Below are 57,671 nucleotides of genomic sequence, written 5' to 3'. Positions count from 1 at the left end.
ATGGCTTTTGCGATTTGTTTACCGTATGAGCCTGGATGCTCAACGATGTAATCGTAAGCTGGACGAATTAACTCTGTAATTTGTTCTGTACTGCATGAGGATCTAGTGATTGAGGTTTGGTTAATGCATCGATTCATATGTGCGACTGCCGATTCCCGATCAATGCAGGCTGAAAGTAAACTCGCATCGAAGTATGGAGCTTCAGCTGCCGCGCATACGATGACTGGTTTCACGGCCTCGAAAGACTTTGCGAATTCGAACTCTCTATCCTGGTCGATTGAGAATTGCATGAGGCCAACGGCGTCACGAATGGCGGAAAATAGCCTTAAGTACACTAGCAGTGAGAGTTCGTGCGCACTTGCACAGCAGATATGACCGATTCAAAGAGGTCTCAATGACGCTGCTATGACTTCAGGGAGTAGGTAGTTGAATTCGTGACTTGCTGAAGTCAGATCGTCAAAGTCCCATGTATAGAGAAGCGGTGTTCCAATGCAACGTCCCTCTCTTGCAGATTTCACAACGTCATCTGCAATACTAATGCATGTACGCGCTAGCGAGCGAAATTCCATGAGATCTTCATTCTCTTCACTATTCCATATGCATTCACCGAAGACCTCTTCTGGGGTATATCCTTCTTTCCACACTTAGACATCTACCTTTCAAAGCAGCTCACCAGGGCGGGGCGTGAAAGGTAGGTAACGCGCCGCGCCCGTGGCGAGCCTAACGCCGATGATCAGTCGGCTTGTGCTGTAACGAGGCTTGCATTCTAGCCGATCGCGGTACGGAAGTTTAGCTGTCGCAGCAGTTCCATTTGCAGCGCAGCAGCGGGCCGAACGTAGCACCTAAAGGGTGGCTGCCGACTACGACGGATTTCTAGTTTTCGATTCTTCCGTGTGGTGCTGACAGCCTGCCATAACCACCAAGGACCCAGCAATCTTTCGGCTCCGGCTCGATTGCTACTACCACCACTAGTTCGAGCAGCGCGTCTATGCGCCTGCTTCGACCGCCGTAAACCGGGTCCCCGGGGGCTAGTGGAAAAGACCCGGGGGGGCAAACCTACCACATTCCCCCTGCCGAGCGATACCAGAGTCCCGCATGTTTTTTGGCAGCAAAATCGATCGGGGGTATTTCAAGCCGCCAAACCAAGTGGCAAACGACAGCGGCGAGCTATCAGCTCCGTCCCACTGGATTGGCTCTCGCTCAGGTTTACAAAGTACTAGCTAACTACTTGGCATAGTACCGATCAACTTTCATTGGGTATGGGTGACGCTACAAGCTGAAATGCTCTAGGCAGTATCAACAAGCTGTGTCACCTTCCCGATCCGGCGGAGCTAAGGGAGCTAAGGAAATCGCTAAGTGACTACCTTGTTCCTTAGAAAGATAACCCATCGACTGCCAACAGTTCGGCCAGACTTCGGGAACTGTGGCCATCTACGTTCGACTACACTCGTGGAAGTAAGTGCCTGATTGGCCACTGAATTCATAGTGATCTATACGGCAGCGACGATGCTCAGCGATTCTCAATCAGAGTGTCAAGCCAAGCCCTCTCGCGGAAGGAAATGACATCGATGCCCTCTAGATCTCCACATCTTCCACCATGTTGCACAATTGCTTGTGGATTGCCGAATGGCCGAGCTTCAGCTTGGGTCTTGATTGCCGGTTGGTAGCTAAGGGGGAGATACCTTGTTATGAGATCCTTTCTTGTGAGCGGGTAGGTGTGGCCGATGTTTCTGTTGCAGCTGACCCGTCAACGATTGGAGGTGGAAGACGGGGGGGGGAGGGGCACTATAAGGAGGCCAGACGCAACCTGATCGCCCCTCTCTAGATGACAACGGGGGCTTCTATCCAAACGCGGTGCACTTCAGCTCGGATGACCGAATCGCATTTGGTGTAGGAGTTCTGTTCTGGAAGTAAGTAGCAAGTGGCTTAGGTAGTGCTTTACTGCTAGTAGTTCGCAAGAGGGGTCAAGCCATGATCGTTTATTATTGATGAAGAAAAGGAGTGCTTAGTGAGGCAAAGCTCTTTAATTTAGTCATTAGTCAAGTCACGCTAAGGAAAACCATAAAACAAGGCCAGAGAAGTGCAAAAGAAAAGGTTGCAGAGGATCTGCAACAGTGATAGATTGTCCGCCAATCGACAGCTTATGTACCCTGTCATTACTTCACACTACACGTTTCAGATGGCCAAGGAATGGATAGGGGAAAAGCTCTCTGAAAACAGTGGTGGCCCCTGGTAAGGGGGGGGTGTTTTCAGGTCTTATCGACCCCAGCCGAATTGGCATCAGGGGTCGGATCATGCGCCGTTTTCCACACTCTTGGCAGACTCTTCGCACCAAGCTCGGCTTCAAACGCTCTAGGACTCGTCAGCAATCGGATCGACGCCATCGAAGCAGTCGGATCGAGCCTCTCGAAGCAAGAGAATTACTAAGTAGTGACCCGTTGGTCATTGATGGTACTGATTTCGAGCAATTGGCCCCTCTCTACGCAACTGCAATTACCGTAGAGCAAGAAGCTAGCTATGTGCTTATTGACGACACGCCGCTCACCGAAGACAGGCTGGTTGGCCTTGAGGAAGGAGAGGAATGTCCGGAGTACTTCATCGTAACCACCACTCAGACGAAAGCAGGGCCGCAGGCAACGGTCTCGATCAATCCTGAATTTGCCGGTATGGTTCCTACTGGTCTTCAAACTCGGAGGCTTGAACTCCAACTCAACGGGCAAGTGCTTGAAGAGTACGAAATCTCCATCGATATCGCAGAGGAGGCTTTTCGGACCGAGTTCCTCGCAGATCGCGTACGTGCCACACAAGAACAAGTAACCTCTAATAGCGACGTAGATTTGCAGCAATTGTCCATTCGCTTCGCCAGCACGTCTATCGAAGGAACTGCAGCGAAGTTGGCTAATATCGTGGGGCCGCTTACCGTTGATCAGCAGTCTCTTATGGATGCTTCCAGTGCAAGTGTTTCTGCAAAAATGGCGGCCGCAACTGACAATGATCTGCAGGCACTGGCAAGTCGCAGCATTGTGGGTAACGATCCATTAGAATCGCAATTCACACGTGCCCATTTGTACGCAGAAATGGCGGGCCGCATACAAGAGATGCGTCTTGAGCAAGCGAACAAATCTAGCGTGACAGGCGAGTCAGCCGTTCGGCTGCGCGAAGACTCTTACAATGAGATGGCACTGTTATTGGCTGAGGACTTGTCCGAAGATCTCGATAGTATAGATGCGGAAGTATCGAGTGCGGCAAGAGGTTTACGCAACGAACTTGTTGCTGTCAGTGACACTTATCACACTCTCTTTACCGGCCTGAAGCTGGATCACGAATTTGAGCGGAGTACCAATGGTCGCGGAGACCTAAAAATCTTTGCCGCGGTTGAATCGGGAGCGTATCGGTTCACGCCGCAGGTAATGGTAGAGCTTGGTGACTACCAAGCGATGGTCCAAGTTGTACAGCGGAATCAGCAATCGATAGCCTCTCTAGAATTTGATGTTGAGGGCTCTTCCGTAGTCGAAGATGGAAAAATTTCCCAGGCGAGTCCGACGACGTCGTATGGATCGACTTCCACCTTGGATGTCACGGGTACCCCTGCGGCGAACGTAGAAACACTTATCAAATTCAATCTAGGAGAATATGCGAGCTTCCATGCTCCTTTGATACTTAGTGATTCCACGCGGCCTTGTTGAACAATTAGTCACAAACCTCCGTAAAAACTAACGTGGAATGGAACCACGTACCTTTTTTACGGAGATCGAACATGGCTACGAAAGAAAAACGAACCTACAAAGTCACGAACTGGAAGGAGTATAACAAGTCGCTCATCGAGCGTGGAAACATCACTATTTGGTTTAGCGACGAGGCGTTGGAGAACTGGGAACATCCTAACGACCAGACAAAAGTCGGTCGCCCTTTTGTCTTCAGCGATACGGCGATCGAGTGCTTGCTGACGATTCGCGAACTGCTGAAACTTCCCTATCGGCAGACTGAGGGATTCGGCCGCTCGCTGGTGGCGATGTTGGGCGTCGAGGCAGCGATTCCCAATTATTCTTCGCTCGCCAAGCGAGCCAGCAAGCTGAATGTTTCGCTCGATATCGCTAACAAGAGGGGCGACATCGATATCGTGGTGGATAGCACCGGCATGAAAGTGTTTGGCGAGGGCGAATGGAAGATGCGGACGCATGGCAAGTCGAAGCGGCGGACATGGCGGAAGCTGCATTTGTCGGTGAATCCTGACACCCGCGAGATTGTGGCGGAGATTTTGACCGAGAACAGTTGCCACGATGCCGATGCGGTTCCCGAAATGCTGGAGCAGGTGGAGCAGCCCGTAAAAAAGTTTCACGGCGACGGTAGTTACGACAAGTGGAAGGTTTATGAAGGGCTGGAATCCGAAGGCATTGAGCCGGTGATTCCGCCGCAGCACAACGCCAAGATCAAACAACATGGCAACTCTGCGGAGGAGCCTTTGCCCCGGGACGAGGCAATTCGTCAGATTCGACGCAAGGGGCGTAGGAGTTGGAAAGAGGAAGTGGGCTATCATCGTAGAAGCTTGGCGGAAACGACCATGTACCGAGTGAAACAAAGCTTTGGGAGCCATCTCAAAAACCGAGTATTCGAAAACCAACAAACGGAAGCCCGCTTGCGCTGTAAAATCATCAATCAATTCACCCAACTCGGGCTTCCACAGTTCGAGTGGAGTTAGTCAACAAGGCCATTCCACGCTGCAATTAGATGAGCTGAATCCAAGTTCAGGTGATGTACATGTCTGGGTGTGGGATTCACTCCTCGGAGGAACAGGCACTGCCAGCGACTGGGATGAAACTAATCTCACCTGGGAACGCATCTATGAGACGCTTGACTTGGATAGCAAAGTCGACCAATTCACCGATGTCGGCACGTGGGTCGGCCAGTCAACGACTGAGGTCGATCTTGATGCCATCGTTCACCGTGCGGCGATCTACGGAGATGCCAATGGTGACGGCGTGTTTGATGCCAATGGCATGACGGGTGACATCGAGGCTTTCCATCTGGCGGTGGTCGATTGGAGTGCCTATGTGGCCGAGTATGGTCCTCGTGCGAACGATACTGACGACCTAACTCTACGAAACGACGGGGGATATGCAGATGGAGATATCGACAGCGACGATGTCGACGATTTCTTTCGGCGTCATGGAGTCTCTCGCGGCGACTTCAACCAGGATGGTAGTGTTGATGCCTTGGATTGGTCTATCTACCAGGCCAGCTATGGGACTTCGAGCGTAGAACTCCCCAACGCCCGATTTGGACAGGGGGATGCGACGTTCGATGGCTTTGTCAACGAAGCGGACTTTGATGTCTGGAACGCGCGGCAAGGCGAAACGGGGCTTGTGGCAGAGTCCCCTGAGTTGATGTTCTGGTTGCGCCCCGCTGACACAAATACCCTAGTCTACTTCACTGCTTCGCAGCCGACGGGGCCGGATGGCCCTACGCTTAGCAATACCACTGCCCCTGACTTGGTTCTCAACGAATTTACTGTTGATGGCGACGACCTGCGCGTCGACTACTCAGTGCTTGGTGAAGGTTTTACCAACGTTACGGTAAAACTGTATCGCTCTGGTGCTCCTGGAACGCCTTTCTACACATCGTCGATTCAGTCTGGAGCGTTAGGATCGCACAGCCTGACGATTGCCCCGAGCTATCTCGCATCCGTCGTTGCAACCGATACGGTGTATGCAAAGGTGGAGGGAACTCCCAATCAAGGAACCCAATCCAATACGTCCAATGATACGCTCGATTTTGAGTTCACCACTTCCCCCAATCAAGTCGTTAACTCTCTCGACGACGCGGGCATGGATAACCTCCGCCGCGACAAACATACTCTCCGAGAACTTCTGGAGGCAGACGCGGCTCTAGGGTGGTATGAAACAATTACGTTTGACGAATCACTCTTTGCTGATGGCCCACAACAAATCATTCTTGGCGACATCGACGAAAATGGCACCGCAGATCAATTGGTGCTCGACGACGACATTCGCTTCGAAGGTCCTGGTGCTGATTTACTAACGATTAGCGGAGCTAAGCAGACACGCGTTCTTCATGCTGCGGCTGGGACCTCCATCGAACTCGATGGACTCACAGTCGCGGATGGCTTTGCTTCCGGATATGGTGGCGGGTTATACGCACTGGATGCCGAGGTTACCGTATCGGGTAGTCATTTTACGGGTAACCAATCAACCTATGGTGGCGGCATCTGCTACAGGACGGTCCATGACGCAACGGCATCTCTTGACATTGCAGACAGCACGTTCTCACAAAACATAACAACTGGGGTGGGCGCTGGTATCTTTATTTCCAATGCAGCCGGTCTTTACGGAGCTCACCGAATCGCCAACACCACGATCTCGACCAACAATGGTGGCACCTCTAGTTCCGGTGGCGGTGGCGTGTACATCCTTGGCGATGGAAATCTATCAGTAGAGGTCACCAACAGCACCATTGCTCACAACAGGACAAACAGCAGTGGACATATTGCTGGCTTGTGGGTCGCGAAAAAAGAGGGATTGGAAGAGGATGAGATCGGTCCACATTTAGATATCAACAACACAATTCTAGTTGCTAATATCAGCGCGACGCACATGGTAGATCTCTATGTCTCCACAGATTCTACTATCAGCGGTGGACATAACATGTATAAGATTGCTTCCGGTGCTCTGGGTACGTTCACGGCTGCCAGTAATGAGAACATTGCTCTGGTCGCATCCACGGATGCCAAGATCACAGAACTCGGATACTACGGTGGCACTACTCCAACACATGCACTATTGCCGAATAGTCCGGCGATCGGAATGGGCGATAACGCAGAAGCAGCATCTCTTTCAACGGATCAACGGAGCGGAGAGTTCCCTCGACAACTCGGGGACACCGTCGACATCGGGGCCTTTGAAAGCCCAATCTACGACGATGGAAATGGGAACTATACGATCTGGGGTACTGATCGATCGGAATCGATTACCCTTAATGGCGATCATGTCTATTTCGACACGCTGGGTGGTCTCGAACTACCGGTTGATTTTGCAAACGCCAATTCGGTGACCGTTTATGGTGCAGCGGGAGACGACATTATCAACGTCGCTGCCGATTTCCCTCTTGGTCTTACTGTTTATGGCGGAGAAGGTGCCGATCAGATTTTCGGCAGTTCGTACAACGATCTCATCTATGGAGACGCCGGGGCCGATGTTGTCTTCGCCGGGGATGGCAACGATGAGGTGTACGGCGGCGAAGGTGGGGACGTGCTTTATGGCGGAAACGGGAGTGATGCCGTCTATGGAAATGACGGTTATGACACAATCGATTCAGGCGAAATATCGGACCTTGGAGCCGATCAAACGCCGACTGCCATACCGAATAGCACAGAACCCTTTTTCAGCTTTATTGGCAATCCTACCTGGCAATATACAGCAACTCAAACTAGCCCGGCACAAATCCCCAATAACGATACCTTTGTCGTAAAACACGCCGTCGTTTATCCTCCTGCCCTCAAATTGAGGAACCCCACGACTGGATGGATATCGCTTTACGTCACCGATAGTCAAGGAAATGTGGTCACGACTGGAGTTACCATCACCGAGAACTTGATCTCCATTAAACCTCCAGAGAACACGACATCAAGTACCACCAGCCATCCGTATAAAGTCATGGCCGTGAATGAAAGTGATCCTGGTCAGCCAGTCATATTGGATGAGCGGAGTATCACTGTAGAACAGCAGCCTGCTTCGCAGTATGTAAACCATGCTCCCACTCTTCAAAGTACGGCCAATGTATCGACAACAGTAGATGATCCGTATTACGGTGTGCATACGAATCCAAGTGCGCCGGTTGATTCTCAGCATTCTAATGATGGTGGATTTCCAGCAGATAATGTGTTCTTGACTTTCGTCCACCACGAGCAGCATTACACATATGACAACGACTCTCCCTATGATCTCGTATCTAAGACATTGTCGATTGATATACAACTGTTCGCGGAGGACCAAGAGAATGATGCCGTAGCTTTCTCTTGGCCATCAGGCGTTTCACCGTCGAATGCGCAGTTGTCAGCGACGGGGCTTCTCACAGTGACTGACATTCCCATTGAGGCAGTCACTCTACGCTTCGATATCGTGTTGCAAGATAGCAGTCAGAACTCCACGCCAGCGGTAGTTTACTTATCAGTCTCACTCGGAAGATACTTCTCAAGCAGCAGTTACCAGATCTCACAAGGAGGCCTCTATCATGGTGATGGGCGAATGGGACTTGAACGAGATCCAAATGACTCTAGCACAAGCTATGTTGAATTTGATCCCGCACCTGGGATTTCGAATTATATGGCACCAACTGATGGTTCCTACCTCTATGCACAACCCACTGATCCCTCGGCCAATGAGTATTTGAAGTTAACCCCTCCAGCGAAAGGGACACTTGAATATGCTGTCGACAATGGTGGGCAGATTACTTGGGCTGCTCTTTCTGAGGAGTATGTCACTCCAGGCATTTTGCGCTATCGCGTGGATGATACATTTAGTGGAGACGCAACCCTCACCTATCACGTGTATGATAAGACTGTCTATACCGATACTGGTAGTGGTTTCAGTGCGGAGTGGGTTCGGCAGACCAGTGATGTCCACATTGAGTTTTACGAAGCCGCTTCCATCACTAACACCAAAGTCATCAATAGCCCTGATGAACCACCTCCTGTCTGCCCATGCGATTGTACTTGTGGCGTCAGCGCCGACACCAGCAACACCACAGGCGATACCCGCGCCTCAGTCTCGACAGGTCCAGCAGGCACTCTGCAGTACTCTCCTTCTTCACAATCTTCTGCCCTTGCTTTGGTTGACTTGGTACTGCGTGATCTTACCGGGCTGGGCACGACGCTTCCACTTGATGTCTATTTTGCCGATCACTCCACCCTGTCGCAGTGGACGACACTTCCAATGCCCGGTCTTCGACCGGAACTCGAGATTGGTAGTGCCCCTGTCTTGTATGAACCCTATTCGTCCTACATTGGCCTGGATGCATCGGAACTGAGTTCTGGCTACCATCAGGTTCTTGTGCGGCCCTACGATTCAGCAGCTCCAGCTCCTTCTCAGGCGGCATTCAATAATGCGACCTGGTTTCCGGTGCTGAATCAGCCGGATTATGGCTTTGGTGAAGGGTGGAATATGGCCGGATTGGAACGTCTGATCTTTATTCCAGGCGACGCAGGGGCCGCAAGTATCTACTGGATGAGAGAAGACGGATACACCCTAGAATTTCCTGTGGACGGCGGATCGTCGATTGGATCGACCGCACTCCATGATGTGAATGCCACTCAAATCACAGAGGACGGTTCGGATGGTTTTATATTAACTGATAAGTTCCAAAATAAAACCTACTTCGATGATGAAGGATGGATCACGCAACGGGAAGATGCCTATGGTAACACTATCGGCTATGGCTACATTGATAATACCCACAAGATCCTGACCGTAACCTCGTCGCTCGATAATCATACGACCACCTTTAATTGGGATGGTAGTCAAATCAACAAAGTCACCGACTATGCTGGCCGCGTTACAATGATTCACTATGGATCGAGTGGCAATAGCTTGGGTCGTATAGTTGGAATCGAAGTCCCTGATCCCAGCACCGAATCGCCAGCTACTGAAGGCGGTGGTCCTCTGTTTCAGTTTACCTATGATGAAGAGGGACGTATCGCCTCGTTTAAGGACGCAGAACTCAATCAGACGTCGTATAGCTACAAAGCCGACGGACAGGTCGTTACCACCAACAATCCAGATAGCACCACAACTAAACTCATTGTTCCCTTGTCAGGCCTTTTCTCGGAGGCAGTATTCTCGGGACTGAAATCGACAAGCTCAAGCAACTACCCTATTTTCCGGTCAAGCGATATCACCTCAGTGAGTGGTTCCTCGTCTCGGACAGGCAGCTACACGGATGAATTAGGTCGTATCACCTATTTTGAAATAAACTCGGATGGTTTCATCTCAAAAGTAACCGACCCAACGGGTAGCTACACCGAGTACGAACGCAATGCTGTTGGTCAGCCAACGTTGGTGGAGTCGTACGATGCCGAAGGCAATCTGATTGATCAGGTCTCTTACTCCTACGATAGCAAGTTCAATCAAACGGGTACCACCTATTACGATGTTACAGGTGCAATTCCCGTGGCAATTGCCACAACGGGCTTAGCGTACGACTCATACAATCGCCCGCTGACTTACACCGATGAACTCGGCCGATTGGTCAAAGTCGACTATCACGAGTCAACAGAGTATGGCGAGAATGCCCCTTCACAGGTCACCACACGCGTAATCATAGGACTCGAAGATGACTCTGCTTCTGGTGAGAACGACGACCTAGTGTCACATGTGTTCTACCTAAGTAGTGGATTAGTCGATTACACCATTGTCGAACGTGTTGATAGCGATGGCTCCGATCTGGATGACATCGAAACGCATTATCTCTATACCGATCCGACCACCGACGGAGGGAGTGCCGATCCACTTCATATTCTCGCTGTCAAGGCCGTAGCAACTGTCGTCGATGGTGATGTGGTTAGTTATGCCATCACGACCCAGTTCGATGCCTACGGCAACGCCGAGGTAGTAAGCGAGTTGGTTGAAGTCGTCAACACTTTGGACGTTCAACTCTCTGGCGGAGATCTTACGATCTCAAGTTCGGACGACATACTTCGAACCACGAATTACGACTACAACCGTCTGGATATGGTTACTGAAATCACGCTGCCCGATCCAAACGGCACCGTGTCAGGCGATCAGATCAGCTACCGCTACGAATACACCCCCACCGGTCGAATTGAAAACGAGATACAGTCGTTCGATGGAGCTATCTCCGGTGACGAAATCGTCACCCACTATGAATACGACGCTCGCCACCGCGTAACCGATGTTTACGCCAATTACAAAGCTAACCAACCCGCAACCGAAGACCAAAATATACGTATTCAGTACGAGTACGATGATGTTGGAAACGTAACGTCCATCATCGATCCGATTGGCCGTGCGGTCAGCTACGATTACGACTTGCTCAATCGTCCGATTCGTGTCACGGAGCCCGACCCCGATGACACCGGCAGCAGCAATGGTCCGTTGGAGGCCCCCGTCTCTCACGTCGCCTACGATTCGGTTGGGCGTCTGCTGGCCGATCGAGATGCCAATGGTAATGTCACCCGCTACGGCTACGATGCGTTACATCGCTCTACCGATCTGTACGCCACGCTCGGGGTCCATGTTGGGATGACCTACGACCTGGCGGGGCAACTAACCAGTTCGACCGATGCGGAAGGAGGGGTAACTCGCTACGAGTACGACGACGCCGGACGCGTGCTGCAACTAATTCTGCCCGGTCAAGATTCCACGCCGATCACTTATGAGTACGACACGCTTTCCAACGTCCGTGTCATTACCGACCAGCTAGATCGCGACATGGTCTACGAGTACGACGACCAATCGCGGCTTGAGCGGTCCATTCTCAATTACGTCGACGGGGTTACTTCAGCTGCCACCGACGAAGATCTCATTACCAGCTACACCTATTACGCGGATGGAATGCTTGCCAGCGTCGAAGAGACGATTGGCTGGGATGGCTCCGAGGCCGTTACCCGTACAACCAGCTACGAATACGATGGCCTGGGACGCTTGTCGACCGTTACCCTTCCACACGAAACGACTCCGAGCCTTGCTGGCTCACAGCTTCACCAGTTCTATGATTCGTATGGCCGCTTGCAGTACGATGTCGATCAGCTCGGCAATGTCACCGAGTACCAGTACGACAAACTGCATCGGCTGACCCGTGTCATTCAAGAAGATCCCGATGCCACCAGTGGCCGATACTCTGGGGGAACCGTCGGCGCGGCAACCGGCAATGGCCCCGTCACCACCTATCGATACGATGCAGCGAGCCAGTTGCTCGATGTTACCGATCCCGAAAACCGAGTGTCGAGCTTCGAGTACGATCAGCTCGGGCGTGTCACCACTGCGTGGTCACCCGATGTTACCACAGCCGGTCTCGGCATTTACGACTCCGGGTTCGACACAACCAATACCCCTCATACCTCGTACACGTACGACTCCGTCGGCAACGTGCTCACGGTCCGCGATGCCGGTGGGGATGGCAGCGATTACGATTACGATGCTCTGCACCGACTGATTTCCGAGACCTCCACCGACCCGACGGGGGGGACGACCACGTACGCCTATGACCTGGTTGGTAATCTCACGACTTTAACCGATCCTGTCGACAATGCCACGACTTGGACCTACGACGAGCTGAATCGCGTCGTCGCTGAAACCAACGAGCTTGGTTACAGTCGATACTACACCTACGACGACGCGAGTCGCCTCACCGAACGTACTGACCGCAACGGCCGTACCACCGAATACTACTACGACAACCTCGATCGCTTAACGAACGAAGTCTGGGTGGGCAGCTCGACTCAGAACCACACGGTCTCGCCGATTAACTCTGGTGTAGCAGTCGACGATGCTGCCACGGGCACCGGCTACCTGATGTACAGCGACGAGAGCGTCCACACCCGCTTCGGCGATAACAACATTAACAATGCCGACCATTTCGTCGCGGTTCGTTTCGATAGCACTGCCGGTTGGCAATACAACAATAACACCTCGTGGGTCTCGTTTACCCCGGTTGTTACCGACCGAATCGTGGCCAGTGTCGACTTCGACAGCAACACAGCGACCAGCCTCGAAGGCACCTCCGGCACGGAGCATGGCATCCTCAGTGGCTATCTGTCGGGCAACTTGGAGTATTTCCCGGAACAATGGAACGGAGCAACAAGTGGGGTAGGCCCGGAGGGCGAGTTCGACATCACCGGCACCACCCTCACGGTCAACGCAGCTCATGTGATCAATTACTCTTACGATCACTCTGGACGCTTGCTCAACTCGAAAGATAGCTACCACGATTACAGCTACACGTATGATACACACAATCAGTTGACCGAGCGAGATATCAACATCGCTGGGCTGAGTGAGACAATCGAGATCAATTCCATTTACGACACCGTGGGCCGACTTTCGACTAGACGTACGTTCTTTAAAGACAATGGCTCTTCCACCGCTGACGCCTTGAACATCTACGGCTACGATAATCTTCATCGACTCACCGACATCAGCCAGAAAGACAACAGTGGAAACGACGTTGCTCAGAAGCATGTTACACTGACGTACAATCGGGCGAGCCAACTGGAATCGCTGACACGCTATGCCGGCACCACTCCGGTCTCGGGTGATCTTATCAATCGCATCTTTACCTACTCCGGTGAAGATGGCACCGAAGTCGCCTCTACCGAGTACAACTACGACGCAGGGGGGCGTCTGGATTCGATCGAGCATTGGGAAGGCGATGGTAGCAGTATCAATCTCCTGGCAGGCTACGGCTACACGTTCGACAACCAAAACCGCCTCGATGCACTCGACTTCCTGCCGAATGGGGTGAACTCCCCTTACGACTATTCGGCAGAATACGTCGACTACGACTACGATGATCGGGGCCAACTGACCGATGCCGACTATACGAGCGGTACGGATGAGAGTTACTCGTACGATGAGAATGGCAACCGCCTGAGTTACACGACCGACGACGACAATCGGTTGGAGTTCGATGGCACCTACCACTATACGTACGACCACGAGGGAAATCGTACCGCACGGTTTATAGACGACAATTCGAATGGAGTGCTGGATCAGGACGATATTGATGTCACCCTCTATACGTGGGACCATCGCAATCGGCTCGTCGAAGTCTCCATTGCCCAGAGTGCCGATGGTCCGGCCGATAAGATCGTCAGCCATATCTTCGATGCCCAGAACAACTGGATTCGGCGAGTTGTCTCGTACCCCGAAGGGAATGGCAATGCCGACATTACTGTGTTTGTGCACGATGGTGGTCATATCGTCATGGAGCTCGAAGACTCGAAGCCCTATGACGACGAGTTCGAAACCTTCAGCGACCTCACCAAAGAAGACCTCAGCCATCGGTATCTGTGGGGACCGAGTAGAAACCAGTTGCTTGTGGACGAAGCGGTCGAGAGCCTTACCGACGCGAGCCAGAACGAATCGCTGTTCGCACTGGCCGATCACTTGGGAACAGTGCGAGACCTGGTGGACCAAAGCGGAACGCTTCGCAAGCATACCGAGTTTGATAGCTACGGAAATATCACGGGTGAAACTTTCTACGATGCGTCGGGTAACCAAGTGAATGAGTCTCATGCCGAGGCAGTGGAGCAACTGTTCGGTTACACCGGCCACCCGCTTAATGAAACCACCGACCTGAACATGACGCAACACCGGCCGTACGAAGCAGCCACCGGCGGCTGGCTAAGCCAAGACCCCACGGGTTTTGATGCGGGAGATGTGAATCTTTATCGATACGTCGGGAATAAGGTCACGGGGTATGTAGACCCGGATGGGTTAGAGGGATGGATTCCCGATTACCTTGAAGGTAAAGAAGGGTGGATTCCAGACTATTGGCAAGGCAAAGAAGGATGGATTCCCGACTATTATTACGGCACAAGCGAACATAACGAAGAATCAATTATCGGTGCATTCGTAGATGGCTACGTAGAGTCAGCCGTATCGGGCAGGCAAGCGTCGAGCCTTGCGGGTGAAGTAGATGGTGTCACAGACTCACTGAACCCATTCGGTGGTGGAACTGGTTTCGGTCCCCAGTATGGACACTGCGAGGACTATGAATCGGGTAAAACAGTTGGTCATGTAACTGGCTTCACGATGAATGCCGTCATGACTGTGAGCGGCATGAGTGGAACAGTAACCGCGATCAATTCATTGCGAGGAGCGGGTGGAGCGGTTCAAGTTGCTCAGCTCGCGGTTGTTGGAGGAGGCTATATTGAGGTTGTATTCATTAACGGACAGGCAGTTGTATTGACGGCAGAGCTAGCAGCTCAGTTGGGCATAACAGCGGCAGCAACATCAAACCTTGGAAATGCAGCCGCGAATGTCTATCAGGCAACGGGTGGCGGAAGTTCCGGTGGAGTAAGCAGTGTATGGCCAAAGCATCATCCTTTTCCTAAGTATCTGGGCGGAGCCGCCGATCAGACACTAAAGAAGATACCACGCAAATTGCATTATCAGTTCCATAGTTCACTGGACAAGTGGATGAATTGCAAGTATGCTCGCGCAAAAGGCGCGGGAGCCTTCAAGAGCATCGACCGAAAAGAGGTAATCCGCGATCTGACAGAGTTCTACAAAACTGCGGACGGTGGTATCTATAAGAAGTACCTAAACGATTTCTTGCAAGCAGTCAAAGAATCTGGGTACTAATTACAGGATTTTGAACGGTGGAAACTAATAAAAGAGGCGGTCAATTTAAGGGAAGAGCTATTTTGAGGGGATTGGATAGCAATGAAGTAGTAGTCATAGAAGAAGATATGTCGGTAGTTGAATACTACGACTCGTTGCACCCACTACTTGATGACAACGGGACTTGCCGCATCAGTCTCGGAGTGCGTTTTGTTTGCGGTGAGATTTATGACTACGATGGGAAACTCGACCAGAAGTTTCGGAATTCATACGACGAAAACGGAGGCTATTTGAAAAGCAGCATTCAATTTGCCGATGGTACTTCGTTCGAAGGTTAGTTGGCTCCAGTGGGATTATGGTTCGAGCAATACCCAGTTCATGAGCTATCCCCGAGACCTCCGCAACCGTCTGCCAAGAGTTACGATCATCGATCTCTATGTCGGACCGAGACGCAGGAATTGCCCCACACCTACGATGCGATGAATCAGTGGATCACTCGCACGGTCGACACCGATGGCGATGGCACGCCGGACGAAAAGACCGTCTTCGTCCACGATGGCGGACAAATCGTCATGCAGCTTGACGATACAGTAACCACCGCCAGTGAGGACCTCACCAAAGAAGACCTCAGCCATCGTTATCTGTGGGGACCTGCGGTCGATCAACTACTAGCCGACGAGCAGGTGCATTGGGATAGCACCGCCAGCGACATGGTGACCGACGAGGTGCTGTGGGCACTGACGGATCACAAAGGAACGGTACACGATCTCGCGATCTACGACGAGGTGAACGGAACCACCGACGTAGTGAACCACTTGGTGTACGATGCGTTTGGCAATCTCCAGAGCCAAAGTAACGCGAGCCACGACACTCTCTTCCGCTACAACGGCAAACCCCAGGACACCACGACTGGTGATTACTGGATGCAAGCCCGTTGGTACGATCCGACAACAGGGAGCTGGCTGAGCAAAGACTTCGTGTGGGACGACACGAACTCGTATGGTTTTGTGGGGAATAAGGCAACAACGAGCATCGACCCTACTGGGCTGTTTAATGAGGATATGTTCTGGGACAACGTGCGGAAGTTCGATGAGAAGTTTTTACGCTGGTTCCAAATGCAGAGTGGAACGGCTAACTTTGGGGATTATTGGTGGAGTTCCCTACGTACAGCTGAAGATGGCAGTCCTGTTGCCCACATTGATACAGATCTCAACGAGTGGGAAGCGGCTGTCAAGTTTGTAAATCTGCAAGACCAGTTCATCGGTCCTGGCAATCACTATAAAGCGAGCCTTATTTGTTCCAGCAGTGATCCCGCAAGTGCCTATCAGGAGTACATACAGAACTGGTACAAGAAAGCGGTAAGGACTACCGTTATTGGGACTCAAGCATATCTTAGCCTTCTTAGCTTTTACAATGAAGGCTACGACATCGTTATCACGGCGGCAGATGTCGGCGGAGAAATCAAGAAAGGGCAATTCTATTCTGCCGCCTTCAATTCGATCGGATTCCTGCCTTACGTTTCAAATGCCCAGATAGTCATTTTCTTTAGAGTTGGAGAGAAAATTAAAGTACCCCAAGCGGTACGTTCGTTTATGAAGACAGGCAAGAAAGGTCTTGGGTTTGTTGATCATCCATCACTGGTGAAGCATTTGGGCAGGGCTGGTGATAACCATTCGTGGCACCATTTGGTACAACAAAGACCTCGCAATCTTGAGAAATTCACGCCTCAGGACATCCACAACACTTGCAATGTGATTGCGTTGCCAAACGGCACTCATGACAATATTACGAAATTCCAGCAACAAGCAAATCGTGCTGTAACTGGTAACCGTACGCAAACAGTTCAAGACTGGATTAGCCAATTTACCTACGAGGAACAGTGGCAATTCGGCAAAGCGTTAGTAGAATACGAACTAACTGGCAGTTGGCCACCGGGGTATGTTTTTCCGAGGTTGTAAGAGGTAGCAAGATGGATGGCACAGAACGTATACAGGAATTGGTCGATGACTATGTGGCGAATCTCTTAGAACGTGAATCATGCGATGATCCAGATGATGCGAATGATTTTGACACTGCCGCATTAGATGCCTTGGACGAATTATATCCAAGGTATGGCGATGCCGGCCTCGATAGATTAGCAACATTATTATCACACCAAGATCCAGCCGTAAGGTGTGAAGTTGCTTGCATTCTCTTACGAGATCGACATGAGAAGGCGAAGGCAGTTCTTGAAGACTTCGCAAGCAGGCCAGAAACGGGTTTGAATTGCGCAGGAGCCCGTGCAACTCTGGGTCGATGGGATGCTGGAAACTGGAAGCCGTTCTGGAAAGAATAGCTATTATGTGATCTTGCCGAACAAGCTCACCGACCACTTGGGCTGCGATAGCCCAAGACTTTCGGACAGCGGCGGGAGCCATATTCTGTTACGCCGCTACGGTCGGGGCGTAATCGGTTTCGAATGCTTCAGGGGGGGTGTAACCCAGCGACGGGTGGAGTCGCTGGCGATTGTAGAACATGTCAATGTACTTGAATACGCTCAGGCGTGCTGACTCAAGGTCGGCGTACTCATAGTGCTTCGTCCACTCATGTTTCAGACTCCAGAAGAACCTCTCGGCAACCGCGTTGTCGTAGCAGTTGCCCCGGCGGCTCATCGAACACTCGATGCCAAGTGTCTGCAAGGTCCGTTGATAGCTCTCACTCGTGTACTGACAACCGCGATCACTGTGATGCAGCAGTTCGCCAGTACGTGGTTGTCGTGACTCGATGGCTTGACGTAACGCATCGCTCACCAGCGGGGTGGCCAGCGAATGACTCATCGACCAACCTACCACCTTGCGGCTAAACAGATCAACGACGACCGCCACGTACACCCAACCAGCCAGCGTCGGCAAGTACGTGATGTCGGTCACCCATTTCTGGTTCGGACGCTCCGCATCGAAGTCCCGATCCAAGACGTTCGGCGCTTGCTGTTTGGACGGATCCGCCTTGGTCGTCGTCGGCGTGAACCGCTTACGGACTCGGCTTTTCAGGCCCATTTCTTTCATCGCAGAAGCCACCGTGTTACGACAGGCCGTCTCCAACTCCTCGTGTTGCTGGAGTTCGTGAGCGATCTTCTGGGGACCATAGATCGTGTCGCTTGCCTCGAAGACCTGCCGTACGGACTCGTGAATCTTGGCCGTCCGCTCGGAGCGTTTACTTCGCGGACGGTCGACCGAGTCGTAGTAGCCCGATCGACTGACCTGAAGGAGCTGGCACATCAGGGCCACCGGAAAGGAGTCGCGGTGCTCGCTAATCCAGGCGTACTTCATGTCGACTCCTTCGCAAAGTACGCCGTGGCTTTTTTTAGGATTTCTCGTTCCAGTTCGGTCCGCTTGAGTTGTTTGCGGAGCCGAGCGATCTCGGCTCGCATCTCCTCGACCGTGGCGTCGTCACCGCACGGCTCCGGCGGGGGAGCCAATTTGGCGTGCCAGGCCCGCAGCGTGGCATCGCATACCCCCACCGCCTCGCAGGCTGCCTTGAACGAATAACCTTCCTCAACTACCAGTCGCACCGCGTCTCGCTTGAACTCATCGCTATACGTCGGCCGCTGCCGCTTCGCTTGCTCGTCCATATTTCGGACCTCCTATGGGAACCATTATTCCGGCTCCCGCCACTGTCCGAAAGTCTTGGGTTATCGCACTTTTACATGTTGTACTGGGCTTCCATGAAAGGCGAGATGCTCGTCTACGGCAAACCGTACATGGGACCCGAGGCTTATGGAGACGATCCAACGGATCCACAAATGGATACACCCTATACGTCAATTCCGTGGAGTAACGGTGATAAGGAAGCATTTTTGGCAACGCAATTAGGGGCTATTGCTTTTGATACTGGTTCTGAATCTATAAACGATACAGACGTTAAGACTCCTGGAGACTTCCGAAATCCTGGGAATAAGAATCCTGTCGCGGATGCCGTCGTAGCTAAGAATTCTCAGAGATTTGGCAGAATCGGTACCCGAGTCGGAGCTGCAGGTAGCTTAGCGTCAAAGATATCAAATGCAATGGACTGTTACAGAGGCATCTACAGCTTTGAACACCATATCGATGTTTATGTTGGATTTCACCCTTTGACGAATGAAAAGCATATTTGGGCTACACTCAGAATAAGTGCAGGCGATCAAGTCATTGAAGCGATTCCACTGTCCGCTAGGGATGCCTCGACTCTAATCTTCCAATGGAGCAATTTCGGTGAACATGGTATTAATAGCATGCCTTGGAAAACAGAATAAGCAGTATGCAGTTAATAGTGGAGTCAATGCTTGCACACGAGTGAATGTTTGTTTACTTCCGGTGCTCCTTTTCACGGCATTGACTCCCTGGGCAGCATCGGCAGAGGAGGTGCCTCCCGAGTTTGCCAATTGCGATACTCGACCATTCGAGGCCGTATTGCTGGTGCCAGCTACGCCGCAGGATGGCCCAGACAAAGGGGTTGAAGTTCCCGCCTACCGCATCGTCAATTGCGGTAAGTGTCGGGAAGGGGAGGTGTGGATAACGGACAGTGCCACAGGTTGGATACCTCGTGATAGTGTCGTGCCGCTATCAGAGGCCGCGGCGGTGTTAGCAGCGAAACTTGAAAAGAGTCCTGAAGACGCTCAGATTTATGCGTGCCTCGTTCAGGTAAACGTCTTGCTCAACAACGATGACGAATCGAGTCGCTTGCTTGCCAATATGCCACTTGGCATTCAGAACACTGTTCCGATTCGCTACGTGCGGGCGATGGTTTCCGCAGCTGTACAAGGCGACGGTCAGGCAGTGGCCCTGGAATTGGATTTGCTGCTTCAGGAAAAAAACTATGACGAGTATTGGTTTGCCTGCTTGATGCCTATTCTGAATCGGTGCAATCTTAGTGCCGAGCACCTTGAGGTTCTTAAGTCGCTTTCAGCGGGGCATTTGGACCAATCAACCGATCTTGCTTGTATCGCTGAGGCTTTTTTGTTGATTGCCGAAGGTAAATACGGACCCGCGTCGAAAGCGACGGGGCGCATTTTGATGTTGAATCCCTATTTCCCGAATGCGTATTACCTGCACGCGATTGCGCTGTCGGGGCTGAGAGATACCGAAGAGGAATTGCGAACGCTAAACAAGGCGATCGAGATATGGCCAGGGCATCACCATGGCTACTATCTTAGAGGACTGCACAATCAAGAAGCGGGTGCCTTGGAGCAAGCCGAAGCTGATTTTCGCTCGGCAGTATCGTTGAATGTAATCGAAGATTATCGCTTTCCATTCGCACTCGCCAAAGTGATCCTGGCGCGCGAGAACCGGAAGTTCAAAAAACGTGATCAAGCCAAAGTGGCGGAAGCGTGCGAGCTGCTGAAGACGCTTTCCGACAAGACCGATCATAAGAATTTCGACTACGAATTCGCCTACGCTCTTGCATTGTACATGCACAATGATTATGGCGAGGCTCTGAAGGCCATGGATCGATGCGAAAGCATGGATCCGACCGCACGCAAGCTGCTCGCGCCGATTCGCATACCAACGGAAGAGAGAGCAAAAGCGGCTGCTGAAGAGTGAGTCAATATCCTCTCGTCTAGGGGGAGTCGAAATCAGTAAGGAACTTGTGCGTAATTGAAAGTCGGCGAAACACAGATTCTTTCTCGCCTGCTAACGGTTAGGCTTTTGGTTTTCTACAGCCAGTTGTCCCTGAACCCGAAGAATTACGCAGTTAGCGAACCCCAACTATTACGCACAATAGCAGCTACAGCATTAGGCTATGAACGCAATCAGAGGCACACAATCTGGCACGGAATCGAGTAGACAGGCATACAATTTGTAGTCTAGAGAGTGAGACAAGCCGAACTTGCAATCACAGAGAATCCTAAGTACCGTTGTGCCAACGGCTTCTAGTCTAAACCAACAGATGTGATGCGAAGCAACGTCCGACCTTTTAATCCGTGGGTCGTGGGTTCGAGTCCCGCCGGGGTCCTAGCTGGTGAGGATAGGTGACACAAGAAGGTCTTACAGGGCCCTGCAGGTAAGCGCGATATCGAACGGTCGGCTTGACGGTGTCAGCCTTAAAAATCTGCTCCACTCGTTATAGATGTAGCATTTAAGGAACGCCTGCGTGGCACTTGTGTTTCCCCCTCATGCATAGCATGCTGCAGTTGGTGTTGTTCGACCACTTACTCCTTGGACCGTAACGTATCTTTTCTACATCCCTCCTCCCCGCCCAGAGAGGTCGACCTGCGTTGCGGAAACGGGGCCAGCGGAGCCCGAAGGGGGGGGCCTGCGGGCGGGTATCTTTTCTCTTCACTTTTCGCTGGGAATTGGCCACCGGTGGTGTTCTAATGGATAGGTGGTGTTGTGGCTGTCGGCTTTCAGCTATTGGCTTTTTAGTGATTGGAGGTGAATCAAATGTAATGCTTGGGTTGTGTCCGACTTCTAGCGACGCGCAGGCGATGGTTTGCCGGCGTGGGCGTTCGCTGCTGCGCGTGTGTCAAGGCTGTAGGCTATAGGCTGTAAGCGGTAGGCTGAGTCCTTCGGGTCGCTGGAAGCTCCCGTCAGCATGACACTCCGCATTCCGCATTCCGCAATCCCAAATCCCCAATCGTCTCCCAACTCAAAATACTTTCCCACCCATGGGAATCTATTTTGGGTAACAATCCCGGAGGTGTTGATGCAACCTATTACCTATCAACGACTTACGATAGATTCCCAGCGGGAAAATAGATTCCCACTCGATGCGTTTTGGGAAATGGGAATCTATTCGGGCGCGAAAACCACTGGTTTTGTAGCGTGCGTGCCGATTCAATTTTCCCATCGGTGGGTAAATTGGGAATCTATTGCCCAGTGTTGGGAATCTATCGCTCGGCGGTCCTTGGACCTGCTCCAGAAACCACGATTCCGGCTCCCAACCCTGGCCGAAAGTCTTGAGGGATCGCTCCGTGTCGTAAGTTATTGTCTACCCAATGGGTTAGGTCGATTGTTTCGAGTCCTGCCGGGGGAGCTACTCAAAAAGCCCGTACCATTTGGTCGGGCTTTTTTTGTGCGCGGGCGTTTATTGCGCGGACCTTTCCTCCGCAGCCAGTGCTCGCCCGCCGTCGGCCCACTCGAGCTTACTCCCCCGCTGGATCCTTCTTCGCGTAGCCGGCCATTTGGCGGGCTTCGGCGAAGCAGGTCGCGATGCGGAGCGCGACGAGCTCCAGTAGCGCGTCGTCGTCGAGCTCGGCGATCGCTTCTGGTGGGATCGCTTCGCCGTAGCTCAGCGCGATTTTCTTGGGGGCTGGCAGTTTGCGGCCGCGGGGCCAGGCTTCGTAGCTGCCGGCGATGCCGACTGGCAGGATGCTCGCCTTGCCGCGGCGCACCAGTGCAATGAATCCCGGCTTCAGCGACTGCAAGCGTCCGTCGGGCGTGCGGGTGCCTTCGGGAAACATCAGCACCGCGTCTCCCAGCTTGATGCGTTTCAGGGTCGCCCGGATGCCGCCCAGGCCGCTGCCATCGCGATCGATCGGAATCGAGTCGTACGCCCGGATCAGCGGGCCGAGGATCCCGCGAAACAGGGTATCGCGAGCCAGGTAGGCGATCGGCCGCGGCATGAAACAGCCGATCATCGGCGGATCGAGATAGCTCTGATGGTTCGAGAGCACCACGACCGGCCCAGTCGGCGGCATATTGTGATGTCCACGCCGGCGGAGTCGGAAATAGAAGCGGGAGAACCCACCGATGACCCACTGCGTGAGGCGGTACCAAATGAGTTTTGGGAGCGAGCGACGGTACATAGGGAGGAAACTTCGGCAGCTGGCGGAGGTGGCAAAGATATAGAGTATCCCTGCGACTGGGCCCGACCGCCAGTGACACCTACGAACGCACCCCCAGGCGGGCGGCCGCTTCGACGCTATCGAACAGCGGAATCACCGTGTGCAACCGGCAGGCGTGCAGTGCTTCGGTGGGGTGCGGAGCCAGGCAGGCGACGTGAAACTCGCCGGCTGCCATGGCGATTCGCTTGTGCAGCTGAACCAGCTTGCCCATCAGCGAACTCGACATAAACGTCACCTGAGCGAGGTCGAGCACCATCATCGGCGGTTGCCAGTCGGCCACGGTGCCCCAAAGGGCCTCGGCCAGCCCGAGCGGGTCGGCAAAGCCGTCGCCGGACGGAATCAGCTGGATAACGAGCCAGCCATCGCGGTGGTAGTGTTCGCCGCGCCAGTCGTCGGTGAGTTGCAAGACCTCAGCCATCGCCGCCCCCTCGTGTGTGTTGCAGGATCCACGAACATCCGAAAAGTACCGGCTCCAAGCAGCCTAACGCTATCTTCCTCCCGCGACGCAGCCAGCGAAAGAGGGGCTCGCCATTCGCAGCAATGCTGGCAGCTAGCAGCCTGAATTTGCAGGTTCTTGGAACGAAGCAGGGAAATGTCAAAGTTTGACGATTAGGCCGACGATAACAATTTTGCTGAATACTCATGGGGGGATGAGCATTCGAGCGACTGCGCCTAAGAAGTGCGAGCAGTGCTAGCACTTCGAGGGTGCGGTGATCGCCCGGAATCACATTCACTTTACGCATACCCCCGAAACATCATGAGTCGGCATACCCTCAGCAACATTAGTCTTGCCCTGGTCTTCCTCATGTTGGCCACGGGCTGCCAGCCGATGCAGCCGTTTTACTTCCATGAAGACGGCGATCTGTCGCACTACGTGGATGTTTCGACCGACATCGAATATCCCGATGTCGAAGAGCCGAAGCTCGACGAAGTCTCTCAGGCGCAACGTCCATTGTCGGTAAAGAACATGGACAACTACGAGGTCTGGGACCTTTCGCTCGAGGAAGCGACTCGCATTACCATGTGCAATAGCCAGGTCATGCGTCAGCTCGGCGGGCGGGTGCTGACCAACGCTCCCGAGACTATCTCGCGGACGCTCATCAATTCGTCGGCCATCACCACCACTTACGATCCTGCGTTGGTTGAAACCGGCAACGGACAGTCTTACGCCTCGTCGTTCGATGGCATTGGTGTCGAGTCGGCCTTGGCCGAGTTCGATGCCCAGCTCGATTCGAGCCTGCTCTGGCAGAAGAACGATAACCCGGTGAACTTCGATCCTTCGTCGTTCGGTTCGTTCCTGGCTCAAGACTTCCAGCAAGACATTGGTAACTTGAACGTCGGGCTTACGAAGAAGACTGCTGATGGTTCGACATTCCGCTTGTCGCACTCCACGAACTACGACAGTAATAATAACGGTAACCGCCAAACACCGAGCGACTGGGAAACGAACTTCGAAGCGTTCTTCGATGTGCCGTTGTTCCAAGGTCGCGGGGCTCAATACAACCGGATTGCAGGGCATCACTCGTTCGAACAGTACTCGGCGAACTCGCCCAACAGCTTCGACGGCGTGATGATCGCCCGCATTCGTACCGACCAGACGCTGGCCGACTTCGAAGGTGGCATTCGCAACCTGATGCGTGATGTCGAGCAAGCTTACTGGGAACTCTACTTCGCTTATCGTGATCTCGAAGCTCGTAAGCAAGGTTTGGAAAGCTCGCGGGCGACTTGGGCTCGCGTGAATCAACTGTTCCTCAACGGTGCCCGCGGCGGCAGTGCCGATCGCAAGGCTCAGGCCGAGGCTCAGTTCTTCCAATTCCGTGCTCAGGTCGAAGAAGCCCTGACTAACTTGTTCCGTGCCGAAAGCCGACTGCGTTACATCATGGGTCTGAGCGTGTCGGACGGTCGCCTGATTCGTCCGTCCGACGAACCGACGATGGCCCGTGTCGACTTCGACTGGGCGGCCACCAGCACCGAGGCCATGGCTCGCCGGGTGGAGATTCGCAAGCAGAAGTGGCAAATCAAGCGTCGCGAACTGGAATTGATCGCCGCTCGCAACCACCTGCTCCCACGCTTGGACGCGGTAGGTCGTTACCGCTGGCTGGGTGCTGGCGATGAGCTGATCAACCACGATGCCGATCCGGCTGCCTCGGGACGCTTTGCCGAAGGCACCAGTGCCTTCGAATCGCTCACTAGCGGCGACTTCCAGGAATGGGAACTCGGCCTGCAACTGTCGGTGCCGATTGGTTACCGTCGTCAGCTCAACGGGGTTCGCCACGTGCAACTGCTGCTGGCCCGCGAACGAGCCTTGCTGCAGGACCTGGAATTGGAAGTTTCCCACCAGTTGGGCGACTCGATCCGCGACATCGACTACAACTACCAGGTGACGCAGACCCGGTTTAACGGAAAAGTGGCCGCCGAACGCGAAGTACAAGCGGTTGCCCTCTCCGAATCGAAGGGTATCGTCTCGCTCGACCTGCTGCTGGATGCCCAACGCCGGCAGGCCGAGGCAGAAAGTGCCTATTACCGGTCGCTTGTTGACTACAATCTGTCTATCCTAGAAGTTCACTACCGCAAGGGTTCGCTGCTCGACTACAACGGGGTGTATCTTGCCGAAGGCACCTGGCCCGGCAAGGCTCACTTCGACGCCTTGCGTCGAGCTCGCCAGCGGGACGCCAGCATGTACCTGGACTACGGCTTCACTCGTCCGAACGTGATGAGCCGCGGGCCAGTGAGCCAGTCGCTCGGCACTCCCCAAGGCATGCCTTACGAGGGTGAAGTGATGGAAGGACCGATGATGTACGAGGGTGAGTTCCAAGGCGAGGAAGTGCCGATGAGCGAACCGACCCCAGCCGCACCGCAAGACGAGTGGGGAGCTTCGGACACCGGAGCCTCGCTGCAACCTGCCGGTGCGGTACAGCCAGCCGGGTACCCTTCGACCGCTTCGTCGCCCGAACGGGTATCGCAGGCGAGCTACCAAATGCCAGCGCCGCAGGCGAGCATCACTTACGCGACAGCTCAACCAGCAACGACGCAACCTACGAAGACACCCCAGCCGATGACCGGTCGCTCGGATGAAGGACAAACGCATTACCCGACTACTGCGACTCCTCAAAACCCTGGAACAGGGTGGAACGCACAACGCTAAGCACCTGGCCAAGGTGCATGGTGTGAGTCGGCGTACGATCTTTCGCGACCTGGAAACACTTCGCGACGCGGGCATCCGGCTCCGCTATAACCGGAAGGCCGAAAGCTACTCGATGGCCGAGCCGGTGCCGTTGAACGTCGGCGACTTGTCGATCGACGAAGCGACCGCGTTGGTAACGTTGGCCAATCAGATGGGCGACGATCGCCATGTGCCGTTCTTTACGGCCGCCGGCCTGGCGGCTCGCAAGCTGAGCGGAAGCCTACCGCGCAAAACGCGCGACCAACTGCACGAGGTGGCCGACGCAGTGACCATCGTGCCGCAAGGGGTTGCCAACCTCAATGGCAAGCGGAAGCTGTTTGGCGAGCTGCTCGAAGCCCGCCGGCAGCGTCGCGTGCTGCGGATGGAGTACGCCAGCCTGACCGAGTGGGAGACGATCAGCACGAAGCTGCGTCCCTACCAGCTGATGTATTGCCGACATAGCTGGTACGTGGTCGGGCGGTCGAGCATTCATCGCGAAGTGCGAACCTTCAAGCTGGCCCGCATCACCGAGCTCGAAATACTCGACGAAGAGTATCGCTTGCCGCGCGGGTTTAGCCTGAAGCGGTATCTGAAAAACGCCTGGCGCATCGTGCCCGAAGGCAATAAGGACCTGCAGGTAGTCATCCGGTTCTCGCCGCTCGTGGCCACCAACGTGGCCGAAGTCGAGTGGCATCCCACGCAGCAACTCGCTCTGCAGCCGGATGGTTCGCTGTTGTTCGAAGCAACGGTCTCAGGCCTGAACGAAATCAGTTGGTGGATTCTCGGCTACGCCGACCAGGCCGAAGTGCTCCGCCCCGCGCGATTGCGCAAACTGGTGGGCGAGCGGGCGGCCAACATGGCCAAGATCTACGATCGATAATCGGCCACCAATGGGGTATAGTGGGTAGCGTGAGTCGCGTTGCCCTGTTCGCCGGCCGAGTCTACTGACCTGCCTGCTAGCCGAGGGGCCTCGCTGCTCCGGTTGTTTCGCCCCCGTTCGTCTCCAGCCCCCCGATGCTGCTTTGTTTTTTTCGTTCGATGGAATTGATGGTGTAGGCAAGTCGACCCAGATCGACCTGCTGTGCCAATGGCTCACGGAATCGGGTCACCAGGTCACGCAGTGTCGCGACCCGGGGAGCACCCCGCTTGGCGAACGCATTCGCGAGGTGCTGCTGGCAACCGACGACGCGGTAGCAATCCATCGCCGGAGCGAGATGCTGCTGTACATGGCCGCCAGAGCGCAGTTGGTGGAAGAGGTGATTCGCCCCGCCCTCGAGCGTGGCGAAGTGGTGGTGTCCGACCGGTTTCTGCTGGCCAACGTCGTGTACCAGGGACACGCGGGGCAATTGCCAGTAGCCGACGTCAAAACGGTCGGCAGCGTCACGATCGATGGCATCACCCCCGACGCGGTATTCGTGCTCGATTTGCCGGTGGAAGAAGCCGACAAACGGATGAACCGCGAGCGAGACCGCATGGAACTGCAGGGCGACGCGTTCCGCCGCCGGCTCCGCGAGGGCTATCTGGCCGAGGCGGCCACCGATCCGGCGGTGCACGTGATTAGTGCTGCCGAGCCGATCGAGAAGGTGCACGCAGTGATCCGGGCAATCGCCACGAAGTTGATGGCTTAGCAGGTCTTTAATACCAGCCTGGACCAGCCTCCAGGCTCCCGTAAAACCGGTCTGGCCCGAAAATTTGGCAATCGAGGCCCTCTCGGGCTATACTCGACTGTCCCTCCAGGCGAACACCCTCTCCCTATCTGCCACCCCGGGCCCGCTCCGCGCGCTTGGCCCTGTACCTTCTTTATTTTAAGGAAACAAGCACATGTTGCAGTTGCGACGTTGGACTATTGGATGGTTCTTAGCCGCGTGCGTTCTCGTCGTTCCCGCTTTGGCCGAGGAACACGAGCATATTTGCCGGTACTGTGGGCAGGACCACTCGCTGATGTTTGCCGCCGCGACCGAAAGCGGCGACATGGGCCTCAAGTACGCTCCCGACCGGGTGGTCGACGTAAAGCACATCAAAATCGATGTGGTTCCCGACTTCGCCAAGCGGACCGTGGCCGGCACCACCACGCTGACGTTCGCCCCGATTTCGAAGCCAGTTGAGCAAGTGACGCTCGACGCCGAATCGCTCGACGTGTCGAACATCGAGTCGTCGGTGCCGCTGGCCGATTACGTGCTGACCGATCACAAGCTGACCCTGCTGTTTGCGACCCCGCTGCCGGTGGGCGAGGACGTGGAAGTTGCCATCACCTACTCGGCCGAGCCGAAGCAGGGGCTCTACTTCCGCACGCCGGAGCTAGGGTATCCCGAAGAGGACACCCATCTCTGGACCCAGGGACAAACGCACGAAGCCCCGCACTGGTTCCCTTGCTTCGACTATCCGAACGAACGCTCGACCACCGAGGTCATCTGCACGGTTCCGAAGGAAATGGTGGTCGTTTCCAACGGCAAGATGCTCTCCGATGAAGTGAACGAGCAAGGCTTGAAGACCGTGCACTGGCTGCAGGACAAGCCGCACGCCAGCTACTTGGTATGTTTGGTCGCCGGTAAGTTCCACGTGCTGGAAGACAAGCACCGCGACGTTTCGCTGCGGTTCTTCGCTCAACCAACGCTGGCCGAGCATGCGGCGAACTCGTTCCAAGACACCCGCACGATCATGGAGTTCTACGAAGCCGAGATCGGCATGCCGTTCCCTTGGGACAAGTACGATCAGGCGACGATTCGCGACTTCAACAGCGGCGGTATGGAAAACACCACCATCACTACGCTGACGCACACGACGATCTTCTCCGATGAGACCGAAAACATCTACTCGAGCCGCAACCTTGACGCCCACGAGATGGCGCACCAGTGGTTCGGCGACTACGTCACCTGCGAAGACTGGGCCCATCTGTGGCTGAACGAAGGCTTCGCCACCTATTACACCCATCTGTATGCGGGCCATAAGCTGGGCCGCGACGAGATGAACTACGGCCTCTGGCGCGATGCCAAGGGGCGGGTGCTGCCGCAAGCCGAAGACTCGAAGCCCATTGTGTTCCGCGGCTACGACAATCCTTGGGAACAGTTCGACTATCGGGCGTATCCCAAGGGTAGCTGGGTGCTGCACATGCTTCGCAGCCAACTCGGCAAAGATCTCTACCGCGCAGGCATCAAGCACTACCTCGAAGAAAACGGCCAGTCGAGCGTCGTCACGGCCGACCTGCAAGCCGCCTTCGAGGAAGTCTCGGGCCGCGAGCTCGATCGCTTCTTCGATCAATGGGTCTTTGGAGCGGGTACTCCCAAGCTGAAGGTTCGCTACAAGTGGCTGGCCAAAGAACGCTTGGCCCTGGTCACCGTCGAGCAAACTCACAAGGTCGACGACAACACCGGGCTGTTCGAGATTCCCACGACGCTGCGTTTTGTGGTGGATGGCAAGCCAGTCGATCACCCGGTTACCATCAACAAAGAGAAGCACGACTTCTATGTACCGCTCGACGAGCAACCGACGCTCGTGCGGTTCGATCCGGAGTTCACCGTGCTGGCCGAAGTCGACTTCGACAAGCCCGATGCGATGGTCTACACGCAGCTCGAGGCCGAAGACGACATGATTGGCCGTTTGATGGCCGCTCGCGTGCTGGGCAAGAAGGACAACCACAAATCGGTGGAAGCCCTTAAGGAAACCCTTAACAACGATGGTTACTACGGGGTGCGTATCGAACGGCCGAGTCGCTCGAAAAGCTCGGCACCGACGAAGCGTTTGCCGCGTTGACCGAAAGCATGACCCAGTCCGACGCCCGCGTGCGTCGATCGGTGGTCGAGAGCATCGGTAAGTTCTATAAGCCGGCCACGCTTGAGATCCTGAAGCAAGTGGTCGAGAACGAGTCGAACACCGCCATCGTGGCGACTGCCGTGCGGGGGCTCGGCAAGTACCCCGCTGACGACGTGCAAAACACCTTGATCCTGGCGCTCGATCGACCGAGCTTCGAGAACAAGATTGCCATGGCAGCCATCGGCGCGCTCGGGGCGTCGGGCGATGTTTCGCTGCGGGGCAAAGTGCTAGCAGTGCTGCAGCGCGACCGCCAGAAGTTCGGCGATCGCGACTACGGTCGGGCGCTGCAGGTGCTGGCCAAGCTGTGGAAGGAAGCCGACGACAAGCAACCGGTTCGCGACATGCTCGAAGACGCCCTGCAAGATCCTTCGCGCAAGGCCCGCCAGGGAGCGATCGAAGCCCTCGGCGAATTGGGCGATCGCACGGCCGTTGCCGCTCTGCGTTCGTACGCCGATCGCGAAGGGGAAGGTCGCAACGCAACCGCTGCGGCCGCGGCGATCAAGAAGCTGGAAGACGATGCCCCCTTCGTCCCGCGGGAAGTGCAGGAACTTCGCAAACAGCTCGGCGATCTCACCAAGCAGCAAGCGAAACTGCAAAAGGAACTCGATACGCTCAAGAGCAAGCTCGAGGCCCGGCCCGAAGAATCGTCGGCCGATGTCTCGACCACTCCTGGTTTATAAGTGTTTTTCGCGAGCTGCTCCTGGTAGCAACAAGCGTTGAATTCGTCTTGACGGTGGGGCGGGGGTTTGCAAAACTCCCCGCCCCACACGTGTTTTCGACCCATTGTTTCTCAAGGAGGAGGCACGCGCCATGCGTTGTCTTTGTGCTCTCGTTAGCCTGACCTTTGTTACTGCCCTCGGTTGCGGGGGAGGCGATACCGCTTCGAATGCTCCGTCGACAGGTGGCACCGCTACGTCGGCGTCGGCCAGCGCGTCGGATATCAACAAGCATCCCGCGGTAGTTTCGTCGACCAAGTTTCTCAAGGCCATCTCGACCGGCGATCAGACCACTGCCATGGGTTGCTTAACTCCGCTCGCGGCCAAGCAACTCGAAGACTACGGACAGGGATTCAAATTCGCAGCTGTTGCTGAGGCCGATTTTAAAGCGACGAATCTTCGCGAAAATGCGATGGACACCGACGAAACAGCGGTGGAATATCACATGACCGTCAGCGACGGAACCGAATCGGTCGAGCTCGATTTGTGCTGCATCATGCGACAAGTGAACAACGACTGGCGGTTGAGCGGTATCGTTTATGACCTTGGTAACGGTCAAGAACCGGTACTCGTGAACTACGAAGCAGCACCACAGCAACCAGCGAATACCGCAAATTCGGCGCAGACCGCCGCAAATTCGGGCGCGGAGGCCGCGGCTGCGGAAACTGCTCAGGCTCCCGCTGGTGCGCAAAATCGATAATCGAAAACGACCTAAATCTATAATTTACAAGCACTTATGGCCCCACTCCGGCATCTCGCCCGGTGTGGGGCCTGTGTTTTGCGCCAAGAAAAGTTTCCCAGAAACATTCAAGAAAGGGGTGCCCCCCTTGGACAACGTTTGTCCCCCTGCTACTCTTTTCCTTGCTAATCGACAAGGTTAGCGTAGTCTTTGCATACTACATTACTTACCCCACCTGCAGGTTCTGCCTGCTCCATTGGCTCTGATGTGTAAGCAGAGTCAGTTGTAGTCAAATCGAACCGATAAGTTTCGGTTCATTCGATTGCTTCCGTCGCACGTGTCGGCGGGACCCATTTATGAAGCAATCGATTAGTGTTCCGTGTTGGTACATGTGATTCTCTCAGAAGGAGAAAGTGATGAAGTCGACCAACTTGCTGCGTGTTTTCGCGTTGATGGTTGTTGCCGCTTTTGCCGTTGCTACTGCGAACCAAGCCGAAGCTGGTTTTGGTCTGCTGTGCAAGCTGCGTGGTGACGACTGCTGCACCCCTTGCTGCGAGCCCGCTCCCTGCTGCGAGCCCGCCCCTGCACCTTGCTGCGAGCCTGCTCCTTGCTGCGAAGCCGATCCTTGCTGCCCCAAGCGTTGCGGCCTGTTCGCTCGCCTGAAGGACAAGTTCGGTAAGAAGTGCTGTGATCCTTGCTGCGAAGCTACTCCTTGCTGCGAAGCTCCTTGTGAGCCCGCTCCTTGCGTGGAAGCTGCTCCTTGCGAACCAGCTCCTTGCTGCGAGCCCGCCCCTTGCTGCGAAGCTGATCCTTGCTGCAAGAAGCCTTGCTTGTTCAGCCGCTTGAAGGACAAGTTCGGCAAGAAGTGCTGCGACACCTGCTGCGAACCCGCTCCTAGCTGCGGTTGCTAAGTTGACGCCGGTTTCCCGCGAAACCAGCTCAACTTCGTAGGGACTCGCCCTCCCGGCTATGAGTCCAAGACCACCTTCGAGCGTGATATACGCCTGATCGTGGTACTAATGAACTCCAAAAAGCTTGATGGCTTCGGTCATCAAGCTTTTTTCGTTCCTCCCCCGTTGGCAGTGCTATAGTTGACTCCTACACATAACTTACATAGGTTGAGTAAACCGCGCTGGACAGGAAGACTATTGCGCCCACAGCAGGATCGCTGAAATCGGTGCCGCGTGGCGGTTTCGCTCGCGTCGGTTATTCGCCCTGCCGAAGATAGGGCCGTTATTCGAAAACTGAGGAGATTGTGATGAAATCGATTCTTCGTTTTGTGGTGGTTGCTGCCATCTGCACTATGTTCGCTGGCAGCGCTAGCGAAGCCGAGGCCTTTGGCCTGTTCAAGAAGTTCCGTAACCGCTGCTGCAAGACTTCGTGCTGCGAAGTCGAGACCTCCTGCGGCTGCAATACTGGCTGCGGCTGCGACACTGGTTGCGGTAGCACCGAAGTGATCGTGGAAGAAGAGTACACCGAGCCCACCGAGGTTTCGCCAGCCGACACCATGCCTGCTGTGCCTGAACCTCCAGCCGAAGAAGCCGTAGAAGAAGCCGCTCCCGCGGCGGAAGCTGCTGCTACCGAAGCTCCTGCTGAGGAGGCTGTAGAAGAAGCCGCTGAAGCTCCTGCCGAAGCCGCGGAAGAAGCCGCTGCTGAAGCGACCGACGCTGCTGCAGAGGCCACTGAGGAAGCTGCCGATGCCGCAGGCGATGCCGTTGAGGAAGCTAGCGACGCGGTGGAAGATGCCACCGAAGCTCCTAATGCCTAAGTCGCCAGTCGACGCTTCGTAAAACGTAAACCAAACACCCCGGCCGGGCCTACTGCCTTGTCGGGGTGTTTGCGTTTGCTAGCACGAAACTCGAATGGACCTCGTCGGCTCGGTCTGCAATAACTCGCGTCGTCTGCGTTGCCTCCGATCTACCTCCACCGAATCGACCGCCCCGATGCAATTTCGCGTCCAACTCGACGTGTTCAACGGTCCCCTCGACCTGCTGCTCCACCTGGTGCGCAAGCACGAGGTCGATATTAGCAACATTCCGGTCGCGGCCGTGGCCGACCAGTTTCTGGAGCACGTTTCGGTGCTCGAGCAGATCGACGTCGACGCGGTTGGCGACTTTCTCGACCTGGCCAGCACGCTGATCGAGATCAAATCGCAGATGGTGCTCCCTCGTCAGGAAGCCGAAGAGCCCGAGGAGTTGGAAGATCCCCGCCAGGAGCTGGTGGAACGCCTGCTCGAGTTCAAAAAGTACCGCGACGCGTCGCAGCATCTCGAACAACGCGGCCGCGAATGGCAGGATCGCTACGCCCGGGCGGCCAACGACCTTGGCTCGCGTCAGAAGCACGAGGAGGTGCCCGCCATCGCTGGCGTGGAGCTGTGGGACCTCGTCAGTGCGTTTGGGCGGGTGCTACGCGACAAGCTGGCCAAGCCGGTGGCCACCAGCATTACGTACGACGACACGCCGATACACGTCTACATGCAGCGTCTCGACGAGCGTCTGCAACGCGAAGGCAGCGTGACCTTCTTCGACCTCTTCCCCAACGCGGTCCACAAATCGACCCTCGTTGGCATGTTTCTGGCGGTGCTCGAAATGGTGCGGTACCGCTACGCTTTGGCGCATCAGGCCGAGCGGTATGGCGACATACTCATCGAGCCAGGCCCCGAAAAGCTGCCAGCTCAGATCAAAGTGAGTGCAGTCAGTGAGTCGGCCGATTGAGCCGCAACTCGCGATTCTCCGGGCAATTGCCGAAAACCGGGGCGGGTTGGCTCCTGCCGACGAACCTCGATAATTGGTATCATGTCGCTCTTTTCCATGGTTCTGTGGTTTTCATGGCTTCGTGGATATCAGTACGCACCCCCTACCTGTTGATTCGAACTCCAGATGGTTGAGAACGCCCCCCTGCAATCGTTGCAACATCGCGGTCTAACGATCGAGGGCTACTCGCGCGCGGCCGTGCAGTCGTACTGGCGCATCCCCGAGCTTGGCATCGGATTCGATCTCGGCGCACAGCCCTGGAGCTTCATGGGGACTGACACTTGGTTTGTGTCGCACGCACACCTCGACCACATCGCAGCCTTGCCGGTGTACGTCGCTCGCCGGCGGATGATGAAAATGGCCCCGCCCACCATCTACTTGCCGACGTCGGCCATCGAACCGGTCGAAGCGATCCTGCAGAACTTCACGCGACTCGACCGCGGCCGGTTGCCTGCCGACCTGCGGCCGATCGAGCCTGGCATGGAGATCAAGCTGTCGCGGGAGTACGTGGTCACCACGGTGCCGACCAAGCACACGGTGCCGTCGATGGGCTTCGTGGTCTGGCAGTGCCGCAAGAAGCTCAAGCCGGAGTACGAGGGACTCGCCGGCATGCAGATTCGCGACCTCCGCCTGGCTGGCACCGAAGTGTCCGAGGAACGCCGCGACGCGGTGCTCGCTTACCTTGGCGACAGTTCCCCGCCGGGACTCGACGACAACCCCGAGATGTACCAGGCCAAGGTGCTGATCTGCGAACTCACGTTCGTCGCGCCGGGCCATCGCAAAGAGAAGATCCACAAGTTCGGGCATATCCACCTCGACGACTTCGTGGAACGCCGCGAGCGGTTCGAAAACGAACTGATCATCGCGTCGCACCTGAGCACCCGCTACCACGAAAACACGGTCCGCAAACTCGTGAAAAAAGCCCTGCCCGACATGCTCAACGGGCGACTCCATCTGTGGCTGTAGCACTATCCAGGGTAGCGCTTTGGCTCACGGAACTCGCCGGCGCACACCCCTTCGCTAGGCGACGATTCCCTTTCAGGGAATGTTTGAGTAGAAGGCTAGCTATCCAGTTGTCGGTTGTGCTCTTGTCCTCCGCGGGCTCTGCGTCTCTGCGTGAGGATTCTTATGCTGGCTCCCGCTCCACATCGTTAGCCGACGCCTCCGGCTGCGGGCGAAACAACTTTTCTGAATGCACCGGTTTTTGCTGGGAAATGGCCACCTGATTTGCTATAAACAGGTAGTGTTCAGGTGTATCTGTGTTGTTGTGTAAGAAAGGAGCCTGCTGTGGATCGTTGCTTGTGGTTGTGCGAAGCGAATCGGTGCTTGGTTACGCGTCGTCGTGGGGGGAGTTTTGCCCCCACTCGCCAGCGGTGTGGGGCGAAATGACTGGCGATGGATTTCCCGTTAGATGAAAAAACGCCTGCAAATACAGGGGGAAAGGCAATGCTCGCGGCCGACGTGCAATCAGAATAAAGCCCCCACGAATCGATTTCCCGCTTTTGGGGGCAATTCGGTGGGGGCAAAAAAACGATGCGACCTTTCACGGTTTCTGCCTGGATCACTCCGGTGCTGGTTCGGTGTCAGGCTCTGCTTGCAGTTCTGGCTCCGCTTCCTCAGCAGCATTGGTTTCAGCGTTGGCAGCTTCGTCGGCTGGTGGTTCGTCGGCTGGTGGTTCGTCGGCTGGTGGTTCGTCGGCTGGTGGTTCGTCGGCTGGTGGTTCGTCGGCCACCGGTTCGGTCGGCTTTGTTGGTTCGTTGGGGGTAAGCGTTATTTTCCCTAGTTCGACCGCATGCTGTAAATCGTCTTGACCTTCGATGTTCCACACTCGCAGCGTGCCATCCAGGCTCACCGAAGCCAGCTTGGTGCCATCGGGCGAAAGCCGAATGTCGGTTATTCGCAAGCAGTGACCAAACAGATGGCAACGCTGTTGTCGCGTATCCGCATCAAACACAGAAATCTGATGCCCGTCCACTTCGGGATGGGAAATGGTCAACCGCTCGGAGGTCGAAGCAATCAGCCGATGCTTGCTCGAGCTATCGATGGAGCGAATTGCAAATTGTTCAGCGACAGGCAGCTCAGGACGCGCTATGAGAGGATACTCGTTCTCTGGCCAAGCAGCAGTAAGCACAGGCAAAAACTTCTTCTCTTGAAGGCTGAATCCCATGATCCCCGACAATTGCCCCCCGATTAGCAGGTTGTTTTCCATGGCTTCAAGCGAGACACAATTGTTTAGCCCAGCGAATCGGATCCGATGAACAACTTCGCCTGTATCGACGTTCGCCACGCAGTTATGCGATTGGGTAGAGATCGCCAGCTGCTTGCTATCGTCAAAGAAATCAATGTCGCCCACGCCGGCGCCGATGTTAATCTTGGTGATTCCAGCACCGACTTCTTTCTTGCGCCAGATCCAAACCTCCCCTTCGCTGCTACCAACGGCCAGGTAGTTGCCATCGGGCGAGAATCGCACCACGGTGAGCAGGCCAGGGGGTGGGTCGAGTTCCGCGTGCTCGACTCCCTCGTCGGTGAGTGTCCATACGTAGAGCTCTCCCTCTGCGTTGTCGTATCCGCCGACCGTGGCCAGTTTGCCTTCGGTCGGATGGAAATCGAGCGAGCGCACGACGGTGAGCACCGGCAGTTCAAACTTCAGGTCGCCCGTCGCCGCATCCCACAACTTGATCTGATGTCCACGATCGGTGCCGCCGGTGGCGATCATGTCGCCCTCGGGCGAGTAAGCAACGCTCAGCAGCACTCGCGCATCGGCCAACCGATCCCAGAGTTGCCGCTCGGAGACCTTCGACGCATCGGCCCACGTTCGATAACGGAGCAACTGCTTCTTGTCGGTAAAGTAATTCTGGTAGTACTGATGTCCCATTTTCTCCAACGCAGGGCGGGCCAATTCGCGATCGCTGAGCCGCAAAGCCGTCCACGCCCGCAGGGTCGGGTACATGGTTGTGCCGGTGAACTTGTTCGCGAGAAGCACGGATCCTTGGTGAATCCGCTCATAGTCGAACCCAAAGCTGCTAAGGTGCCCTTCGTCGAAAAAACACTTCATCTGGTTAAATACCCAGGCATACATCATGGCGCCATGTTCTTCGTCGCGTTTGTCGGCCTCGGCTTGCAGGAAGGCCGCCAAGTCGCCCGGCTCGCCCATCCAGCGAGGCAGCAAACAAATGCCCATCGACGAGTACAAAGGCAGATAGTCTTCGTTCACCGCACGCCCTGCGAGAAACGACATCATCAAGGTTTCTTTGGGAAGTCCCAATCCTTGACCGATGCGGATTTGCAACTCGAACAACGCGGGATCGTCGCCGGTTCGCTCTTGGGCTTCCAGCAGCAGCTCGGCCGCTTGGATCAGTCGCGTTTTGAATTGGAGGTACCCTTCTTCGGTGACCGATCCGATATACCCGGTTCCGCGGGCAACCCACGCGTACGCGTGCAGGGCTTCGGCTTTGCCGATGCGGGCGGTGCTCGACTCGGGATACGCCTCGAGCCAGGCATCGAACTTCGCCAGATGATCGCGCCAGCCAGACGAGGTTGTATCTTCAGGTTGTCGCACGGCCTGGTAGAGCTTCCAGTACATGGGGAATCCCATCATGTCGAACGAACCTCTTTCACGAAACTTGTCTGCCAGTTTCTCGAGTGTTTCGAAATCGCTATTCGCCCAAGCACTCTCGGCTTGCGCCAAGCGGTAGCCGATCACGAGTTCTGCCGACCAGGCCGGGGGCGGCAGTTCGAACAGGCGAATGTCGCCATTCTCATAGACGCTAATTCCCTTTCGCGCATCGGGGCTGACGACAGCCAGTTGCACGTCGGTACGTTGCGGGGGAAACTTCTGAGTGAATCCTCCGACGTCGTAATCGTAGAACGTCAGGCTGCAATCTCCATCGTAGATCGCCATCACGTTGCAGCCTCGCAAGAATTGCAGGTCCCGACACTTGGTTTCCATCGAAAGCTCGTGCTGACCGATCCTTTTTTGGTTCTTCTGGTTGTACGCCATGATTTGGCCATTGTCGGTAGCCATGAAGACCAGATGCCGATCGTCGGTCGAAGCGGCAATATCAATCGGCTGCCCCAGCGGCTTGTCGAAAACGTGATCGCTAAACTCCATGCCGCCTGCGCGAAGCCTTCCGACGTACCACACTCCTTCTTCTTTGCTTTCCAGTCGCAACGACTGAAAACAAGCCATCATGCCAAGTTGAGCAAGCCATTCACAAGGTTCGCTACCAGTTGTGAGGGTAAACTGCGATGCGTCGTGGATACTCCGATCAAACTTCGGGTCGAAGCTTGCGAAGTTACGTACCGCCGTGTTGGTCTGCAAGTCGTACAGGTACATCTTGATGTGAAGCCGGTTGTGGTTCTCTCGCTGCTGAACGTCCGCACCGCCCACAACAACGTATCGTGGATCTTCTGCAAACCGGCACCTTGGCAGCGGAATCGTCTCGTCGCGTATCGACTGTACTTGCTCGCCAGTCGCAAGATCCCACACGATGCATTCGCCATCGTCGTGGGTTGTGACCGCCAGCTTGCTGTCGGGGGCGATATCGAGATCGTACACCTTTTTGCCCTTTGGCAGGTCCCAAGAGAGCACCTCGGAACCAGTAGAGCTTTCGCGATACACGGCATGACCATCGTCGTCGATTGTCAGCGCGTGGGTCGAGTCGACGGTGAACGCAACCTGCTGGACGGTGCTGCTATGTCCCTTTAAAGCAAAGGAGTTTATCTGCTTGATCTCGTTGGCGTTGACATACTCAGGAACTTGCACCACCGGCAAATCGACTGGCGTGAACAGCACTTCGTTGCTATTCGAGCGAACAGTATTTGTAGGTCGCGGACTGGATGACTTCGATTGAACTCCCGAAGGCCGAATCAGCCTCGGCTCCGGCTTTGGATGAGCACTCTCCGGAGTCGACACCGCGGTGTCCCCCTCGCCGCACCCGACCAACGCACAAGCCCCGACCATACAAAACCAGGTGCACAGAAGTTGCACCGAAAATTGCTTGCCAAATCGCTTCACCGCGACACCCCCTAGTAGGATCCTGATGCAGTTACCACCGCACATCCATGATAGTCGCATCACGCGAGTCTTCCCAGACTCTGCGCAGCAAACAGCTAGGGTACACGCTTTACCGTTAAAACACCGGGGGAGTCAGCAGCTTGGCCAACGGCTATTCCGCTTCGACCGTTTCGGGCTCTTTGTCGCGATTAAAGAGTCGCTTCGCACGTTCGGCGGCGGCTTCGATCACTTGATCGGTTTTTTCGGTCGCGGTTTCCGACAACTTGTCGGAGTCGACCTTCTTGATGGTTTCGATTGCCTTACCAGCACCCGCGGTGACAACCGGCTGCACCTTGTCGGCAAAGTTACCAAAACGCGACTCGACTCGCTCGACCGATTGCACCGCCCGCTCGATCTTCGGCAGCAGCCCAAACACGAGCCCGGCTCCGAGCACCACCACTGCAATCATGTTAGCGGCCAGCAGCCACACCATGATGGAGAGCTTTTTGACAACTTCGGGTTGGTCCATGAGAAAGCCCCTTTGCGACAAGCAAGTTGTGAACGATCAAAGCCACGCACCGCTGCCGAAAGCCTAACACCATGGCTAGCCAGTCACAAGATGTTGCACCGACTGCTGGGGGCTGTACATTTCGTGGAATTCAACGTCGTACATTCGCATGCGAGACGACTCCAAATAGACGCCGAACAGCCCTTCGGTGAAGGTCGAATCGGCCAGCGTCAGAATCACCCGCCCGTCCACCGAAAGCTCCAGGTAATGCCCGAAAGCAATCAGCGTAAGCTCGGCCTTGCCGGGAGTTTCGCTGTACCAGTTGCCCCCCTGCAAGGTGCGGAACTGCATCATGTGCTCGCCGGTGCCGGGCTGGCCGGTTTGCCAGGAGCGGAGCTGGGCGATGCCTTTGAGCAGGTCGAGCGAAAGGTAGTAGCCGTCCTGGGTTTCGGGATTGACTCGGAACACGATGCCACACTTGCCGAGCCCGCACAGATCGATCTTGGCACTAAGTCTTGCCGACTCCAAGCTGCCATCGAATACAAACACCTGATAACCAGCTTCGCACGCCAAATCAAACGCGTTGCTCTCAACGGTAATGTGCTGCTCGCCCGTGTAATCGCGGAGCGGGCGGATGCGGCTGGCATCGATTCGCCGGCCGATCCAATTGTCAAATCCCTCGTAGGTGATCGCGCGAAGCAAGCCGTTGCTGGCTCGACTCAATCGCTTCGGTGGTGGCATCAAATTGTTCGAAGTGCGGTCGGGCCCGCCAAGCGAGAAGAAGTTCCAGAGCAGCCAGCCTTTGTCGTCCTGACACACCCGTGCGGCGTAGTTGCCTTGGGCAAGCAGCACGTTGTCGTAATAGCTCCGCCATGGCGAGCCAATTTTGCTGGTATGCCAGTAGCGAATCTTCGCGTCCTCGCGCAGGCTGCCGATCAGGTAGTACTCCTCCTCGATCTTCAGCAGGTTCGGCACCTCGATGTCGTCGTACAAGCCGGGATGATGCAGCGGCGGGCGGGCTTCGAACTTACCGGGGGCGACTTCCTCCATCACCCCGACACAGCCGCGACGCACCACAGGGCCTTCCTTCGTGCGGGCGGCCATGATCAGCCACCCGCGATCCCCTTCGCGATAGTAATACGGATCGCGGAAACTCACCCACTCGCGACCTTCGTCGACGGTCGACTCGTAGAACTCCGGCGACGGTTCCAGCGGCAGATCGCTCGCGGTATCGATCGGCGCATGGCGGCAACTCAACGGTTGCTCGAGTGCCATCTGACGCGCTTGACGCACCAGCGGCGGATCGTGTGCCCCTCGGTGGTCGAACCAATTGACGGGAGTCTTTCGCCAGTGATACAGATCGTCGCTTACCGCCAGGCCGATGCGCTGGACGTCGCCTTGCTCGCGGCGCGACAAACCAGTGTAGAACATTCGCCAGCGATTCGGCTGATGCGGATCGGGCGAGACCGACATGGTCCACAGCATCAGGTCGTCCCACGAACCGGGATCGCCGATGAACAGAGCGTTGTTCACGCGCCGCCAGTTGATAGCGTCGGTGCTCACCGCGTGGGCGATAAAGTCGTGATTCGGCAGCACCAGATGGAACAGATGGTACAGACCCTCGTGGTACAGAATATCGACGTCGCCAATCGCCTTGCGGCTGCCTTCAGTTTCAGTAAACACGATGCAATGCTTCTTCGGAGTTTGGAAAATAGCCAGGTTGCTTGTTGGGTGTCATCGGCTAGCGACCACGCCTCGCACTACCGCCAACAAGCATTCCTCGAAATTGTAGCCTGCTCGGCCGTTTTCATCTATTTGCATCTTCCTTCTCGATGGTGTGGATTGCGGGCATTCTCGCGGAATGCCGGTTCTGCCCGCGTTTTGGGTGGTTGCCATGGTCGGTTGTCGCATCGCGTCTACAATGCTGCACCTGTCGAATCGCCACCTCTCCATTTTCACGCTCATGTTGCTCTATCTGAAAATCTACGCTGTTGCCCTGGTAACGTTCCTGGCGATCGATATCGTCTGGCTGGCGGCCGTCGCTCGCGGGTTCTATCAAAAGCACCTGGGCTACTTACTGGCCGAACAGCCGAACCTCTACGCGGCCGGCGTGTTTTACCTGCTGTTCGTCGCGGGGATGGTGGTGTTCGCAACGATGCCAGCCCTGGCGGCCGGGTCGTTCTGGAGGGCGCTCGCGCTAGGTGCCTTCTTCGGCCTAGTGACTTACGCCACGTACGATCTCACGAACCAGGCTACGGTAAAACAATGGCCATGGATCGTGACCGCCATCGACCTGACGTGGGGCGCGTTCATTTCGGCCACGGTAAGCACGGTCGGATATTTCGCTGGACGGTGGCTCGGCTAGTGCTGTTCTAGTGAAAAGACGCTCTGCAGTCTTTGCCCCACAAAACCATTGCCCCTTTGGTATCCAGTAGTTAGATTACGGTCATCATTGAATTGACTTCAGGCGATTTGCACGGACTCCTACGCAACCGCTACGAATCAATGGCCGTCGACCGATTGGGTACCCCCCTGCAGCGGTTGAAGACCTACCATTCGTGGCGGTTCTTTTTGTGTAGGGAGTCTCTCACTCGACGGCGATCTATGACTCACCGAATGGAATGCTACCTTGCGACCACCCTTGCCCTCTCCACCCTCCTACTAAGCCTGGCCGACACCCCGGCAACCGCAGCACAGATTGCCTGGCAGCGCCCAAAGACCATCACCGACGAATCGGACCTGAGCACCACCGGCGACCTGGTTCACGCGGGCTCTTGGGGATCGACCGACACAGTGAACGTCGAGTCCGGCGGACAAACCATTCCCTTTGCCAACCTGGCTGCAAGCGGCACCAACAGCGATACCATCCAGCTGACTGGCCTTGACTTCGAAACAACGAACGACTCGTTCTTTGACTCCAGCGAAACCAGCGTGGATACGGATTTCGAGACCGTGCTCGACGGATTCGTCTTCAAATCAGGCACAGGACTCGGAGTGAAGCAAGCGACGCTCTTCGGTCTCGAAGTCGGCACCTTCTACGAACTGCAAGTACTGATCAGCGACGACCGCGTAGGGAATCAAACCGTGCAGCTTGGCGATACGCAAAACGAAAGTGAAACCGCCCCAACGGTCGGCAGCCTGAGTCCATCGGCCAAGCTGGTCGATAGCCCGATTTTCACGGGTACGTTCGTCGCCGACGCGACCACGCAGGACTTTTTCCTGTTCGGCTCAGCAACCAACTTGCGATCGCTCGCGGCTTACCAACTTCGTGTGCCCACCTCGATACCCGTGTTCGATCCACTGCCAGGCGACTTCAACGACGATGGCCAAGTCGACCTGGCCGACTACACCCTCTGGCGCGACAACCTGGGAACCGATTTCAACCTGGAAGGAAACGGCGACGAACTCGGCGCCAGCAAAGGCATCGTCGACGCGGCCGACTACCTGCTATGGAAAGAGTCGTTCGGCAACTCCCGCCCGAACAACATCGTCCCCACCACCGCGACGGTGCCTGAACCTACTGGCCTAGGCTGCTGTTTGTTGGCTTTGGTGGCCTTGTGGGGAGGGCGACGCGGAGCACACCCGGCAAGACTTGGAGCACACCGTCCTGGACTATCCAGGTAAGGAGGAGAGGGATCGAAGAAGCCTTAAAGCAATGCAACTTCAGGATGAATCGGTGGACGAGTGCCTTCATCGCAAGAGATGCAGCTACTCTTTGCTCTGGAAGCCTTTGCGAACAAGGTCCCAAAGGAAGTTACCAGCCGCCGCGCCAGCGACGACTCCCAACACGACCAGCTTACCCATGCCGCGATTGCGAGAAGTATCGGGTTCGAATGCAAGAAAAAGCACGGCAATGGCAATGGCAGCCCCTGCTAATCCACCGACGATTCCACCAGCATTTAGATTCATCGCCTCAACACCTTTTGAATAAGTACTACGTTCTTCACACGAAAGGAGTCCACCGCGGTGCCACTTTAACACGGGTGACGACAATGGAGTAGGCCAAAGTGATTGTGGATCTACGGGTCTTATTGCAGCTGGTCCGTGTGGAGTTAGCGCTCGCAATATCACCTGTCCGTAAATACTCAGATATCGGACTGATGGGAACGCCCCAAAAGACCTGCCGCAATACTAGAGTTCCCGGTCGAGGCTGGTTTGATTTCCGAATCTGACAACAGCATTACCTACCATTCAAGATCAAGCGAGCTCCACCAATCATCGTGATCACTGTCTAATGTCAAAACTCCGGAGTCCGCGGTTGGACAGGCGTGCTCGCGATTGCGTGCGTCTCAGTGAGCTGGCTCGGTTAGGCGTACCCGTGGGCTTCTATGGCTGGTTCGAGGGTTGCCAGCAGTGGTTCGAGTTCGGCTTGGTAGTTTCGCCACCGCTGGTTGGCGGTCCGATAGATCGGCATCGTCGCTTCGGCGTACGTGGGGGCGCTGATGTGCAGGTCGGCTGCGGGGGTGCGCGTGTCGAACATCGTTGGCTCCGCGGTCACACCGAACTGCTTCAGCACTGGAGCGACGGCTTGCGCCGGATCGGTGACCAGCTGCTCGTAGCGGATCTCCGCCCACCCGCCTGCTAAGCGTTCGCGAAGCGAGTGCCAGTTCATCAGGTCGTCGTTCACTCGTTGGGCGGCAGAATCGGGGTCGACAAAATCAACGCTGAAATCATTAAGAGGACTAAAGGTCATGAAACAACTTATCAGCACGTCGCGGGGATCGCGGAGCATGATCGCGAGCGGGGCTCGCGGCATCAGTCGCAGGTACGTCGGTAGCACCGGCAGCAGCGACGGATTCTTGTCGACCAGCAGCGGGTCGGCGTCGGGTGAAGCGCCCAAGGCGGCTAGGAGAAACGAGCGGTACGTGTCGCGAAGCTCGTGGAGCTTGTCGTCTGCAATGCCCGAGAGCACGTCGATCTCCAGTTCGGCGAGGGGGATGTCGCTGAGCATCATGGGAATCATGAAGCGCGAGAATGCGTTCCACTCGTCGGCGGTTACGATTTGCGAATGGCGGGACAGGATCGTCTCAAGCAGGGTGGTGCCGCTGCGGGGGAGTCCGGAAAGCAGCATCGTGCGACTCGCTTGCGGGTCGCTGACCGACTCTTGCCAGGCTCGCAGATGCGATTCGTCGAACGACTCGAGGAGTTGCTGATGAGTGGTTCGCTGTTGATGGCGATGCTCGCGGTACTCTCTGGCGTGCTTACGGCCGAGGTGCTTGCCCTCTACGGCGGCTTGCCAGGCCTGAGAGTACAACTGGCGCGCATCGAGCGTGCGGGCGAGTTCGCTGTAAGCGCGACTGCGAGTGAGCCAGTGCGGCCGCTCCGCTTGGGCGACCTTCGTGAGCAGCTCGATAGCCTGCTCGTGCGAGCCTTGTCGGCGGAGAATACGTCCGCGGACGACCAGCGTTTCGGGATCGTCGGGCTGCAGTCGCAAGCGGGCATGGGTGGCCTCGAGCGCGGCATCCAGTTCTCCTGCGTGTTCGTGCAGCAAAGCCAGTTCGAGCCAGGCGTCGAGATGGGCTGGATCGAGCTGCACCGCTCGCTTGAGGCAACGAATCGCTTCGGTAGGATGTCGCAGGATACGGTAGCTCTGCCCAACGAGAAACCAGCCCTGGGCGTTATTGCCGAGATGCTGCTGTGCGTCTTGCAGCAAGTGCAACGCCCGCGGAATGCGATAGCACTCGCCGAGTGCGCGACTGGCATCGACCACGGCGAGCAAGTGGTGCGGATGCTCAGCGACTGCGCGTTCGAACAATGCGAGTGCGTGAAACAGCCGATTGCCTGCCCACAACGCCCGTGCTTGTTGCAGGATGGGAAGATCGCCGACAGCAGTCGCAGCAGCCGCTTGCGATGTTGCCGTGGAACGCGATTGGGCGGCGTGCTTCTTGAGTCGCGTTTTCTTTTGCTTCTTTGTCATCGTTCCGACAAGTTGATGAGGAGTCGCGGCGAAGTGCAACAAGTTTCTGGAGAATCGACGTTAGTTCTACTTGCACAAACGCATAGGCTTCGGCACACTCTTCGGTACCCTCTCTAAGCCATTTACTCTAATGAGGAATCTGTTATGCGAAGGCCTGGCTATCTCACTTGTATTGTGACCGTGGGGCTGCTCGCGAGTCTAGCTGTTGGGTGTAAATCGAGTTCTGATCCACCCGACTTTGGCAACGCTGGCGAGCTTTACATGGAAGCGCAGAAGGCGCTCAACTCGGGCGACACCGAGCAAGCGATCACGCTGCTCTCGCAGTCGATCGAAGCCGATCCAATGGTCTGGGCGTATCGCGATCGAGCCTGGCTGTATGCGAAAGCCGACCGCGACGACGACGCGAAAGCCGACATTGAAAAGGGGATGGAACTAAGCCCCGGCGATTACGAGCTCACCTGGCTGCAAGGCGAACTGGCGAAGCCGAAGGGAAAACGACAACTGGACAAACGCCCGCAAGCTACTAAGTAGCGTGCGTGGATGAAGTCGTGAAAACAACGCACAAGGCGTGAGCTGACAAATAGTTCACGCCTTGTGCTGTGTGTTGGTTTGCTGTGAGCGAAGGGAGCGGATTAACGACCGCCGCCACCGCCGCCGGACGAAACGTTCGCATAGCACATATCAGCGATTGTTTGGCTGGCGCGAGTGCCTGAGGCCGACCAAACTGCGGGGTCGATGTCCTCGTTGAAGTAGTCGACCGAACCGTCGCACATGGCCATGTGGGTGCCGCCTGGGTGATCGCTACCAAAGCCGATCTGCACCTTATGGCAGTCGGGGTTCGAAGCGGTATAGCTGAACGGAGCCGACTCGCAAGCGCTGTTGTTCGGAAAGCCCTTGTAGTAGTTGATCGGCACGCCGGTCGAGCCCATGGCCTCGGAGACGTCCATGCCGTTGTAGCTGTCGATGTCGTCGCTACCAACGTACCAGTGGTCGATCTTCACGCCAGGACGGTCCTGGTTGTGATTCGACAAGCGACCGGCGGTTTCGGCATCAAACCAGGCTTCGCCGAGCAGGGTGGTCTTCGAACTACCGTCGGTGATCTTGGCCATATTCACCTTGCTCCACGAATACATCACTCCGTCGAGGTCACCCCACACATGCAGCCCGGAGTTGCCAGAGTACTTGGACTTGCATTCCGTGGGAGTCATGCTGCCGCTGCTGGCCGAAACGCTGGCCTGGTTTTGAGCCAAGCCGGAAGCCGACGCGGTGTAGCTGCTCGGAACGCGACGCACGACGTGCCAGGGAGTGGGCCAGGTGCTGGAGTCCCACACATGGTTGGGAGCGGCCGACGAAGGACAACGGAAAGCAGGCAGCAGGGTTTCGCAGGCGCGAATGTTCTTGCTGCAATCGTCGAGCGATGCCCAGGTGTAATTTGGGTTCGAAAGCGCCCACTGACTGTTGCCGCATGGAGGAGGTGTGAACTCCGGATCCCAACTGCCATCGGCGATGGCGACCAGGTCTTGAGCCACCTCCTGTTCGATGTACGGCATAATGTAGTACGACCACATACCGCCTTCCTGGGTGCGAGCCCCATGCGGGAAGTAGCCACGCACATCGTGGAAGTTCAAGCACGCCAAAGAGAGTTGCTTGAGATTGTTCTGACAGGTGGAGCGGTGGGCTGCCTCGCGGGCAGCTTGTACTGCAGGCAACAACAAGGCAACCAGGATTCCGATGATCGCAATCACAACCAGCAGTTCCACGAGCGTAAACCCGTAGCTGGCGCGTTTCGGCAGCTTGGTTCGATCCATGAAACTCATCTCACTTTCTTCACCCGAGGAAACACACAACCATGAACAATGGCGACTCACGCGCTCGGTGCACGAACCCGTGAGTCGCTTACAATAAGCATTAACGCCGGCGAGCGACTCCAACGACCAACAGTGCCAGGCTGCCAAGCACGATGGTGCTTGGTTCTGGAACGGCGGTGCCGCCGCCGATGGCAGCCAACAAGGCAGCACCAGCGGCCGAGTTGGCTTGGTTAATTTCGTAAAGGTCGAGCAGGTCGACTTTGCCGTTAAGGTCGATGTCGCCGCTCAGTCGGGTCGACAGGTCGGCGACGATCACCCCATTCACGCGGTTCCTGGTTCCCCAGCCATCGAGGAATGCATTCAGGTCGCTGCCGGCCGCATTGGAGTAGTCGATGACACCATCGGCGTTCACGTCGGCAGCCCCGGCGCTGGCCGACAAGGCGTCGGCAATGAAGTCGTTATCCGCAAACAGATCGAAGGTACCGTAGTTGGTCGACGTGGCCTCGGAGGTGCCCCACACGAACATCTTGACGTCGTCGAGCGTGCCGGTGAAGAAGTCTTCGCGGGTGCCATCGGTATCGGTGTCGCCGGCACCCAGGAGCAAAGTATCAAAACCTTCGCCAGGGCTGAACGAATAGTTGCCGGTTGCCAGGGCGACCGCGTTGCCATCGACATAGAGCACGCTGTTGTTGCTGTCGCGATCCGCGACTTGCATCACGTGATACCACTCTCCGTTGGTCGGCGCGGCCAGCGAATCGCGGTCCGATGCGTAGTCGACTCCATTGTATCGCATGGTCCACAGACCGTCTTCGATACGCACGCCGTGGGCGTTGCTGTCGCTGATGATGCTTTGATCGCCTGCGGCCACTGCTTCGGGCATCACCCAGAACTGTATGCCGCGCGAGCGGATGCCGGAGTAGTCCTTCACGCCGGTGCCGGGCGAGCCGATGCCGTCGTCGGCACTGGAGGAAACCGAGATCGAAGGATCGCCGAGGGCCTTGCTCTTGGGATAGGGCGAGCCGAGTGCCCCGGCACTCAGGTACTGCTGGCTGCTGCCGACAAACCGCACGCCTACTACGCCGGATTCGCCAGGAACCGAGGGGCGCGAGGCGACGTTCACGTACGTCGGCGAGCTGGTGAGCGAATTGGTAAGGTCGAGCGCCTGCGGGGTAAGCAAGTCGATGTAGGTGTTGGTGCCCGAACTGGCGAAGGGATCGCTATCGTAGGATCCACCAAATGTGGGATCGGGCTGAACCAGGTCCTTTGCGCCGAGTTCGGCGACGGTGCCCGGGGGCGAGACCGGTGAGAACCCGGACCCGTCTTCGTCGCCGAGCAAGTAAAGACGATCTAACCGCACCGCGGCGGTGGCCATGGTCGCCATGCCGATGGCTACGCAAGCACACGCCAGAGTCAGAAAGCGTTGAGTTCGCATCGAGGAAGCTCCTTATATCAACGGCTCGTAAGCCGTGTGGAATCGTTGTATTAGCTCTTGAGTGGATGATCCTAAAAACGACGTCGGACGACAGTGCCACCTGCGAGGGTTGCCAGGCCGATGAGCAGAACACTCGTACCCGGTTCAGGCACATTCGTTGCACTCACTGCGGAAACCCCAGAAGGCAGGTAATGAACAAAACCATCGGAGAGCGTGCTGTAACCCACGGGGCTCATGCCCCCTTCGGCTCCCAGGTTGTCGCGCCAAATGGTGTAGTCGGCCAGGTTCACGGTGCCGTCGCCGTTGCCATCGGTGGCAGCATCGCTGGTGCCGAACGCCGACTTCCAGGCATCGTAGTCCTGCATGTCGACCACTCCGTCGTCGTTGTAGTCGCCATCGGGAGTAACCAGTTCGATCTGTCCGTAACGACCGAAGGTGAACTCCAGGTCTTCGGTCGGACCGTCATAGGCAGCCCCCAGGCTAAGACTCTCTCCGGGCGCGAGCGAGGTTGCTCCTTGCAGGAAAAGCTCACTCAGAGCGGAGTCGCTCAGGTTGCCACCTTCTTCCCAGCCGTTGCCAGTGCCATTGCCGCCAGTGCCAGCGAGGCCCGACTCTTGCAGGCTGGTCCAGTTGGCCAAGTCGAGCGATCCGGCCTCGCTGGTGATTTCGTAATAATCGAAGTAGACCGTATCTTGCGACGTGTTGACGATGGCCATCTCGCCCGAGTCGGAGACCTGCAGGCTGAGCGTGTAGTAGCCGGCGACTTCGTTCACTTCGCCGACCAGCACGTTATCGACCGCAAACCACCAGTCGTTGTCGGCATCGATCATGCCGATGCGAAGGGTCATGTTGTTCGAAGTGCGGTTGGTGAAGTCGGAACCTTCGACGTAAGTCACCTTGGCACCCGACAAGATGTTGTCGCCAGTAACCTCCGAATCAAGATCGAGGATGGTCTGGTAGTTGGTTCCTCCGTCGAAGGAGACTTGCACGAGACCTTGTTGCGATTCATACGAAGCGAACTCGTAGGAGAAGTCGACCGCGAGTGCACCGGCTGGAACGCTCGACACATCGACCGTGGTCGACCAGTAGGAGTTGAAACCCAGTTGATCGCCATCGGCAAAATCGTCCCAGGCGTCGCCATCGAAGATCAAGGCATTATTGCCTTGCAGGAATCCGGTGTCGTTCCGCCCAAGTTGGTTGCCTTGTTGCGACTCCCACTCGAACCGATTCATGGCAGTACCGCCATCGTAGGCCAAGTTGGTGCTGGGGGCCGACATGCCGCTGTTGTCGCGAGTCCAGCCAGGGATCACATTGGTGTAGCTGGGATCACCCGCGGTGAGGGTTAGGTCTTCAAAGTTCTGGTTAACGAGAATCTGGCCATCTGCCTGGCCGCTGAACAGGATGCCGCCCGCCAGAATTGCCGCTCCGGTGGTCGCAACGGTCGAAGTCACAGCCCGACCAAGTTGCCGAGCCACGCCGGCCGCGAGATTGCGAATCTTCATGGTGCATGAACTCCTGAGAGTGTTTGTATTCGTAGGTGTTGGAGTTGGTTCCGCGGGGTGCACGGAACCCTCGTGTTGTTATGGGTTGCGACTACTTGCGGCGGCGAAGGCCTAGGATGCCAACGCCGGCGAATGCGGTAACGAGGAGCACGGAGCTTGGTTCGGGAACATTCGCCTGATCGCTGAGGAATGCAGCAAAGGCGCCGGCCCCTTGATCGCTATCAAACGCCTGCTTGAAGAGGCTGAAGTCCTGGAAGTCGTTGTCGCCGTCGCCGTCCATGTCGCCGAACACATACGATTCGGCTTGCGACATCCCAGCGAAGCTGCCACGTTGATTGTCACGCAGGGTTGGCCAGTCTCCTTCGTCCACGACGCCATCGAGGTTGAAGTCGCCGAACTTGTAGGTGTTGTCGAAAAGCACATCGGCATTCAAGATGCTGCCATCCGACAGCAAGACCTCCAGCTTCAAGTCGGCGTAAGGGCCAGCGATCCAAATGTCCCCGAGCGATTCGGAGAACCCTCCGACTCCACCGAGCACATCGGTGCCACCGAGCAGCAAGCCTTCGCCTAGCAGGTAGGCTTCTTCGTCGTCGGAGAGTTGCACCCAGTCTTCGTAGCCGGTCTTGTCGGACAAGGCATTGAGCTGATCGCCACGCAACGCGCCCGACTCGGAGCTAATGCTGTAGCCAACCACCACCGCATCATCGGGGGTGAAGTTGGAGAAGGTGGCCGTTCCGTCGCTGTCGACCTGCAAAGTCAAATTGGTTGCGACCGCGCTGACCTCGATGTTATCGATGGCCCACCACCAGTTGTTACTGGAGTTCATGTAGCCAAAGCGGAACATCGCCTCGGTTGCACCACCAGGCACCACAAGCGAGAACGCCGAACGAGTCTCCGAGATTTCGGGATCGTAAGTCGCGGTTTCGTCGCCCACACGAGAGGAGACCTGCGCCCAAGAGTTGCCGCCATCGTAGCTTACTTCGATCACCGCGGTGCTGCTGCCTTCGGGGCGCCAGCTTTCGTCGAGGCTCAGCGTGATGGCGGGAGTCGATGTAAGGGGAATCGAGGGAGTCACCAGCAGCGTGTTGAGTACTCCTTGCTCGCTAACGTCGCCATCGGCCACGGCGATGTGATCGTTGTTTGCAGCGGTAAACTGCGTGTCGCGATTCTGACCAGCGTCGGGGACGACGTTCCAATAGTCTTTGTCGATAATCACCCAGCTATCGAAGTCTTCGCGATTGGCCGAGTTAGCCGTATAAGTGTTTTGCGAGTTATCGATTACCCAGCCATTTTGGCCAGTGGTGGCAATCACATCCGTGTTCTCGGTATAGCCGGGATTCACCTCATCGACGCTGTCACCGTAGGGAAGTCCCTCGAAGTCTTCGCTCCACAGCGAGCCAGTAGAGTCTTGCACATCAAGATTATCGACCGCCCACCACCAGTCGTTCCCAGCGTTCAAGTAGCCAAAACGAAGCTGCATGCTAGTCTCACCACCTACCGCGCCGAGCGAGATCTCCAGGTTCTCATTAATGGCGTCGTTTGGCTTGCTGGTGCTGTCGAACAGCAGGATTTCGTCCCAGCTCGAGCCATTGTCGTAGCTCACTTCGATGGTACCGGTTTGCGAGGCGTAGGGACGCCAGCTGGAGTCGAAGTTCAGTACCAAATCGCCCGAGTAGCCACCGATATTGATCGGACTAGTGGTGATCTTGGTGTTCATGGTTCCGCCGCCGGGCAGGTCGGTCCACTCGTCGCCATCGCCGATCATCGCGTAGCTGCTGGAGTTGGTGAAGTCGCCGCGCAGCTGCCCCGAGACGTTGTCCCACCAGTTAATGTCGGCGAAGCCCCAGCCACGCCATTCGGTCACGCCGCCATCGGGAGTAGGGGTAAACCCTTCCGGCGCGTTATCGATCGTCCATCCAGCAGGTGCGGTATTGGTCCAGACGGCTGCCGGGTCGTAAGGAAGGCTTTGGCGGAAACCAGAGTCTTCGAGTGTCCAGGACTCAAAGTCCTCGGTAAACAAGACTTGTGCGTCCGCGGTTCCGGCAAACAGGATGCCAACCGCCAAGATGGCTGCCGAGGCAACACCGGAAGCAAACCTGGTGCTGAACCCCAGTTTGCGCGCAATGGTTTTTCCCAGGTGCAAGACCTTCATTACTCAGTTCCCTCCAAAGATGATGACGTGTCGCAATGTTGATGCAGGTCGTCGGCTTATCAAAAAGCAATCGTGGAGGTCAGAATAAGCCTTGTGAGAAATTGGACAACTAGCTTCACATAAACTTAATCAAAACTTCTTTTGACACTAACAGAGATGTGCGAGGTGACCTTCGCTTTGAAAACGCGTGGACAACTCCATGCCTGCTAAACACTCGATGAAAACAGCTACTCGCTATGATCGGGTGGGCTCACTTCCCGGTTCACATATTTAATACATACACATTGACCCACAGCGCACAACAACCTTCAGTTAGCGCTGCGTTGATAAGCCATGTATCTCATGGCAGTAGAAGTGGCAAACGACTTGCAGGTCGGCGAAACCATGAAGAACATGTCGCCGATGAGCCAATCGACAAGAACGGACTCGTCAGTCCGCCAGGTGTTGGAGTGAATCATCGTGTTGGCCATCGCTTGTCAACATCCGCCAGTGGTGTTCGTCGAATCGCAAGGAGAGATCACCACCGAGTCGTTCTTCAGAGGCCTTTACTCCTCAATGATCTGAGCGGAATCCATTAAACGAATCCGGGCCCCCGCCCGGAAGTTGATTTCCCGCCGCAGAAGGTTGCGGGAGAGGGTGTCTTCAAGCTCTGCTAATCGGTCAAGTTCTGCCTTCAGTGTGGTGAGTTCGAGGGATGGCTGAGGTGGCTTTATGTGTAGTAACCAACACTTAATCTGACAGACAATCTAGTTAGCGACCAGTTGCAAGTTCTTGTCCAGTCGCTTTTCGTTGACGATCGATTTGGCATCTTCGAAGGTTTCCATTGGCGTTTTGCCGTAACAGTAGCGACCGCTGTGCGGTCGCTCGTGGTTATAGCTCTTCATCCACTGGTCAAGATCTGTTTGCAGCTCCTCGATCGAGCTGAACATCTTCTTGCGGAATGCGACCTGGTAAAACTCCTGCAGCATGGTTTTGTGGAATCGTTCACAGATGCCGTTGGATTGTGGCCGCTTGGCCCTGGTCTTCGAGTGATCGATGTTCTCGATCGCCAGGTACAGTTGGTACTCGTGATGTTCACGGCTGCCACAGTACTCGGTGCCACGATCGGTGAGCATGCGCAGTACCGGCACGTCCTCTGCTTCGAAGAATGGAATCACCTGATCGTTTAACATATCGGCCGCGACCAACGCATTCTTGCGATCGTACAGCTTGGCAAACGCAACTCGCGAGTAGGTGTCGATCACCGTCTGCTGATAGATTCGCCCGACGCCCTTGATGGTGCCGACGTAGAACGTGTCCTGCGCCACCAGGTAACCGGGATGCTCGGTTTCGATTTCACCATGAGCTTCCTTCTCCAGCTTCGCTTTCTCCAGGGCCACGACCTGGGATTCGGTAAGGATAATACCATCTTGAGCCACTTTGGCCTCCAGAGCCTTCAGCCGCTTCTTGAACGTCTCCAGCTCATGCCGCAACCAGACGCTACGGACACCACCTGACGAGATCAGGATGCCCCGTTTCTTCAGTTCGTTGCTCACACGGACCTGGCCATAGGCCGGTTGTTCGAAGGCCATTTCGACCACCGCTTCTTCGACCTCCGCGGCCACACGATTCTTGACGACGGGCTTCTTCCGCGAGATCTCCTTGAGGGCCTCCTCACCGCCGTTGTCGTACAACTCTTTGAAGCGATAGAAGCTATCTCGCGAGTAGCCAAACACTTTACACGCTTCGGAGACGTTGCCCAGCCGCTCAGCGAGTTTCAGCAGGCCCAGCTTGTTCTTGATGATTTTCTGATCGTTACTCATCTCGGACACTCCTTGGGGGAAATGAGGCGGCCGCCGGCTGCAATCACTGCTATCACTCGCTGCGCTCGTTCAAGCAATGATTGCAGCCGGTACTCTAACCTCAAACCTTGGTTAGTGTCAGATTAAGTTTTGATATCTACACTTTATGAGATTCTGCTCCAATTCATCGATGCCCATCTCGTGAACAACTTCTCCGCCATCGCTTACCGAGTCGAAACCTTCTTTGAGGAACTTTATTTGCGTGGTGAGCATCACACACTTCCTCTTATAAGCTTCCGTTGTAAGTTCCTTCTCCAAGTCCAACCGTTTAGCGACCTGCTCGCTGAGTTCTGTCTGTTTCTGTGTGAGTTGTTCTTTCTTGTCGGCCAGCTCGGCTTGAATGTCCTTCGTGCGACTGTCCTCCGCTTCTTCCGACTGCGGATCACCATTCACAAGCTTCGCTTGCAAGGTCTCGATGTCGGCTTTCATCCTTAACACTTCAGGATCGGCGGACACTCGTTTGTCGATGGCTTGGATTCTCAAAACAGCATTGTCAGCGCGAAGCTTCCAGTTGCTATAGTCTATCTGGGCGCTCCGGACCTCATTCTCACACACATTCAAATCGTTTAGTTTTATCGAGAGTCGCATCAATAGGATCTGAGTGTGAACTTCACTCGCTCGTTTATCATCAACGCCCGGTTCTACTTGGAGTTTCCGATAGGCGTCCGTCAGTTCACCAATTCTTCCGCGGAGCCGATTCCTCTCTGCCTTTAGAATGCTGTACGCTTCCTCGCTTTCTGCACGTTCCCATTGACCAGACACCGCAAGTGTTTCTGCACAGATGGCATCAACAATTCGCACCAAGTCCTGCTGGTGGTCTTTGGTCTCGGTTAGGCTGACATGCAGTATTTCCGTGTTGCCTTCGAACTTGACTTGCAGGTGATCACGCAACCATTTGTTGGGTTTCTTCACATCTCGCAGAAAAGTCTCGGCAACCAGCTTATCGGTGATCGCAGTATTGAGCACTATTGGACTTTTTATCATCGCGACTGTTGAGTCTCGATAACTGTCGTAAGCATGATTATCCACGGGCATGAATGGCCGCTCTTCCAAAAGGTCCGGCTGACGCCCGCGGACTAAGATGATTGCCCGGGCGGTCACCATCGGAGGACGCTGCAGCCACCAGACAAATACGCTACCGCCAGCCACAACCAACAACAGGCAAGCAACAACCAGACAGAAACGAAAGAACTTATTCACGACATCCCCCATGCCAAGGCCCCTAGATCGCATTGTTATGTTGCGGCAAGAAAAGCAGAGTGTTTCTTGTAGCTAAGATTGTCGCGAGCAACTTTACGCAGGGGTATTCACCTGTTTGTCCGACGAGTCGCCAGGAGTGGCATGGCAATTTTCGGCAGCGATGGTTGTCGGGTAGTGTTTTGGCATGTGGAACTTGCCATTACCCAATCCTTTGTTGGGGATGTGTCCCTTTCACCGGATGCTTGAGAGGGGTGCGGTCAGATGTCGATCTCAGCTGGCTCTCGGTGGTATTCTTGCCCTCTGCGGGCTCGGCGTCTCTGCGTGAGAATTCTTGTGATCGCTCTTGCGTTGTATCGCTAGCCATCGCCTTCGGCTGCGGGCTAAACGATTTTTCTGATCATTCCACTTTTCGCTGGGAATTGGCCACTTGTAGTGTTCTAATGGACAGATAGTCGTTAGCTGTCGGCTTTCAGCTATCGGCTGTTGGCTTTTTAGTGATTGGAGGTGATTGCGATGTAATGCTTGTCTAAAGGTCAAAATACTAGCGACGCGCAGGCGAAGGGTTGCCGGCGTGGGCGTTCGCTGCTGCGCGGTTGTCGAAGTTGTAGGCCTTAAGCTGTAAGCAGTAGGCGGAGATCTTTCAGTCGCTGGAAGCTCCCTCAAGATGACATTTCTACATCCAACTCCCAACTTCCAACCCCCAGCTCAAAATAGATTCCCACTCGATGCGTTTTGGGAAATGGGAATCTATTCGCGTGCGAAAACCACTGGTTTTATAGCGTGCGAGCAGATTCAATTTTCCCATCGGTGGGTAAATTGGGAATCTATTTGCTGTGTCGTGGGAATCTATTCGGAGCGGTGGGAATCTATTCGGGGGCGAGCGTCGCCAGAGCAGGGGAGGGCGGAGGCGCTTGTCGGTCGACGGGGGCGTATTGCTGGCGGCCCTCCGAAGGTTGAAGAGAATCGGAAGGAGGGATCGCGAAGTCGAAAAGAGCGGGAGACGGGATTCGAACCCGCGACGTCCAGCTTGGGAAGCTAGCACTCTACCACTGAGTTACTCCCGCAGGGTGCTTGTATCGTATCCGATCGCTCTGGCCGGGGCTACTGGTCTTTGTCGGTATATTCGGTACAGGCTGGCCGAGTACCGGCGAACCGGCGGGCGTGGCTGGCTGGTTTCGCCCCTCAGGCGATGGGGAAAAGTAGTACGTTTAGTTATGGGTTTCGCTGTGAGCCCAGTTTTTGCGCCTGATCCTTTTGAGATTTTCGTAGTCTGAGCATGCGTCGCTCCTCTGGTAAGTCTGGTTCTTCGTTGATCGAACTCCTGGTGGTGGTCACCATCCTGGGCATTCTGGCGGCGATCATTGTGCCGCGTATTTCGGTCACGGCCTCGACGGCCAAAGAGAAGGTCGACGCGGAGAATCGGGTGCTCATCAACTCGGCGGTCGAGCGGTATTACGTGCTCGAAGGAGACTGGCCGGCCGATCTTACGGTGCTCGATGGCGACCTCGAGTACTTTCCCGACGGAATCCCTGTGGATCCGGTCACCAACTCGGCTTACTCGCTGAATAGCACCACGCATCGCTTGGACTAAGCAGCCGAGTGCATTCGCCTGTTTGGGCGACAGCTTTACTGCTCAAGCGATTGGGCCGCGCGAAGTGTGTTGACCAGCAGCATGGCGATGGTCATTGGTCCGACCCCGCCGGGGACCGGAGTGATGAGTCCGGCGACTTGGCTGGCGCTGGCGAACTCGACATCGCCGACAAGTCCAGCATCGGTACGGTTGACGCCGACGTCGATGACGACCGCGCCGGGCTTGATCATGTCGCCGGTAATGAACTCGGGCTTGCCGATGGCAGCGATCAGGATATCGGCCTGACGCGTGTGGTAACCGAGGTCGGCCGTGCGGCTATGGCACACGGTGACCGTGCAGTCGACTCCACGAGCGGCCAGCAGCACGGCGAGCGGCTTGCCGACGATGTCGCTACGACCAACAACAACTGCGTGCTTGCCGGCCGTGTCGACGCCGGAGCGGTCGAGCAACTGCATGACGCCGTGCGGAGTGCATGGCAGAAAGCG

The 57,671-nt window shown here is 55.7% G+C and carries 39 protein-coding genes and 1 tRNA gene (1 of these 40 cut by a window edge); 22 read left to right on the top strand and 18 right to left on the bottom strand.

The features are described 5' to 3' along the window. The first annotated feature begins 2,294 nt into the window (after positions 1–2,294). The 6 genes from Pan181_RS22875 (at position 2,295) to Pan181_RS22850 (ending at position 17,652) form a co-directional block, all read left to right on the top strand. The gene (locus tag Pan181_RS22875) at positions 2,295–3,686 is read left to right on the top strand and encodes a hypothetical protein (protein ID WP_145250672.1); all 1,392 of its coding nucleotides are present in this window, start codon (positions 2,295–2,297) and stop codon (positions 3,684–3,686) included. A gap of 71 nt (positions 3,687–3,757) precedes the next feature. Further along, positions 3,758–4,699 carry an IS5 family transposase gene (locus tag Pan181_RS22870; RefSeq protein WP_145244898.1) on the top strand — a complete coding sequence of 314 codons (942 nt, stop codon included), beginning with the start codon at positions 3,758–3,760 and terminating at the stop codon, positions 4,697–4,699. Then, complete coding sequence (locus Pan181_RS22865; protein WP_197528621.1) at positions 4,584–15,338, top strand: choice-of-anchor Q domain-containing protein; 10,755 nt, start codon at positions 4,584–4,586, stop codon at positions 15,336–15,338. Before Pan181_RS22870 ends, Pan181_RS22865 begins: the two co-directional genes overlap by 116 nt. A gap of 17 nt (positions 15,339–15,355) precedes the next feature. Next, positions 15,356–15,655: a hypothetical protein gene (locus Pan181_RS22860; protein ID WP_145250666.1), complete on the top strand. Its 300-nt coding sequence runs from the start codon at positions 15,356–15,358 to the stop codon at positions 15,653–15,655. Between the two features lie 141 nt (positions 15,656–15,796). Next, positions 15,797–17,275 (top strand): RHS repeat-associated core domain-containing protein, encoded by a 1,479-nt coding sequence (locus Pan181_RS22855; protein ID WP_145250663.1) that lies wholly within the window; start codon positions 15,797–15,799, stop codon positions 17,273–17,275. An 11-nt stretch (positions 17,276–17,286) separates the two neighbouring features. Then, positions 17,287–17,652 carry a hypothetical protein gene (locus Pan181_RS22850; RefSeq protein WP_145250660.1) on the top strand — a complete coding sequence of 122 codons (366 nt, stop codon included), beginning with the start codon at positions 17,287–17,289 and terminating at the stop codon, positions 17,650–17,652. Positions 17,653–17,740: 88 nt separating this feature from the next. Here the strand turns inward: Pan181_RS22850 and Pan181_RS22845 are convergent, their stop codons facing one another. Together Pan181_RS22845 and Pan181_RS22840 are read right to left on the bottom strand one after the other, a co-directional pair. Then, entirely contained in the window at positions 17,741–18,625 is an 885-nt protein-coding gene (locus tag Pan181_RS22845; protein WP_145245596.1) for an IS3 family transposase, read from the bottom strand. Beyond that, the gene (locus tag Pan181_RS22840) at positions 18,622–18,927 is read right to left on the bottom strand and encodes a transposase (protein WP_145245198.1); all 306 of its coding nucleotides are present in this window, start codon (positions 18,925–18,927) and stop codon (positions 18,622–18,624) included. Before Pan181_RS22840 ends, Pan181_RS22845 begins: the two co-directional genes overlap by 4 nt. A 75-nt stretch (positions 18,928–19,002) precedes the next feature. On the opposite strand from Pan181_RS22840, the gene Pan181_RS22835 reads away from it, so the two are divergent. Both Pan181_RS22835 and Pan181_RS22830 read left to right on the top strand, forming a co-directional pair. Next, positions 19,003–19,587, top strand: coding sequence for a hypothetical protein (locus tag Pan181_RS22835; protein WP_145250657.1), 585 nt, complete (start codon positions 19,003–19,005; stop codon positions 19,585–19,587). Then, complete coding sequence (locus tag Pan181_RS22830) at positions 19,547–20,875, top strand: tetratricopeptide repeat protein (RefSeq protein WP_145250654.1); 1,329 nt, start codon at positions 19,547–19,549, stop codon at positions 20,873–20,875. The genes Pan181_RS22835 and Pan181_RS22830 overlap by 41 nt, the downstream gene beginning before the upstream one ends. Positions 20,876–22,416: 1,541 nt before the next feature. On the opposite strand, the gene Pan181_RS22825 is transcribed toward Pan181_RS22830, so the two are convergent. Together Pan181_RS22825 and Pan181_RS22820 are read right to left on the bottom strand one after the other, a co-directional pair. After that, positions 22,417–23,079 (bottom strand): lysophospholipid acyltransferase family protein, encoded by a 663-nt coding sequence (locus Pan181_RS22825; RefSeq protein ID WP_145250651.1) that lies wholly within the window; start codon positions 23,077–23,079, stop codon positions 22,417–22,419. 79 nt (positions 23,080–23,158) lie between these two features. Then, a complete protein-coding gene (locus Pan181_RS22820) occupies positions 23,159–23,536 on the bottom strand; it encodes an STAS domain-containing protein (RefSeq protein ID WP_145250648.1) in 378 nt (125 codons plus the stop codon). 339 nt (positions 23,537–23,875) lie between these two features. Here Pan181_RS22820 and Pan181_RS22815 point away from each other — a divergent pair, with 339 nt between their 5' ends. The 10 genes from Pan181_RS22815 (at position 23,876) to Pan181_RS22770 (ending at position 35,205) form a co-directional block, all read left to right on the top strand. After that, on the top strand, positions 23,876–26,263 hold the full coding sequence (locus tag Pan181_RS22815) for a TolC family protein (RefSeq protein ID WP_145250645.1): 2,388 nt from the start codon (positions 23,876–23,878) through the stop codon (positions 26,261–26,263). Further along, on the top strand, positions 26,190–27,161 hold the full coding sequence (locus tag Pan181_RS22810; RefSeq protein WP_145250642.1) for a helix-turn-helix transcriptional regulator: 972 nt from the start codon (positions 26,190–26,192) through the stop codon (positions 27,159–27,161). The genes Pan181_RS22815 and Pan181_RS22810 overlap by 74 nt, the downstream gene beginning before the upstream one ends. A gap of 142 nt (positions 27,162–27,303) precedes the next feature. Beyond that, positions 27,304–27,909, top strand: coding sequence for a dTMP kinase (tmk, locus tag Pan181_RS22805; RefSeq protein ID WP_145250637.1), 606 nt, complete (start codon positions 27,304–27,306; stop codon positions 27,907–27,909). A 193-nt stretch (positions 27,910–28,102) separates the two neighbouring features. Further along, positions 28,103–30,031 carry a M1 family metallopeptidase gene (locus tag Pan181_RS22800; protein ID WP_145250635.1) on the top strand — a complete coding sequence of 643 codons (1,929 nt, stop codon included), beginning with the start codon at positions 28,103–28,105 and terminating at the stop codon, positions 30,029–30,031. Further along, positions 30,028–30,771: a HEAT repeat domain-containing protein gene (locus Pan181_RS22795; RefSeq protein ID WP_197528620.1), complete on the top strand. Its 744-nt coding sequence runs from the start codon at positions 30,028–30,030 to the stop codon at positions 30,769–30,771. Before Pan181_RS22800 ends, Pan181_RS22795 begins: the two co-directional genes overlap by 4 nt. A 130-nt stretch (positions 30,772–30,901) precedes the next feature. Next, the gene (locus Pan181_RS22790) at positions 30,902–31,507 is read left to right on the top strand and encodes a hypothetical protein (protein WP_145250629.1); all 606 of its coding nucleotides are present in this window, start codon (positions 30,902–30,904) and stop codon (positions 31,505–31,507) included. Positions 31,508–31,902: 395 nt separating this feature from the next. Continuing rightward, a complete protein-coding gene (locus tag Pan181_RS22785; protein ID WP_145250626.1) occupies positions 31,903–32,397 on the top strand; it encodes a hypothetical protein in 495 nt (164 codons plus the stop codon). A 347-nt stretch (positions 32,398–32,744) separates the two neighbouring features. Then, the gene (locus tag Pan181_RS22780; protein WP_145250624.1) at positions 32,745–33,254 is read left to right on the top strand and encodes a hypothetical protein; all 510 of its coding nucleotides are present in this window, start codon (positions 32,745–32,747) and stop codon (positions 33,252–33,254) included. Between the two features lie 175 nt (positions 33,255–33,429). Then, positions 33,430–34,200 carry a segregation and condensation protein A gene (locus Pan181_RS22775; protein ID WP_197528619.1) on the top strand — a complete coding sequence of 257 codons (771 nt, stop codon included), beginning with the start codon at positions 33,430–33,432 and terminating at the stop codon, positions 34,198–34,200. Between the two features lie 165 nt (positions 34,201–34,365). Then, entirely contained in the window at positions 34,366–35,205 is an 840-nt protein-coding gene (locus Pan181_RS22770; RefSeq protein ID WP_145250619.1) for an MBL fold metallo-hydrolase, read from the top strand. A 595-nt stretch (positions 35,206–35,800) separates the two neighbouring features. On the opposite strand, the gene Pan181_RS22765 is transcribed toward Pan181_RS22770, so the two are convergent. The 3 genes from Pan181_RS22765 to Pan181_RS22755 form a co-directional block, all read right to left on the bottom strand. Next, the gene (locus Pan181_RS22765; protein ID WP_197528618.1) at positions 35,801–39,034 is read right to left on the bottom strand and encodes a WD40 repeat domain-containing protein; all 3,234 of its coding nucleotides are present in this window, start codon (positions 39,032–39,034) and stop codon (positions 35,801–35,803) included. A 373-nt stretch (positions 39,035–39,407) separates the two neighbouring features. After that, on the bottom strand, positions 39,408–39,764 hold the full coding sequence (locus Pan181_RS26705; protein ID WP_231943677.1) for a 6TM ABC transporter family protein: 357 nt from the start codon (positions 39,762–39,764) through the stop codon (positions 39,408–39,410). Between the two features lie 75 nt (positions 39,765–39,839). Continuing rightward, complete coding sequence (locus Pan181_RS22755) at positions 39,840–41,426, bottom strand: glycoside hydrolase family protein (RefSeq protein ID WP_145250613.1); 1,587 nt, start codon at positions 41,424–41,426, stop codon at positions 39,840–39,842. Positions 41,427–41,604: 178 nt separating this feature from the next. Here Pan181_RS22755 and Pan181_RS22750 point away from each other — a divergent pair, with 178 nt between their 5' ends. Continuing rightward, positions 41,605–42,108: a DUF2177 family protein gene (locus tag Pan181_RS22750; protein ID WP_197528617.1), complete on the top strand. Its 504-nt coding sequence runs from the start codon at positions 41,605–41,607 to the stop codon at positions 42,106–42,108. 251 nt (positions 42,109–42,359) lie between these two features. Continuing rightward, on the top strand, positions 42,360–43,367 hold the full coding sequence (locus Pan181_RS22745) for a hypothetical protein (protein ID WP_145250610.1): 1,008 nt from the start codon (positions 42,360–42,362) through the stop codon (positions 43,365–43,367). Between the two features lie 84 nt (positions 43,368–43,451). Here the strand turns inward: Pan181_RS22745 and Pan181_RS22740 are convergent, their stop codons facing one another. Together Pan181_RS22740 and Pan181_RS22735 are read right to left on the bottom strand one after the other, a co-directional pair. Further along, entirely contained in the window at positions 43,452–43,652 is a 201-nt protein-coding gene (locus Pan181_RS22740) for a hypothetical protein (protein ID WP_145250607.1), read from the bottom strand. 397 nt (positions 43,653–44,049) lie between these two features. Next, on the bottom strand, positions 44,050–45,660 hold the full coding sequence (locus tag Pan181_RS22735) for a tetratricopeptide repeat-containing sulfotransferase family protein (protein ID WP_145250604.1): 1,611 nt from the start codon (positions 45,658–45,660) through the stop codon (positions 44,050–44,052). A gap of 144 nt (positions 45,661–45,804) precedes the next feature. On the opposite strand from Pan181_RS22735, the gene Pan181_RS22730 reads away from it, so the two are divergent. Continuing rightward, positions 45,805–46,191, top strand: a complete 387-nt coding sequence (locus Pan181_RS22730) for an outer membrane protein assembly factor BamD (protein ID WP_145250601.1) — start codon at positions 45,805–45,807, stop codon at positions 46,189–46,191. 101 nt (positions 46,192–46,292) lie between these two features. On the opposite strand, the gene Pan181_RS22725 is transcribed toward Pan181_RS22730, so the two are convergent. The 8 genes from Pan181_RS22725 to Pan181_RS22695 all read right to left on the bottom strand — a co-directional run bounded on the left by Pan181_RS22725 (position 46,293) and on the right by Pan181_RS22695 (position 56,659). Then, the gene (locus tag Pan181_RS22725; RefSeq protein ID WP_197528616.1) at positions 46,293–47,468 is read right to left on the bottom strand and encodes a DUF1559 domain-containing protein; all 1,176 of its coding nucleotides are present in this window, start codon (positions 47,466–47,468) and stop codon (positions 46,293–46,295) included. 100 nt (positions 47,469–47,568) lie between these two features. Then, positions 47,569–48,900 (bottom strand): LamG-like jellyroll fold domain-containing protein, encoded by a 1,332-nt coding sequence (locus Pan181_RS22720; RefSeq protein ID WP_145250598.1) that lies wholly within the window; start codon positions 48,898–48,900, stop codon positions 47,569–47,571. A gap of 71 nt (positions 48,901–48,971) precedes the next feature. After that, complete coding sequence (locus Pan181_RS22715; RefSeq protein WP_145250595.1) at positions 48,972–50,402, bottom strand: PEP-CTERM sorting domain-containing protein; 1,431 nt, start codon at positions 50,400–50,402, stop codon at positions 48,972–48,974. Positions 50,403–50,493: 91 nt separating this feature from the next. Beyond that, positions 50,494–52,554 (bottom strand): PEP-CTERM sorting domain-containing protein, encoded by a 2,061-nt coding sequence (locus tag Pan181_RS22710; protein WP_145250592.1) that lies wholly within the window; start codon positions 52,552–52,554, stop codon positions 50,494–50,496. A gap of 308 nt (positions 52,555–52,862) precedes the next feature. After that, positions 52,863–53,012, bottom strand: coding sequence for a hypothetical protein (locus Pan181_RS26340; RefSeq protein WP_197528615.1), 150 nt, complete (start codon positions 53,010–53,012; stop codon positions 52,863–52,865). Between the two features lie 288 nt (positions 53,013–53,300). Beyond that, positions 53,301–54,356, bottom strand: coding sequence for an IS481 family transposase (locus Pan181_RS22705; RefSeq protein WP_145246897.1), 1,056 nt, complete (start codon positions 54,354–54,356; stop codon positions 53,301–53,303). A 117-nt stretch (positions 54,357–54,473) separates the two neighbouring features. Next, positions 54,474–55,595 (bottom strand): GumC domain-containing protein, encoded by a 1,122-nt coding sequence (locus Pan181_RS22700; RefSeq protein WP_145250589.1) that lies wholly within the window; start codon positions 55,593–55,595, stop codon positions 54,474–54,476. Between the two features lie 992 nt (positions 55,596–56,587). Beyond that, positions 56,588–56,659 (bottom strand) — tRNA-Gly (locus tag Pan181_RS22695). Positions 56,660–56,871: 212 nt separating this feature from the next. On the opposite strand from Pan181_RS22695, the gene Pan181_RS26890 reads away from it, so the two are divergent. Then, a complete protein-coding gene (locus Pan181_RS26890) occupies positions 56,872–57,186 on the top strand; it encodes a competence type IV pilus major pilin ComGC (RefSeq protein WP_145250587.1) in 315 nt (104 codons plus the stop codon). Positions 57,187–57,221: 35 nt separating this feature from the next. Here the strand turns inward: Pan181_RS26890 and folD are convergent, their stop codons facing one another. Beyond that, on the bottom strand, positions 57,222–57,671 hold the 3' portion of the coding sequence (gene folD / locus Pan181_RS22685) for a bifunctional methylenetetrahydrofolate dehydrogenase/methenyltetrahydrofolate cyclohydrolase FolD (protein ID WP_145252408.1). It continues 414 nt past the right edge of the window; the window shows 450 of its 864 coding nt (coding positions 415–864); its start codon lies beyond the right edge, outside the window; it ends in the stop codon at positions 57,222–57,224.

The sequence above is a fragment of the Aeoliella mucimassa genome (assembly GCF_007748035.1).
Lineage (GTDB): Bacteria > Planctomycetota > Planctomycetia > Pirellulales > Lacipirellulaceae > Aeoliella > Aeoliella mucimassa.
The sequence above is the reverse complement of the archived record's forward strand: the minus strand, read 5'-3'. Positions and strand labels throughout refer to the sequence as shown.

Bases quoted from the DNA above. Each gene is read 5' to 3' on its own strand.
- Pan181_RS22815 (WP_145250645.1), top strand. From the start codon at position 23,876: ATGAGTCGGCATACCCTCAGCAACATTAGTCTTGCCCTGGTCTTCCTC.
- Pan181_RS26340 (WP_197528615.1), bottom strand. From the start codon at position 53,012: ATGATTCACTCCAACACCTGGCGGACTGACGAGTCCGTTCTTGTCGAT.
- Pan181_RS22735 (WP_145250604.1), bottom strand. From the start codon at position 45,660: ATGACAAAGAAGCAAAAGAAAACGCGACTCAAGAAGCACGCCGCCCAA.
- Pan181_RS22810 (WP_145250642.1), top strand. From the start codon at position 26,190: ATGAAGGACAAACGCATTACCCGACTACTGCGACTCCTCAAAACCCTG.
- Pan181_RS22705 (WP_145246897.1), bottom strand. From the start codon at position 54,356: ATGAGTAACGATCAGAAAATCATCAAGAACAAGCTGGGCCTGCTGAAA.
- Pan181_RS22845 (WP_145245596.1), bottom strand. From the start codon at position 18,625: ATGAAGTACGCCTGGATTAGCGAGCACCGCGACTCCTTTCCGGTGGCC.
- Pan181_RS22800 (WP_145250635.1), top strand. From the start codon at position 28,103: ATGTTGCAGTTGCGACGTTGGACTATTGGATGGTTCTTAGCCGCGTGC.
- Pan181_RS22875 (WP_145250672.1), top strand. From the start codon at position 2,295: ATGCGCCGTTTTCCACACTCTTGGCAGACTCTTCGCACCAAGCTCGGC.
- Pan181_RS26890 (WP_145250587.1), top strand. From the start codon at position 56,872: ATGCGTCGCTCCTCTGGTAAGTCTGGTTCTTCGTTGATCGAACTCCTG.
- Pan181_RS22825 (WP_145250651.1), bottom strand. From the start codon at position 23,079: ATGTACCGTCGCTCGCTCCCAAAACTCATTTGGTACCGCCTCACGCAG.
- Pan181_RS22715 (WP_145250595.1), bottom strand. From the start codon at position 50,402: ATGAAGATTCGCAATCTCGCGGCCGGCGTGGCTCGGCAACTTGGTCGG.
- Pan181_RS22820 (WP_145250648.1), bottom strand. From the start codon at position 23,536: ATGGCTGAGGTCTTGCAACTCACCGACGACTGGCGCGGCGAACACTAC.
- Pan181_RS22770 (WP_145250619.1), top strand. From the start codon at position 34,366: ATGGTTGAGAACGCCCCCCTGCAATCGTTGCAACATCGCGGTCTAACG.
- Pan181_RS22780 (WP_145250624.1), top strand. From the start codon at position 32,745: ATGAAATCGATTCTTCGTTTTGTGGTGGTTGCTGCCATCTGCACTATG.
- Pan181_RS22710 (WP_145250592.1), bottom strand. From the start codon at position 52,554: ATGAAGGTCTTGCACCTGGGAAAAACCATTGCGCGCAAACTGGGGTTC.
- Pan181_RS22790 (WP_145250629.1), top strand. From the start codon at position 30,902: ATGCGTTGTCTTTGTGCTCTCGTTAGCCTGACCTTTGTTACTGCCCTC.
- Pan181_RS22870 (WP_145244898.1), top strand. From the start codon at position 3,758: ATGGCTACGAAAGAAAAACGAACCTACAAAGTCACGAACTGGAAGGAG.
- Pan181_RS22785 (WP_145250626.1), top strand. From the start codon at position 31,903: ATGAAGTCGACCAACTTGCTGCGTGTTTTCGCGTTGATGGTTGTTGCC.
- Pan181_RS22740 (WP_145250607.1), bottom strand. From the start codon at position 43,652: ATGAATCTAAATGCTGGTGGAATCGTCGGTGGATTAGCAGGGGCTGCC.
- Pan181_RS22840 (WP_145245198.1), bottom strand. From the start codon at position 18,927: ATGGACGAGCAAGCGAAGCGGCAGCGGCCGACGTATAGCGATGAGTTC.
- Pan181_RS26705 (WP_231943677.1), bottom strand. From the start codon at position 39,764: ATGGACCAACCCGAAGTTGTCAAAAAGCTCTCCATCATGGTGTGGCTG.
- Pan181_RS22720 (WP_145250598.1), bottom strand. From the start codon at position 48,900: ATGCGAACTCAACGCTTTCTGACTCTGGCGTGTGCTTGCGTAGCCATC.
- Pan181_RS22850 (WP_145250660.1), top strand. From the start codon at position 17,287: ATGGATGGCACAGAACGTATACAGGAATTGGTCGATGACTATGTGGCG.
- Pan181_RS22855 (WP_145250663.1), top strand. From the start codon at position 15,797: ATGAATCAGTGGATCACTCGCACGGTCGACACCGATGGCGATGGCACG.
- Pan181_RS22775 (WP_197528619.1), top strand. From the start codon at position 33,430: ATGCAATTTCGCGTCCAACTCGACGTGTTCAACGGTCCCCTCGACCTG.
- Pan181_RS22750 (WP_197528617.1), top strand. From the start codon at position 41,605: ATGCCGGTTCTGCCCGCGTTTTGGGTGGTTGCCATGGTCGGTTGTCGC.
- Pan181_RS22745 (WP_145250610.1), top strand. From the start codon at position 42,360: ATGGAATGCTACCTTGCGACCACCCTTGCCCTCTCCACCCTCCTACTA.
- Pan181_RS22730 (WP_145250601.1), top strand. From the start codon at position 45,805: ATGCGAAGGCCTGGCTATCTCACTTGTATTGTGACCGTGGGGCTGCTC.
- Pan181_RS22835 (WP_145250657.1), top strand. From the start codon at position 19,003: ATGTTGTACTGGGCTTCCATGAAAGGCGAGATGCTCGTCTACGGCAAA.
- Pan181_RS22725 (WP_197528616.1), bottom strand. From the start codon at position 47,468: ATGGATCGAACCAAGCTGCCGAAACGCGCCAGCTACGGGTTTACGCTC.